This is a genomic window from Campylobacter sp. GTC17093 (assembly GCF_055397635.1).
Genome location: NZ_AP038832.1, coordinates 1,557,132 through 1,614,802 on the forward strand (window position 1 = coordinate 1,557,132; position 57,671 = coordinate 1,614,802).

A 57,671-nucleotide genomic window follows, 5' to 3' on the forward strand; every position below is an offset into this window, starting at 1 on the left:
CCTCAAAAAGAACTTTTGCCTTATTTGATTTCATTCTAGTTCCAAAGCCAGCTGCTAAAATAACAACGGATATATCATTCATAAAAAAGCCTTATTTTTAAATTTATGTATTATTGTAACTAAAATTAACTAATATTTTAAGAAATTTTACCTTTTTGAACGTAAAAAAATTTATAGATAATTTTAACTTAATATAAAAAATGATAAGATGCTACAAAAATTTATGTAAAAAAAAGGCAAAAAGATATGTCTAAAAAATTTATAGATGTTATGGATACAACCTTTAGAGATGGTTTTCAATCTGTTTTTGGTGCAAGAGTTTTAATGAAAGACTTTCTTCCTGCTCTAAGCGCAGCAAAAGATGCTGGAATTACCCACTTTGAATTTGGTGGTGGGGCTAGATTTCAAAGTTTATATTTTTACTTAAATGAAGATGCATTTGAAATGATGGATAAGTTTAGAGAAGTTGCAGGTAAAGATGCAAATTTACAAACTTTAAGTCGCGGTGTAAACACTGTTACACTAGATACTGGAAGCAAAGAAATAGTTGATTTACACGCCAAACTTTTTGCAAAACACGGTACTACAACTATAAGAAATTTTGATGCCCTAAATGATGTTGAAAATCTCAAATATAGTGGTGAGAGGATTATGGCTCATGGCTTAAAACACGAAGTTGTTGTTACCATGATGGATCTTCCTCCAAACTGCACAGGCGCACATGATTGTGCGTTTTATGAAAAAGTATTAAGAGAGATTTTAAATGCTGGCATTCCTTATACAAGTGTTTGTTTTAAAGATGCAAGTGGAACAAGTAGTCCCGAAAAAGTTTATCAAACGATAAAAATGGCCAGAAAACTTTTACCAGAAAATACTCACATCAGACTTCATACTCATGAAACCGCTGGAGTTAGTGTAGCTTGTTATTTGGCTGCACTTGAAGCTGGAGCTGATGGTATAGACTTAGCTGCAAACCCTGTAAGCGGTGGTACAAGTCAACCAGATATCTTAACTATGCTTCATGCTATAAAAGGTAAAGATTATGACCTAGGCGGACTTGATATAGAAAAAATACTAAAATATGAAGAAGTTTTAAAAGATTGTTTAAAAGATTATTTCTTACCACCTGAAGCTACTAAAGTTAGCCCACTTATACCATTTTCACCAATGCCAGGCGGAGCGCTAACTGCAAATACACAAATGATGAGAGATAACAATATACTAGATAAATTTCCTGAAGTAATAATGGCTATGAGAGAAGTTGTAGAAAAAGGTGGTTTTGGTACAAGTGTAACACCTGTGAGTCAATTTTATTTCCAACAAGCATTTAATAATGTAATGTTTGGAAAATGGAAAAAGATAGCAGAAGGATATGGTAAAATGGTGCTTGGATATTTTGGTAAAACCCCAGTAAAACCAGATAGTGATATCATAAATCTAGCTAGTAAGCAACTTGGATTAGATCCAACTACTCAAAATGCTATAGATATAGCTGACATTGATGAGACAAAAAGCTTAAAATACACACAAAAAATCTTAGAAGAAAATGGTATTCCAGTAACTGAAGAAAATCTTTTCATAGTAGCAGCTTGCAAAGAAAAAGGCATAGCTTTCCTAAAAGGCGAAGGAAAGGTTATGGTTAGAAAAAATACAAATATGCCAAAACAAAAACATAAAAACGATAATAATACATCTAAAACAAGTAAATATAGCATAAGTATAAATGGCAATAAATACAATGTTGAGATAAGTGATGGATTTGATAATTTCGGCGAGATAAAAAGTATATCAAAGGTTGAAGATAAATCAAAAGAGATAAAAAATGAACAAAAAAATATAGCTCATAGTTCTAGCGGTAACGGCGATATACTAGCAAGTGTGCCTGGAAGCGTATTTAAAATTTTACTAAAAGTTGGAGATAGCGTAAAAGCTGGACAAACAGTTATAGTACTTGAGGCTATGAAGATGGAGATAGAAGTTACTTCTCCAAAAGATGGTATCATAGATGAAATCTTAATATCACCAAGTGATACAGTACAAAATGATCAACTCTTAGCAAGAGTTAAATAAAAAATATTTATGAAAAAAATAAGGAGAGTACTATGTTAGATGATATAAAAAAGCTTGGGCTTAAGGATGTAAAAGATATTTACCATAACCTAAGCTACGAAGAGCTTTTTGAGCATGAAGTTAAAAATAATGAAGGAAAAATTAGTAGTAGTGGTGCTTTTATGGTTGATACTGGTATATTTACAGGAAGAAGCCCAAAAGATAAATATTTTGTAAAACAAGATGAATCTCAAAAATACATAGCTTGGGGAAAAATAAATCAACCAATATCAAAAGAACTCTTTGATAAATTACTTCAAAGATCCAAAGAACAACTCTCAGGCAAAAATATCTATGTTCAAGATGCGTATTGTGGTGTTAGCGAGGCTAGCAAAAAAAAAGTTAGATTTATAACAGAAGTTGCATGGCAAGCACACTTTGTAAAAAATATGTTTATACGCCCAAAAGAAGATGAGTTAAATGGCTTTAAACCAGATTTTGTAGTTTATAATGCTTGCAAATACTCAAATGAAGATTATAAAGAAGATGGTTTAAATAGTGGAGTTTTTGTTATATTTAATATAGAAGAAAATATTGCTGTAATTGGTGGAACCTGGTATGGTGGCGAGATGAAAAAAGGTATATTTTCTATGATGAACTACTGGTTACCATTAGAAGGCAAGCTTTCTATGCATTGTTCTGCAAATATTGGTAAAAATGGCGATACGGCTCTATTTTTTGGACTTAGTGGAACAGGAAAAACAACTCTTTCAACAGATCCAAATAGAGCTTTAATAGGCGACGATGAGCATGGTTGGGATGATGAAGGAATATTTAACTTTGAGGGTGGATGTTATGCAAAATGTATAAATTTGAGCAAAGAAAATGAGCCTGAAATTTACAATGCCATAAAAAGAGACGCCCTTCTTGAAAATGTTGTAGCAGATGAAAATGGAAATGTGGATTTTGATGATGGAACAAAAACAGAAAACACAAGAGTTAGCTACCCAATAGAACACATCCAAAACAGAGAAAAAAGCTCAAAAGGTGGGCATCCAAAAAATATTATTTTCTTAACAGCTGATGCTTTTGGCGTTTTACCACCTGTTGCAAAACTCACAAAAGAACAAGCAATGTATTATTTCTTAAGTGGCTATACGGCTAAAGTTGCAGGAACAGAAAGAGGTATAACTGAGCCAGTTGCCACATTTAGTGCATGCTTTGGAGAAGCATTTTTACCACTTCACCCTACTGCTTATGCAAAGCTGCTTGGGAAAAAAATTGATAAACATGATGTGAAAGTTTATCTTGTAAATACTGGTTGGAGTGGTGGCGCTTATGGCGTAGGCAAAAGAATGGGCATAAAAGCTACAAGAGCTTGCATAAACGCGATTTTAGATGGTAGTATACAAAATAGCGAGTTTGAAAACTTTGATGATTTTAATATCTCTATACCAAAAGAGCTAAAAGGTGTGCAAACCTCACTTTTAAATCCTATAAATAGCTGGAAAGACAAAGATGAGTTTATAAAAACAAGAAAAAAGCTTGCAAAAATGTTTGTAGAAAATTTCAACAGATATAAAGATGTACAAGCTGGAATAGAGTTTGCAAAAGCAGGTCCAATCCTTTAATAATTTTTTGCTAAGAAAAAATGCATAATTTTATTTATGCATTTTTTCTTTTTTATTATTTGATAACAAGTCCTCTATATACACCTTTTCTATTTATCCAAACAAGAACTTTTTCATCACCCTTCTTTCTCATAAGCGTATTAAACTCTTCTATATTTTTTATGTTTTTATCACCAACTTGTATAATTATATCACCTCTTATAAATCCTAGATTTTCAGCTTTTGAACCTTTTTGAATATCAGTTACCAAAATACCATTTATTTCACTAGGAATTCTATATTGTGCGCGATATTCATCTGTGATATTTACAACACTGAGTCCATCTACAATAGAATTAGAGTTCAATTTTGAGCCAATCGCAGTATTTGATGAAATTTCATTCATATTTGCAAGTTTTAACTTTGTAGAGTACTCTTTTCCCATTCTCTCATAGGTAATGTCAATTTTTGTATTAGGATCAAGAGAGCCTACTAAATTTGTAAGAGTTGATGCATCTTTTATTGGTTTGTCATTGATTTTTGTTATTAAATCTCCTCTTTTTAACCCAGCTTTATCTCCAGGAGTGTCTTTTTCGACGCTAGAAATTAGAGCTCCTTCTTTATTTTTATAAACTTCTTTTTGATCGCTTGTTAAATTTGAAATCATAACCCCTATGTAACCACGGTCTATTTTACCATCAACTATAAGCCTTTGTGCAATATTTTTTACCATATTTGAAGGTATGGCAAAACCAATTCCATTATTATCACCATTTCTACTAAGTATCGCTGAGTTGATACCAACTAGCGCACCTCTACTATCGACCAATGCTCCACCTGAGTTACCCGGATTTATAGACGCATCAGTTTGAATAAAATTTTCATACTGATTTAAGCCTATATTGTTTTTATTTAAAGCAGAAATTATACCTTGTGTTATTGTTCCACCAACCCCAAAAGGATTTCCCACTGCAAACACAACATCTCCTTCCATAAGTTTTGATGAATCTGCAAATGATATAGCTTTTAAGTCTTTTGCCTCTATCTTAACCACAGCAAGATCTGTTTTTGCATCAGTTCCTATAATTTTTGCCTTATATTCATTGTCTCCATACATTGTAGTTATGATTATTTCGTCAGCATCGGAAACAACATGATTATTTGTAACAATATATCCATCACTTGATATTATAACACCGCTTCCCAAAGAAGATGCACTTCTATTTCTTTCTTGTGGTATACCAAAATTAAACCCAAAAAATTCTTTTAGCAAAGGATCATTAAACATATTAGAAAAAGGCATATTTCCATTATCTTTTATAGTTTTTTTTGTAGATATATTTACAACCGATTGTTTTACATCTTTTATAGAATCATGATATGAAAGTATAGCATTAGATCCATATCCCGGTTCAACTCTTTCTGGGGTTGGATTAGCCTCATTAAATTTTATGCTTCCTGCATTTAAAACACAAGCTGCAACAAGAGATAAAAAAATAGTTTTTTTCATCGTATTTTCTTTCCTTATCTTTAATTTTATTTTATAATAATTATATTTTATAAAAGTTAATGGTTATTATGGCTATTGTAAACAGATTTTTGATTTTAAAATATGATACTTGATTGACATAGACTAAAGTTTTATGATATAATTTATATTAAGTAAAATATAAAAATACATAAAAGGATTATAATTGAGCAATAGTTTATATGAAACATTGGGTGTAGATAAATCAGCCTCTAGTGAAGAAATAAAAAAAGCCTACAGAAGACTTGCTAGAAAATATCACCCAGACATCAATAAAGACCCAGCGGCTGAAGAAAAATTTAAAGAAATAAATGCTGCTTATGAAATTTTAAGCGATGAATCAAAAAGGAAACAATACGATATGCATGGCGATTCTATGTTTGGTGGCCAAAGTTTCCATGATTTTACACAAAACCAAGATATGGGAAATTTAGATGAAATTTTAAGAAATATCTTTGGTGGTGCATTTGGAGGAAGATCTAGTGGTTTTGGCGGTGGTAGTTTTGGCTCTTTTAGTTCTTATGATGGCTTTGGAACCAATTTAGATACCGAAGCTAAAATAAAAATACCATTTGACCTAGCTGTAAATGGTGGAGAAAAGCAAATAAGTCTTGGTAGTGAAAGTGTTAAAATACGTATCCCAGCTGGTATAAATAGTGGCGAGAAACTAAGGGTAAAAGGAAAAGGCAAAAATATCAGTGGTAGAAAAGGCGACCTTATTTTAAATGTCATAATAGAATCAAGTGATGAATATGAAAGAAATGGTGATGATTTAGTAAAAAGCTTAAACATTTCCCTAAAAACTGCCTTATTTGGAGGTAAAGTAGATGTTAAAACATACAAAAAAGAAGTTAGTATAAAAATATCCCCAAACACCAAATCAAATCAAAAAATAAGACTAAAAGGATATGGTGTTCAAAATAGAAAAAGCGGTATATACGGTGATTTATATCTAAAAGTAAATGTTATTTTGCCAGATGCTTCAACTTTAGACAGTGATTTGGTAAAATTAATGCAAGAAAAATTACCAAACTAAAAGGCAAAATTATGAATACACATTATGATGAACCAGTTTATTTGATAAGCGTTGTTGCAAAAGTTCTAAATATACATCCACAAACTTTGAGACAGTATGAAAAAGAAGGTCTTGTTTGCCCAAACAGAACAGATGGTAAAATGAGACTTTACTCAGAAAGAGATATAGATCAAATTAAAACAATTCTGAGATTAACAAGAGATATGGGTATAAATCTCGCAGGTGTTGATGTTGTATTGAGACTAAAAAAACAGATGGAAGATATGGAAAGAAGTCTAAATGACTTAAATGATGAGCTAGAAAGACTAAATAGTATCAATAAAACTTCAAATAAAAAATCTTTAGTGAAAGTGAAAAATAATTTTGATATAATATTTTATAAAGATAACGACTGAGGCTTAAATTTGGAAGAAAAGCTAATTATCATCGGAATACTTTTTTTAGCCAGTATATTTTTTAGCAAAATTTCAGATAAATACGGAATTCCCTCTCTCATCGTATTTTTATGTGTTGGAATGCTGGCTGGAAGCGATGGTCTTCTTGGTATATCCTTTGATGATACTAGATTTGCTGCTTTAATTGGAAATTTAGCCCTAATTTTTATATTATTTGCTGGCGGATTTGATACAAATATCAAAGCAGTTGCGCCAATACTCAAAGTTTCTATAGTTTTAGCAACACTTGGGGTTGTAATAACTGCTCTTATACTTGGACTTTTTATATATTTACTTTTAGGCTGGACTTTACTTGAGAGTTTCTTACTTGGTGCCATAATAAGCTCTACAGATGCCGCTGCTGTTTTTGCAATACTTAGATCAAGAGGAATAAATCTAAAAAATAATCTTGGTGAACTTTTGGAATTTGAAAGTGGTAGCAACGATCCTATGGCAATTTTCTTAACAATGACCATAATTGGTATCATAAGCGCTACCCAAGCGCCAACTGCTGGAAATGTAGCTCTTCAACTTACAATGCAATTTTTAATAGGAGGCGCTATTGGATATTTGTGTGGTTGTTCTCTTCCAAGTATTTTAAACAAAATTCAACTTAGCTCTTGGGGATTTTATCCTATTTTGGTTTTTGGATTTGTAGCTTTGGTTTTTGGAGTAGCTACAAAAATAGGTGGAAATGGATATATAGCTGTATATGTAATGGGCATTTTTGCAAATAGGCGAGAATATGTTTATAAGAAAAATTTGGTTGGTTTTTTTGATGGTATAGCCTGGATAATGCAAATTTTTGTCTTTTTAGCTTTAGGATTACTTGTTTTTCCTAGTACTTTACCAAGCGTAACATTTACAGCCATACTTATAGCACTATTTCTTACTTTTATAGCAAGACCTATTAGCGTTTTTATAGGCACAATATTTACTAAATTTAATATAAAAGAAAAAGCATTTATCTCATGGGTTGGTCTTAGAGGAGTTGTTCCAATAATATTATCAACTTATCCACTTAGTGCAAATATAAACCATGCTGGAGATATGTTTAATATTGTTTTTACGATAGTTTTTATCTCTGTTTTAGTCCAAGGCTCTACAATATCAAAAGCAGCTAGCATTTTTAATGTTAAACAAATTAAAAAAGAAGAAAAAATAACAACCAAAGAAATTCTTGCTAAAAATAAAATTTTCTATCAATCTATTAGGCAGTTTATTGTGCAAGAAGATTCAAAAATTATAGACAAAAATTTAGCCGAACTTGAACTGCCTGAAAACTTTTTTGTAGTTCTATCTGTAAGAGATGGTAAATATATAAAAGTTACAGGATCCTACAAATTTAACCCAAATGATCTTTTGTTGATAGTTTGCAAAGATGAAGATTTTTATGAAAAAACTCTTAAAGATTATGGTTTTATAGCTTAGTATTTATTTTATATTAAAAGCTATTTCGCTATGCTTAGACTGAAATTTTATAAAGGAACTTTATGAACAAAATAGTTTTTTTACTATCAACTTGCTCTACTCTTTTGCTATGTTCAAACAATCTTAAAACGGCTGATTTGCAAAAAAAATGCGATAATAATAACTTAGAGGCATGCACAGAACTTGGATTTTTATACAGCGAGGGCTTAAAGATAAATCAAGATGACAAAAAAGCTATAGAGCTATTAACCAAAGCATGCAATGGTAACTATGCACCAGGGTGCGGAGAGCTTGGCGTTATATATGAAGGCGGATTTGGAGCAAAAAAAGACATAAAAAAAGCCATATCTCTTTATCAAAAAGCATGCGACAATGGCCATTTAAAAAGTTGCAATTCCCTTGGTACTATGTACGCAACTGGCTCAGGAACCCCAAAAAACTATGATTTAGCAAAAGATATATTTGTTAAATCATGCGATAAAGGTAGTGCAATGGGATGCTTTAGTATGGCAACTCTTTATCATAATGCACAAGGTTTTAAAAATGATATGGGATTAGCCATGCAATACTACAAAAAAGCTTGCGATTTAAAAGATGATATAGCTTGTATGCAATATCAAAATTTAAAAGAGATAAAATAATTTGGAACAAACAGATAAATTTAAAAGAGTAAAATATATAAGAGCTCTTGAAAAATTTGTAAAATCCATAATTGGCATCTTAAAAAGAGATGATTTTAATGAGGTTTTATTTAAACAAAGGGTGGAGAAAAGCTTTGAGAGTTTAAAAAAAGTTGAAGCAGTTTATCTTGATCAACCTTACACAAAAGGTCTTTTAGAATTTGTAAATTTGGCATTAAATAATAACGATCAAGCAGAACTACTTAAGACATTTAATCAGCTTGAAAAGCTTAAAAATTCAAAATATAAAAAAGATAAACATAAAAAGAGTTATGATGAATACAACTACTAAAACCATTATATTTGATATGGATGGAACTCTTATTGATAGTTCTGATGCCATATGTTTTACAATAAACGAAACTAGACAAAAGCTTGGATTAAAAGACGATTTGAAAAAAGATTTTATACTAAAAACCATAAATTCATTAGATAAAAATATGCTACAAGAATTTTTTAATTTAGAAAAACCAACAAAAGAAATGATGGAAAATTTCGATAAAGAATTCAATAAAAATTATAGTCTTTATGCTAAAAAGTACAGTTGTGTTGATGAAATACTAAATTTTTGTATAGATAAAAAATACTTTATTGTTTTAGCAAGTAATGCTCCACAAGATAGTCTAGAGGCGATTTTAAAAAAAAGCGAAATATTTGATAAATTTAATTTTATCATAGGATTTAGCAAAGAAATACCTAAAAAACCAGACCCAACAATGTTAAACCTCGCTAAGAAAAAAGGCAAAAACTATAATGCTATTTTTATAGGTGATAGCATAAAAGATGAAATGGCAGCAATAAATGCAAATATGCCCTATATCAATGTTACCTGGGGTTTTGGAGAAAATAGCACCAACTTTAAAAATGCAAAAAATGCAAAAGAGTTAATGGAACTCATAGAGAATGCATAAAACTATTTTTAAATACTTAAATTTGAACTTATTTTTTATCAAACATTATTTTGATATAATCTAAAGTTTAATGTTTTAATTAGGATAAAAAATGATTGAAAGCGACCTTTTTTATGGCGATTTAAAAGAAAAATTTTACGATATATTATTTAACGCATCAAGAGATAGTGTTGAAGAAGAAATAGAAAATTTACTCAAAAAATACATTGCTATGGAATATTTGTTAGAAAAAGCTAACATAAATTTAAAAGAAGTAGATATTTTTGAGCATGAACATACAGCTATGTTAGATGAAAAATTACAAAATATGTATTTGCATTTAAGTAGCGAAATTTTAACAAAAAGCGTATAATTTTGTTTAGATATATTTGCATATTAGTCTTGTTTTGTGTATATTTATTGAGTGCACCTTTGGAATTTGCATATGAGCATAAATTTGAGCTTAAAAAAGATCAGATGGCTAGAGTTGCAATCAAACTAGTAGGCGAAGAAAAGCAACGAGAGATAGAATATTTTAACTTTAGATGGACTCTTTATGATGCAACAAATATGATAGTTCATAGTTGGTGGAGAAAATATCCTAGACAGATGACAGTATCACTAAGAACTGGATTAAAAGAGTATGATCAACTTCTTTTTGAACCAAAAGAAAGCTTCCCAAAAGATGAAGTTAGGCTCTATATTGCTTTTACAAAATACGAAAAGGGTATAGCTACTTTTGTGGTATATATAAAAGATGAAGCAAGTAGAGTTGAGGTTAAATTTATTGATCCAAAAAAAGATAAGGATAATAATGGATAATATAGACGGCATTATGATAAGTATGATAAAAGAATTTGATTACAAGCCATTAAACGATATGCTTTCAAACATAAATTCAGGGAAAAAACTTAGATCAAAACTTCTTTTAAAGATAGCAAAAGAAAATGAAATTTCCTTTAAATTGTGCGCAATTATAGAGCTAATCCATGCAGCAAGCCTTCTTCATGATGATGTTATAGATGAAAGCCACACAAGAAGAGGTAAAGCAAGTATAAATGCTATTTATGGCGCTAAAAACGCAATAATGCTAGGAGACATCTTATACTCAAAAGGATATTTTGAACTAAGCAAATTTGACAGCTTTATATCTAACAGTATATCCAATGCCGTTAGTTTACTTAGTATTGGTGAAATGATGGATGTTTCTATGAGTGAAGAGTTTAATTACAATAAAGAAATATACATAAAAATGATATATTATAAAACATCTGTTTTAATAGAAGCTACCGCAAAATGTGGCGCATTTTTAGCAAATTTAAATACTCAAGATTTTGCAAATTATGGTAAAAATTTGGGCATAGCTTTTCAAATAATTGATGATATTTTAGATATTACACAAGATTCAAAAACGCTTGGAAAACCTGCTTTAAATGATTTTAAAGAAGGAAAAACTACCCTGCCCTATATTTATCTTTATGAGAAATTAGATAAAGAAGATAAAAAATATCTTGTTTCTTTATTTAAAAAAGACTTAAATACAAAAGAACAAGATTGGATAAAATCAAATTTAAATAAATTTAATATTATAGAAAAATGCATCACAGAAGCTAAAGAATATGGCAACGATGCAATAAATTCAGTTAAAAAATATAATTTAACAGATCTTGAAGATATGGTTAAAAGTATGATAGATAGGACATTTTAATGTATTATATGAGTATTAGCTTCACACATAAAAATACAGATATTTGTGTGCGTGAAAAACTCTCTTTTTCAAACAATGAAACAAAGAGAAAATTTTTAGAAACTATTTGTTCTACAAAATATGTAAGCGAGGCTATGGTGCTTAGCACCTGTAATAGAGTTGAAATTTTCACTAGAAGTTTAGAGCCAAAGAGAGCCGAAGATCTCATACTTTTTGAACTTCATCAAGTAAGTAGTATAGATTTAACAGAGCTCACAACAAGGGCTGATATATATGAAAACGAAGGAGCGATACATCACCTTTTCTCTGTTGCAAGCTCTCTTGATAGCTTGGTTATAGGCGAAACACAAATAGTTGGCCAACTCAAGGATGCATTTATTTTTGCCTATGAAAATGGCTTTGCTAAGTTAAATATAAGCAGGGCTATGCATTATGCTTTTAAGTGTGCAGCTAGCATACGTAATTCAACTGATATATCTAAAAATTCAATATCAGTTTCGAGTGTAGCCGTAGCAAAAGCAAAAGACATTTTTGGTTCTCTAAATGGCATGAAAGCACTAGTTGTTGGCGCAGGAGAGATGAGCAGACTTGCTTGCAAGCATCTTATAACAAGTGGAGCCAAAGTTACTATAATAAATATAAGTTTAGAAAATGCAAAAGCTCTAGCAGATGAGCTTGGTCCAAATGCCTCATATGACTCAATATCCAAACTCGCTCAATATATAGATGAAAGCAAAATGATATTTAGCGCAACTGGTGCTCCTCATACTATTATAACTGATGATATGATAGAAGAGAAAGATTTTGATAGATACTTTTTTGATATAGCAGTTCCAAGAGATATTAATATAAGTATAAATGATAAAATACATGTATATGCCGTTGATGATCTAGATGAAATTGTCAAAAAAAATGTAGCCTTAAGAGAAGAACAAGCACAGATTGCCTACGCTTTAGTTGGAGATATGACAAATGAGTTTTTTAAATGGTTGCAAAGCTTAGCATCAACTCCAATCATCAAAGCTTTAAGATACAAAGCAAAAGAAATAGCAGAAAATGAAATAACAAAAGCTCTCAAAAAAGGATATTTAAAACACTCAGATGAAGAAGAAGTAAAAAAACTTATTCATCAAGTTTTTAAGGCTTTTTTACATACTCCAACTGTCAATTTAAGAGATCTAGGCGATAAGATGGAAGCTGATGCTATTATTAGATCAGTACAGTATATCTTTGATATAAAAGATAAATTTGAAGAGTTTAATTTCTATAAATGTGAATATGAATGGGAGAAAAATAGTGAAATTTAGCAAACTTTACGCACCTACAACAAAAGAAGCTCCAAAAGATGCTACTCTTCCTAGCCATATATTTTTATTAAGGGCTGGATTTATTGGGCAAATTGGAAGTGGGCTTTATAATTTTTTACCACTTGGTCAAATGGTAATAAGCAAGATTAAAAATGTGATAAGACAAGAAATGAACGAAACTGGAGCTGGTGAAATAACAATGAGCATGGTAACGCCTGCTGATTTTTGGAAACAAAGTGGCAGATATAACTATTATGGAAAAGAACTTTTAAGATTTAAAGATAGAAAAGAAAATGATTTTGTATTAAGTCCAACAAATGAAGAAAGTATTGTAAATATAGTAAAAAATAGTATTACAAGTTATAAACAACTTCCTTTACATTTATATCAGATAAATACTAAATTTAGAGATGAAGCAAGACCTAGATTTGGGCTTTTAAGAGGTAGGGAATTTGTAATGGCTGATAGTTACAGCTTTCATGATTCAAAAGAATGTATGAAACGCGAATTTGATCTTATGGAACAAACTTACTCAAATATATTTAGCAAGCTTGGATTAAATTTCAGAGCAGTTGATGCAGATAGTGGTGCAATAGGTGGAAGCGGAAGCAAAGAATTTATGGTACTTGCAGATAATGGTGAAGATGACATTTTGGTTTGCGATAGTTGTAAATACGCAGCCAACATAGAAGCCGCAAAAAGATCTCCAATGCAAACAAACGCAGAACTTCCTGAAGCTGATATGAGCAAATTTCATACTCCAAATTTAAAAACTATAGATAATATTGCAAATTTTTTCAAAGTTGATAAATTTTATACTATAAAAGCAGTTATAAAAAAAGCTATCTATGAAGATGAAAGCAAAATAATAGCTTTTTTTATTAGAGGATGTGACGAACTACAAGAAAAAAAGGCACAAAACGCTTGCAATGCCATAGAGCTTGTTGATGCTAGCGAAGAAGAAATTTTAAAATCTGGTTTAGTTCCTGGATTTTGTGGTCCACTTGGCTTAAAAGGGTCTAATTTTTATATAGATAGCGAATTAAAGGGTGCCACGCAGATGATTTGCGGTGCAAATGAGAAAGACTATCACATGGTTGGCGTAAAGATTGTAAATTTCAACGAAGATAGATTTAAAGATTTAATAGCTGTAAAAGATGGTGATATTTGTCCTCATTGTGGCGGTAATCTACATATCACAAAAGGCATAGAAGTAGGACATATCTTTCAGCTTGGAGATAAATATTCAAGTGCTATGAATGCAACTTTTCTAGATATAAATGGAAAAGCAAAACCATTTTTTATGGGATGCTATGGCATAGGAGTTAGTCGCTTAATGGCTGTTATCATTGAAGCAAATCATGACGAAAAGGGTTGTATTTGGAATGAACAAACTGCACCATTTAAACTAGAAATAATCATCTCAAACACAAAAGATGAAGATCAAGTTAAATTCGCTAATGAAATATATAAACAATCTAAAACCATAGGCATAGAAACACTACTTGATGACAGAAGCGAAAGATTTGGCGTTAAGATGAGTGAATTTGAGCTCATGGGATTTCCTTATGGTCTGCTTATTGGAAAAAGCTTAAATGAAGGCAATGTTGAGCTAATAGAGCGCAAAACTCTAAATAAAATTATAGTTAAAAAAGATGAAATTTTAGATAAACTAAAAGGTATTTTATGCAAAGATCTTTAGGATTTTTTTATGTCTTATTTGAAGTTTTAGCAATCTATATATTTGTAAATGAGTATGGATTTTTAAAGCTGTTTTTAGAAATCATAATAAGTGGTGTCGTGGGTTTTATGCTTTTATTTAGATTTGGATTTATAAATATGACAAATTTAAGCTCACCAATGCAAATGATAAGTAACTTTGGTATCAGCATAGGCGGATTTTTGATAATGTTACCTGGAATAGTATGCGATATAATAGGCATTTGTATTATTATATTTTCAGTATTTGCAAAGAAAAATGTTAACACAAGCAAGAGCTTTAAAAAAGACAACACACAAGAAGATATTATAGATGTTGAAGTAATAGATGAGGATAAAAAATGAAAAAATTGGTTATAGCAACAAGACGAAGTGCTCTAGCAATGTGGCAAAGCGAGTTTATACAAAGTGAGATTAAAAAAACTCATGACATAGAAGTTGAACTTTTAAGCATGAAAACAAAAGGTGATATAGTCTTAGACTCTCCACTTGCTAAAATCGGCGGCAAAGGACTTTTTACTAAAGAACTTGAAGAAAGCATGTTAAGAAATGAAAGCCACATAGCAGTTCATAGTCTAAAAGACGTTCCAGTAACTTTTCCTGATGGTCTTATACTAGCTGCAATTAGCAAAAGAGAAGATATAAGAGATGCTTTTGTAAGTGAGAAATTTAAAAGCTTAAATGAGCTCCCACAAGGAGCAAGAGTTGGCACTACAAGCCTTAGAAGAAGAATGCAACTTCTTATGATTAGACAGGATTTAACTATAGTTTCTCTTAGAGGCAACGTAAATACACGTCTAAGAAAACTAAAGGAAGGTCATTTTGATGCAATCATTTTAGCACTAGCAGGTATAAAAAGACTAGGACTAGATAAAGAGATAAAATTTGTTACTCCTTTTGAACTTGATGAAATGATACCTGCTATGGGGCAAGGCGCGCTTGGTATTGAAGCCATAAAATCAAAAGATATTTTAGATGTGATAAACTTTATAAATGATGAAAAATCCTTCATAGAAACCACTATAGAGCGCGATTTTGTTACTATGCTAAACGGTGGTTGTCAAGTTCCCATAGGTATAAATGCAAATTTAGATGGCAATGATATAAAAATAAGAGCCGTTCTTGGAATGCCTGATGGAAGCGAAATTTTAAAAGAAACATTAGTTGTAAAAAAAGATGAGTATAAAACTATAGGTAAAGATTTGGCAACTAAATTTATAAATAAAGGCGCGAAAGAGCTTTTAGCAAAAGCCGAAATAATGGCGGAAAAACTTCAACTAGAAAATATTTACTAATTTTAAAGCGTATTAAAATACATATTATTTTATATATTTTAATACAAATTTATTCTATTTTATTTTGCATTTATAAGGATAATCCTAACAACTTCTGGAGTAACTTCATCGTGTTCTCCCCAAATTTTATACCTTTGGTTAAATCTCTCACTAATCCTAATAGCAGCATCTTTTTCATCTATACCATAGTCACTAAGATGAGTTTTAACACCAAGCGAGTTAAAAAACTCCTCTATCTTATCTATACACTTTAATGCAATTTGATCCTTATTTCCCTCTATCTTAAACGCCTCTATTCCGAGCTTATAAAGCTTTTCTTTTTTATTTTTCATATGCAGCCTATATCTGCTTGGTAAAACTATAGCTAGACTTTGTGCGTGATCTATGCCGTAAAATCCAGTAAGTTCATGTCCTATCATATGTACAGCCCAGTCTTGAATAACCCCTGCACTTATCCATCCGTTTAATCCACATGTCGCACACCAACATATGTTTGCCATAACATCATAATTACTTGGATTTTCTATTGCCTTTGGCCCTTCTTCAAGAAGAGTTCTTAAAATACCTATAGCCCATAAATCTTGCATAGGAGTATTTATATCCCATGTCGCATACTGTTCTAAAGTATGGACAAAAGTATCCACAATGCCATTTTGAATTTGTCTAAGCGGTAAAGTTGCAGTATGACTTGGATCAATGATAGAAAATTTAGGAAATACTAAATAGCTTTTAAAAGACAATTTATCATTTGTGCTTCTTCTTGATATAACACCACCGTTATTCATCTCAGAACCAGTTGCAGGAAGTGTCATAACACTTGCTATAGGAAGGGCATTTTTAGCGATTTTTTTGCCTTCTAATAAGCTCCACTCATCACCATTTTCATAAAAAATCATCGCTATAAATTTTGTAGTATCCAAAACACTACCGCCACCAACTGAGAGTAAAAACTCTATTTTATTTTGTTTAGCAAAATCTCTTGCCTTCAAACAAGTATCAAAATCAGGATTTACCTCAATGCCACCAAATTCTACAAAATCAAACCCTCCTATAGCATCTATAACTTCATCATAAACGCCATTTTGTTTTATACTTCCACCACCATAAAGAAGTAAAATTTTTTTATCTTTTGGAAGAAGCGAAGAAAGTTTTGCAACCTCTCCTTTTCCAAAAAGTATTTTAGTTGGAGTATAAAGTGTAAAGTTATTCATTTTTATCCTTTTTGTATATTGTAAATATTATACATCGTTAAGATAAATTGTTATTTATCAACATTTTCCTTTATCAAATTTACTATCTCATTTACACTCAAAACCCTACCATAACTTAGTACTTTTTCATCCACAATAAGTGCAGGAGTACTCATAACACCATATCTAGCTATCTTAACTGGATCTTTTATATGCCCTATTTCCTCGCTAATGCCTAATTCTCTTAATGCATATATAGTATTTTCCTCAAGTTCATTGCATTTTTTACATCCAGTTCCAAGAATTTTTATCCTTGCATTTTCATTTAAATTATCATCTTGTATTTTTTTAAATTTAAAAAACATTTTTTCTCCTTATATGAAAATTTTCTCAAAAATATTAAAAATATAACCCACAGCTACGATACTAATAACACAATACCCTATAAACATAGTTAAAAGTTTTGGCTTTATAGCTCTACTTAGCATTATCATAGATGGTAAAGAAAGCGTAGTTACAGCCATCATAAAAGATAACACAACGCCAAGCACGGCTCCTTTTGTATAAAGCGCTTCAGCTATAGGAATAACGCCAAATATATCAGCATACATAGGTGCCCCAACTAGCACAGCTATAATAACCCCAAAAGGATTATCGCTTCCAAGAGTATTTTGAACAAAATCTTGCGGTATCCAGTTATGTATGTAAGCACCTATTGCAACGCCAACTAATATGTAGGCAAAAACTTTTTTTAAAGTTTGCCAGGTTTGCTCTTTTGCGTAAATCAGTCTATCTTTTGTGCTCATTTTATACTCTTGTAAATTTGCACTTTGTATATTTAAGATGTATTCTTGGATATGCTTTTTTTCATCAAGTTTACCAAGAAGTGTTCCGCCAATTACTGCTATAACAAGCCCAACTATAACATAAATCACTGCGATTTTTAGCCCAAAAATACTACCTAACAAAACAAGCGAACCAAGATCAACCATAGGAGAAGATATAAGAAAAGATAGCGTTACGCTAAGTGGCAAACCAGCGGAGCTAAAACCTATAAAAAGTGGAATAGATGAACAAGAGCAAAATGGCGTAACAGTTCCAAGAAGAGCTGCGATGATGTTTGCAAAAATGCCTTTAAATTTCCCTAGTATATTTTTACTTTTTTGAGGGGAAAAATAACTTTGAATGTATGAGATTAAAAATATTAAAACACATAAAAGTATAGTTATTTTTAAGACATCATAAATAAAAAAGTGTAAACTTGCACCAAATTTACTATCTAAATTTACTCCAAAATTTAAAAGTAAATTTTGGAGTAAATCACTTAACCACTGCATACCTAAAACTTGTTTTGTAAAAAAACTATCCAATTTTCTTTCCTTTATTTTATAGATACATTGAAATATATCTATGTATTATACAAAAATTTTTCTAAATTTATTTTATGTTAGCAACCAAATCTTTTGCCAAATTTAACCCATCTTCATTTAAACTATAATGCATCCATTTGCCATCTTTTCTAGATTTAACAATATTTGCATCACAAAGTATCTTCATATGATGAGAAAGCGAAGGTTGTTTTATATCAAGCTCTTCAAGCAACACACAAGCACATCTCTCACCGCCACGCAAAATATCAAGTATCTTTAGTCTATTTGGGTCACAAAATGCTTTAAAAACTTTAGCATTATGTATAAATTTATCCAAATTTGATCCTTTTTTGAGTTATATTTTATCTCTTTCGTAAATTTTTCTAACCCTCTTATCTAGTTTATAAAACGAGCTAAACATAGCAGGAACGACTAAAAGCGTAAGAATGGTTGAGCTTATAAGGCCGCAAATGATACAAATAGCCATAGGCGAGTTGCCCTCATACCCGACACCTTTACTAAGTGCTAGTGGAAGCATAGCAAAAATCATAGCAAATGTTGTCATTAAAATAGCCCTAAGACGAAGCTTACCGGCTTTAAGTATAGCATCATGCAAATCTTGCCCATCATTTGCAGCTCTATTTGCAAAATCTACCACCAAAATAGCATTTTTCCCAACCATACCAAAAAGCAAAATCATTCCAACCATTACAAAAAGACTAAAACTATTTTGAGTTAGATACAGCCCTATAGCAACACCGCTAAAAGCAAGCGGCATAGTTATCATGATAATTATAGGAAGCACAAAACTCTCATAAAGAGAAGCAAGAACGATATACATCAAAATGGCACTAATAATAATTGTAGTTAAAAATGCCTGATTTGTATCTTCCATAAGCTCTATATCTCCAGTAAATTTATACGTATAACCATCTTTTATAATCTTATCAAACTCTTCTTTTGAGTCTTTTGTAACTTTATTTAAAGGTATATTTTGAATATTTGCAGTTATAAGACTTTCTCTTTTTTTATCATAATGGAGTATATTTGCTGGAGCTTTTATATCTATAAAATCAACCATTGAAGAAACATATATATTATTATTTGCACTATTTTTTACTTGAATCTTTTTTAAGTCATCTAAATTTTGTCTAAATTTATCATCAAATCTCATAGAAATATCATAAGTTGTGTTTTTATGCGTAAAGCTTCCAACAACATTTGATGCAAAAGATGATCTAAGTACATTTGCTATATCATAAGGATTTACACCAAATTTTCTTGCCTTTTCTTTGTTTAAAGTGATGGAAATTTGTATAGACTTATCATCACTACTATTTTTTAAATCCACAACCCCATCAATGTTTTGAAGTATCTCTTTTGCCTTGCTTGAAATTTCATCTAACTTTTCAAAACTATCACCAGTTATAACAAGTTGAACAGGCTCATTTATGCCACCAACATCAGCAATAGGTATAGCTGCTATCCTTATAGTTAGGTTATCAAATTTAAAATCTTTTCTATATTTTCCTATAATCTGCTTTTGTCTAAGCTCTCTTTTATCTAATGGAGTTAATCTTACATATATTCTTGATTTATAAGCTTCTTTTGCATCAGTATATCCAAGCATAAGAGTTGAATACTCAATATTTTCCTTATCATTATTTACTTTTTTAAATACTTCAAGAGAAAGATTTTTCATATTTTCAAGACTAACACCTGGAGTTGCCTCGATATCAATATAAAACTCTCCATTATCTTCCATTGGCAAAAAATCTATACCTATACCTTTAGCTAGAAAACCAGTCAACACTATAATCACAATTGTTATAATGATAAAAATGAGCTTAAATTTTAAAACCAAATTTAAGAGTTTTTCGTATGAATTTTCTAAAAATTTAAAAATAAAATCTGTTTTTTTATAAAACTTACTCTCATCTGCTTTAACAAATCTTGAAGCAAGCATAGGTATAAGCATCATGGAAACAAAAAACGATATAACTATACCGCCAGCTACACTTAGGGCAAATGATTCAAAAAACCTACCAACTATACCATTCATAAATCCCATAGGTATAAAAACACAAAGCAAAACAGTGCTTATACCAAGAACGCTAAAAGCTATATCTTTTACGCCATTTAATGCTGCTTGTATGGTATTTTCTGAGTCTTTTAATTTTTTTGATATATTTTCTATAACAACTATAGCATCATCTATAAAAATACCAATACCAAGCGTTAGGGCAACTAGAGTTAAGCGGTTTAAATCATAACCAAGAGCGTAAATTATAAAAAATGTCCCTATTATAGAAACAGGAACTGAAATCGTAGCAATAAGTGTTGAGGTAAAATTTCTAAGAAATAAAAATACAATTGCCATTGTTAAAACAACACCAAAACTCATGTCAAAAAATACTTGATCTACATTTTTTAAAATATTTTCTTTTTTATCAAAAGCAATCTTATACTCAAACTCATCGCCTAAAATTTGCTTTAATTCATCTAAATTTTTACTAACATTATCTATAGTTTTAATAGAATTAGCGCCATTTACTTTTATGATATCTAGTAAAACACCTTCTTTGTCATTCATTATAGCCATGGATTCATTATCATCAAAACCACTTTTTATGGTAGCTACATCACTTAAAAAAACTCCTGGCATTATCCTAACACTTGATAAATCCTCCAAGCTCTCAGCCTCAAAATCACTTTTTAAGTAAATTTCTGACTGACTATCTATAATTTTTCCAAGTGGCGCTTTAAAATTATGCGTTTTTAAGATATTTGATACATCTTTTGCACTAAGGGAATATTTATCAAGCTTGTTTGCATCTAAAAAAACTCTTATTTGAGGTTCTAGGTATCCCACATCCTCAATCTTGCCCACACCTTCTATATGTTCAAGAAATGGCTTTACTTTATCATTTATGATGTTCATTAAAGCTTTTTTATCATCTTTTTTAGAGTTTAGAAAAATACTCATAACATGACCGCTATCACCAGAGAGCTTTTCTATGAGCATTTTGCCGTCTATTTTTACATCACTTAATTTATCTCTTATGTCATTTGCTGCAACTTCAATATTTTTTGAAAGTTTAAACTTAACTATAACAACACTAACATTACTATAGCTAATTGAGTTTATACTATCAATAGCATCTATACTAGATACCGCGTCTTCTATTTTTTTGCTAACTTCTGTTTCTATAAAATGTATGTCGCCGTTTGCATATGAAGTTATTTTAATTATAGGAATTTCAACATTTGGGAAAAGATTTACTGGCATAACCTTAAGACTATAAATGCCAAAAATAATAAGTGAGAGAAATAGCATAAATGTCCCAACTGGTCTGTTTAGTGCAAATTTAAACATATGTTATTTCACTTCTTTTCTTGTTGTATCTATCTTACCTTCACCAAAAGCACCTGGTGTTAGGTTTGTTGTATAAACTTCGGCATAAATCTTTCTTGTTTTTTCATCAATGCGAGGATAAATCATGTCTATTTTGGCAACTTGATCTTTTTTATCATCTACACTATAAATAAATTTTTGCCCTACTTTTACGATATTTTTATACTTTTCATCAAAGCTTAAAACCAGCTTTACCTCAGGATATGAAAACATAGCAAAAAGTGGTTGTGCACTACCACTAACACCTTCTGCTACATCTATAAATTTAGCAGATATTACTCCATTATAAGGAGCTTTTAAAACTTTTTTATCAAGCATATCTTTTGCGTTTTTTATAGCTATCTGTGCACTTTGCGCTTTTAGTGATGCACTATCAAAATCGAATTTAGCATTTTCATAGACTTGTTTTGAAGTTACATTTCTTACATTGTCAAATTTATCAAGTGTGCTTTTTGCATGATCTTTAGATGTAAGTGCTAATTTTAGATCATTTTGTGCTTTTTGAAGCATTATTTGTTCGCTTTCATTTTTAAGTTCCAACAAAACATCACCCTTTTTAACTCTATCTCCAACATCGACATAAATTTTATCTACTATGCCAATGCTTTGCATAGCTAATTTTGAGCTATTTTTAGCAACCACATCAAAACTTGCATATACAAAATCTTCAGCATTTAATTCGCAAAGCATGCAAAAAAATATAAAAATTTTATTTATTAATCTCATCTAATACATCCATTCCTAAAAGATAATAATATTTTGCTTTATTTATCTCATAGCTGTTTTGTTCCATATTTAAACCAGCTCTAGCCTCATAAAGTCTTGAAAGCGCGGATAAAAAGTCATTATAGCTCATAAGACCTGCTTGATATTTTTGATTTGTCGCATCAAAACTTGTAATTGTTGCGTTTAGCCTGATTGTATCTGCATCAATTTTGGCCTTATTTAAGTTCAATTTTGAAATTAAATTTTTTACATCAATTTTATTTGATTTTTCTTTAAAACTTTTACCAAGTTCAGCAATTTTACTCTCATACTGCTTTATTTCTACCTCTTTTTTTGTTTTACCAAATTCAAAGATATTCCACTCAAACATAGCCATGATTGCTTTACTATCTTTTTGTTCTACGGTCATTATTGGAAAATTAAACTTTTCATATCCATACATTGCTTTTAGGTAAAACTTAGGCAAATACTCCGATTTTGCTATGTCAACTTCTTCTTTTTTAGCCAAAATTTGATCACTCATCTTTAAAAGCTCTGCATTTTGGTTTGCTTCATTAAAATTTGGCTCATTTATGACAACATTTTGAGCAAAATTATCCACACTTTCATTTGAGATAAGCTCTATGTCATTTTTTATCTCATTTAATTTTATTTCTAACTCTAATTTACTAGCAACTTGTTCATGATAAAATGCATTTAAGCTCTCATATTCATCAACTGCACAAAGTCCGGCTTTATAAAACTCATCTATTCTTTTTAAATTTTCACTTACATAGTTTATTTGAGAATTTTTTGCATCTATGAGTGAGTTTATATTTTTAGCACTAAAGTATAAGGTTATCATGTCAAGTGCTATTTTATTTTTTGTATCTAAAAACTGAGTTTGAGCAAAGTTTGCAAGATGTTCTAGTGATCTAAAACTAGCTTCTCTTTTGCCACCATCATAAATCATAAAATCCACATTTAAAGACACAAATTTACTTTCATCAGGAATTATGGGTATTGAAGAATCATTATCTAAGCCAACATATCCACCCTTTAAGCTAATACTTGGCATATAAGCACTTTTTGTCTTGGATAGCTCATTTCTAGCATTTATGCTTTTAAGATGATCTATTGTAGCTATTTCATTTTGTTGTGCTTTTAATATAATTTCACTTAAATTCATTGCATAAATTAGCGCAGGAGCAAAAAGTAGCCATAATTTCATAAAGTTTAGCCTATTTATTATATTAGTTTTGGTGTATAATTATAAGAAACTTCTTATAAATTATTGATAAATTTAAAGGATTAACTTGGATACCCATTTAAAAGGTATATTTTTAGTGATAATAGGTGTTGTTTTAATGAGCTTTGAATCGCTTATAGTTAGAGCAACAAGTAGCGATGTATTTAGTTTGAGTATGTATTTTGGATTTTTTTTAGCAGTTTCATCTTTTTTAATCTCGCTAAAAAATGGCTTAAACTATACTATAAAATCTTTTTTTATAGAAAAAAATGCTCTTTTAATAGCATCATTTTGCATGGCATTTGCAAATTTTTTCTTTTTTTACTCTGTAAAATACATAGGAATTACAATAACTGTTTTAATATATGCATCATGTCCTATATTAACAGCAACCTTGGAAAGCCTTTTTTATCAAAAAAGAGCTGGAATTATGCTTTATATAACATCTATCTTGATAATATTTGGTCTTTTTATAGCCATAAAAGACAATATAAAAGCTGAAGAAATCCTAAATATATTACTTTGTTTAATTGGACTAATTTGTTTTAGTTTAATTTACCTCATACTTAGCAATAAAAAAGAAGTAGATAGAAGAAGCGTTATAACACTTTGCGGTTTAATACTATTTTGTTTTATGTTGCCTTTTGGAAATATAAATATTTCTCAAAGAGATCTTTATCTTATATTTTTCATGGGTTTTTTATTAACAACTATATCAAGATTATCTATAGGTTATGGCGCAATGCTTATTTTAGGAGCAGAAGTTACGCTAATATGTGTTTTAGAAAGTATCCTAGCTCCAATTTGGGGTTATTTATTGCTTGGAGAAAAAATTACTCAAAATATGCTTATGGGTGGAGCTATAAGTTTGCTAGCTATAACTGTTTATATCTTAGTGAAAGCTCGCCACAAGATTGCCTATTAAAAGATTCCAACCATCAACTAACACAAAGATAAGTAACTTAAATGGAAGTGATATCATCGTTGGTGGCAACATCATCATACCCATAGACATAAGCACAGAACTAACAACCATATCAACAACTAAAAATGGCAAATATAGTAAAAACCCTATCTCAAAGGCGGTTTTTAACTCACTTATTACAAAAGCTGATATAACAATACTAAAAGGTATATCATCAACTGTTGCTGGATTTTCTAAATTTCTTATACGAAAAAATAAAGCCAAATCTTTTTCTCTTGTGTTTCTAATCATAAAATCTTTAAAAGGTTTTGCTCCTTTTTCAAAAGCAACTTCATAGCTTATCTTTTCTTCAAGATATGGTTTAACTCCATCATTATAAGCTTGCTTTCCAACTGGCTCCATAATAAAAAAAGTTAGTATCATAGCAAGTGAGATTAAAATGGTATTTGGTGGCATTTGCTGCGTTCCCATAGCTTGTCTCATAAAAGAAAAAACTATAACAAGCCTTAAAAAGCTTGTCATCATAAAAATGAGACTAGGAGCCATAGCAAGAAGAGTTAGGACAATTAAAACATTTAGAGATGTTACTAATTGACTTGGAGTATCTGGTGCACTAAGACTTAAATTTACAGTTGGTATCGTGGTTTCTGCACCAATTAGGCTAACAGCAAAGATAAAAAATAAAATTATAAATCTCAAAAAACGCCTTTAAAAAATAAACTATATTTTAGTTAAATTTGATTAAATTTATAGTTAAATTCTTTGCAATTTTAAATTTAAAAGATATAATTATAAAAAATTAAAAGGATAGTTTGCTATCCAGACGATGGGCAAAATGATTTAGCACTTATGAACAAACTTCAAGACAATATAAGAGACAACTATAGCATAATCATAGATATGTTAAAAACAAAAAATTAAAAGTCTATAAAACTATAAAATATCTCATCAGCCTTTTTACTAAATTTGCTTCCTCTTAAGTGAATTTTACAAAACTCTACTATAGCGCCATGAAATCTAGAATAAATTTCATTTAAGCTTAAATTTTCGCCATAGTAATTACAAATAGCCTCAACATCTATACTCTCTAACCATTCCCTAGCTTCATCGTAACTTTCAAACTCGTAGTTTAGTTTACATAAAATCCTTTTTGTATAGCTATCAACTACCATTATATCACGCTCACAAGCATAACAAAGTATGGCATCGCAACTCTCAAAACCTATACCTTTTTGAGAAATTAACCACTCTCTACTAACTAGGCTCTTAAAACTATCAAAATCACCAAAATCTTTTAAGATGTTTTTACAAAGCGCATTTATCCTTTTTGCTTTGACATTGTGAAATCCACTTGGTTTTATAAACTCACTTAAAACTGCCAAGTCACAGTTTCCTATGTTTTCTAAACTTAAAATGTTTGCATTTTTTAAATTTAGTAGAGATTTATCAACATTTTCCCATTTTGTATTTTGAGTTAAAATAGCACTTATTACAACTTCAAATGTGCCATAATTTGGCCACCATTTATCTTTTACATTAACACCGCTTTTTAATATAGCAACAAATAGCTCATCGCTTTGCAAAAATCGCCCTTTGAGTTAAAATTTCGTCGATTCCATCAATTAATCTAATCTTAAAAGCATCCACTGCTTTGCCATTATCATCAGTTTCAAACACTACCATTTGCAAAGCTCTTTTTGCATCTTTATCTACACTAAAAGATCGTTTTAGCCCTGTAGTAAAAGTGTATATCGGTGAACTTGCCTCAAAACCTATCACATCAAAATAGTTACCACTAAGCCCAACATCGCTTACATAAGCAGTGTTGTTATAAATTTGCAAATCATCGGTTCCAACATGTGTATGAGTGCCAAATATTGCACTAACTTTGCCATTTAAATAACACATCAACGCTCTTTTTTCACTAGTTGTCTCAGCATGAAAATCTATCAAGATGTTTTTACTTTCACTTTTTAAAATAGCTTCATTTGCTGATAAAAAAGCATTGTTTGTAAGAGAAAAACCATAATTTCCTATTAAATTTATTATACATAAACCAACATTTTCTTTTTTTAAATTTATTATGCCTTTGCCACTTGTTCCTTCGTAGTAATTGTATGGGCGAAGAATTGGCATTTGTTCCATCAAATTAATTATATCTTTTTGATCGAAGCTATGATTTCCACCAGTTATTGCATCAACCTCAGCTTGCAAAATCTCTAAAGCATTTTTGGCACTAAGACCAAAGCCGCCGCTTGCATTTTCGCAGTTTGCTACCAAAAAATCAAGCTTATAAGTTTTTTTAAGCTCCCTAGCATTTGAAATAAGCACCTCTCTACCAGGTCTTCCTATGATATCTCCTATAAATCCAGCTCTCATTATAAATTAATTTTTACTTTCTAATAAACTTTTATATTCAAAATAAAATTGTTTTGCAGTTCTTCCACTTCTAGAACCCTTTAACATAGCATAAGCTTTAGCTTGCTTTACAAGCTCATCTTCATCGCATTTAAAAGTAGTAAAATAGTGCTTAACAATGCTTATATACTGATCATAGCTTTCTTGATAAAAACTAATCCAAAGCCCAAAACGATCAGCTAAAGAAATTTTTTCATCCACACTATCACCATAATGTAGCTCACCGCTTGTCACATAAACGCTGTCATTATCGCTTTTTTCTTCACTTACTAGATGTCTACGATTTGATGTCATATAAACAAGCACATTTCTTGGTGCTTTTTGGATACTGCCTTCTAAAACTGGTTTTAAAAACTTATAGCTATCATCTCCTTTTTCAAATGAAAAATCATCACAAAATATTATAAATTTATGTTTCTCATGGCGTAACTCATCTATGATATCAGCTAAATTTTCAAGATCACTTTTGTTTAGCTCGATAATCCTTAAGTTTTTATCTTTTAATACCCAAAAGACAGCTTTTACAAGGCTTGATTTACCACAGCCTCTCTCACCCCAAAGCAAGGCATGATTTGCACCTTTATCATTTATGAAATTTATAGTGTTAGATAAAAGTCTATTTTTTTGCTCATCTATGCCTATTAAATCATCTAAATTTACAGCGTCTATATCGAGAGTTTTTACAGCTTTTAAGCCGTTTTTACTCTTTCTAAAAATAGCTGCATAGGTTTTTTCCCAATTCATTTCTTTCCTTCTTTTCTAAGGTAGATCAAAACCTCGTTTAAGATATCATCATCATCTTTGCTTTTTGATTTTAACTTTACACTATCGCCATTTTGTTTTTTAAGAGTAATATTTTGTTCATAGTTTCCAATATAACTAAAGTCTTGTTTTATAGCCATAACTTTTATTGCCATTAACTCTATAAACTGAGATGTATAGATATCAAGATGACCAAATCTATCTTCTATCTCGCTTTGAATTTCATAAACCTCTTTTATCTCACCACACTTGCTAAGTCTTCTATATAGCTCAAGCCTTAGCCTATCTTCGCTTATAAAATCACTATTTAAAAATGCATTTACACTTAGTTTGAGCTCTATTTCTTTGTTTTCTTTGGCTAAATTTTGATTTAAAAGAGTATTAATCTGCGTTTCAAGCATTCTTAAATAAAGTGAATAACCAATAGCTTCTATATGGCCACTTTGCTCAACGCCTACTAAATTTCCACCGCCTCTAATCTCTAAATCATGATAAGCTAGCACCGAGCCAGCTCCTAAAAATGAGTTACTCTCAAGCGAAACAAGTCTTTTTGTACTCTCGCTACTTAAACTTAGCTTATCTTCAACCAAGAAGTAGCAAAACCCTTGCTTATCACTTCTTCCGACGCGTCCTCTAAGCTGGTGCAAGTCAGCCATACCGAAGTTATTTGCATTGTTTATAATGATTGTATTTACATTTGGCAAATGAATGCCACTTTCTACTATGCTTGTGCAAAGCAGGACATCATACTCTTGGTTTGCAAATTTAATCATCTCTTCTTCAGTGATTTTTGGATCAATCTTTGAGTGAAGCATTAGAATTTTTAAGCTTGGAATGATACCAAGAAGCTCCTTTTTAGCATTTTGCATAGTTGCTATATGATTGTGTATATAAAACACCTGCCCCGCTCGCCTTAACTCTCTTGTAATCGCTTCTTTTATGACCTTTTCATCCCACTCTTTTACAAGTGTTCTAATATCTAATCTGTTTTGTGGTGGTGTTGTAAGAGTGCTGTATGATTTTATAGAGCTTAGTGCCATATTTAAACTTCTTGGAATAGGTGTTGCGCTCATACTTAAAAGATGACAAGTTGATGAAATTTCTTTTAGTTTCTCTTTTTGTTTTACTCCAAATTTATGCTCTTCATCTATTATAATAAGTCCAAGATTTATATCTTTTATACTCAAAAGTGCGTGAGTTCCAACACAAACGCAAGGTTTGTCTGATTTTAGCCTTGCGGTAATCTCTGCTTTTTGTTTCATAGTGCTAAAGCGATCAAATTTAAAAACATCTATATCATAACCATTAAAACGAGTTTTAAGTGTTGCATAGTGTTGTGAACTAAGAAGAGTTGTTGGAACAAAAAATAACACGCTATAACCACTTTTAACTGTTTTAAAAATGGCGTTCATGGCAACTTCGGTTTTACCAAAACCTACATCGCCACTTATAAGCCTATCCATAACTTTGCCACTTGCTAAATCTTTACTGATATCATCAATTGCTTTTACCTGATCTTTTGTGTATTCAAAGCCTGAGCTTTGCATGAACTTAAGATATTCTAAGCTGTCACATTCTATCTTTACGCCTTTTATAAGCTCTCTTTTTGCAGCAAGTTCGATAATGCTTGTTGCTATAATAAAAAGTTTTTCTCTAACTTTTTCTTTTATTTTGGCAAAACTGCCCTTACCAAGCTTATCTAAAATAGCAATATTTCCACTTCCTGCTATATATCTATCTATTTTATTTAGATGTTCAACTGGAAGCAAAAGCTTATCATTATTTTGATAAATTATAGCAACAAACTCTCTTTTACTTCCTAAAATTTCAACCAGCTCAAGACCTTCAAATTTACCTATGCCATAATCCTCATGAACTACTAAATCACCATTATTTAGTTCATCTAAAACAAGGCTTGATTTTTTAACTCTTTTTTTCTTTTCAAATTTGTTTAGCGATAATATAATTTCATCACTGCTTATCAAATTTATAACAAAAGGTGAAATTTCTAAGCTTACATTTGAAAACTCATCAAAATCAAAAGTTTTAAATGTTCCTTCATTTTTTGCAAGTATTTTTATCTTTTTATCTTTATGAAATTCTAAAAATTCTTTGTTTAAAGTGATATCAAGATCTTTAAAATGTTTTGCTTCTTTTATTATAGGAAGCTGTTTTAAAAAAGATAAATCTTTTTGGGTTACAATACCACTTGTATCTATTTCATGAGCTAAAATTACATTAAATTTATCAAAATAATCTTCAAATCCATCAATAGCCCAAAATCCAAGAGAGTTTAAATCATTTATAAAAGTATCACCATGCATTTGGGAAATTTTATTTGTTACATTTTCATACTCATTTTTGCTCATATAAGCTAAAAATGGAGAAATTTCTATACTTTCAAGTTCGGCTTTATCGCTTTTTTGAGTACTTGGATCATAGCGTCTTATACTTTCTATCTCATCATCGTTTAGCAAGATTCTGTATGGATTTTCATTTCCTATGCAAAATATATCTATAATCTCACCTCTAAAACTAACTTCTGCTTCACTTTCAACTATATCGACAATATTATAACCAAACCTTAAAATTTCATCTTTAAAAGAACTTAGCTCCAACTTATCGCCAAAGCTTAGTTTTATAGTATGAAAATGTGATTTTGATGGAAGTTTATTTAATAAAGTTCTTATAGGAGAGATGATAAGTTTTTTTGCATTTGATTTATAAAAGTTATTTAAAACAGAAGATATCTCAAAAAGTTCTGCATTAAACGGTCTTAAATCATCGCCAAAACTAGCCCTAAAATCAGGTAACTTATACGCCTTGATCCCGCAATAACTTACAACATCGCTTATAATTCTAGCTTCTTTATCATCTTCACAAACTATAATATCAAAATCACTTTTATCTCTACAAAACTCATAAACCTTACTTTGCACTACAATAAAACCTTTAAATCATCTTCATCATTTTTTTTCTAACAATATATCAAATTCTTCTTTTGGGGTATCATCACACTTTTTTCTAACACTGCTTTTTCCTTCAAAAGTTGCTTTTGCTTCTATAACTAGCTCTTCTGAAACTACATTACCTTTTATGCTTCCGCCTGCTAAAATTTGAATACTATCACAATCCACATCGCCTGAAAACGTTCCACTTACAATAAGCTTTTTAGCTTTTAGAGTCCCTTCTATATGTCCCTTGCTTCCTATAACTACAATAGAATTAGAAAAAATTTCTCCTTCTAACACTCCATCCACATGCAACATACTTTCAAGGTTAAACTCACCTTTTATTTTTGCACCACTTGAAATTACTGTTGTTTCTGTAGTTGGTCCGTTATCGTTTTTATTAAAGATTGCCATGGAACCCTGCCCTCCTTTTTAAATATTTCTTCAAAATTTTTACTATCCCAATTAATAAAATTTAAAGGGTCTAGTGGTTTTTGTATAAATCTAATCTCATAATGCACATGTGGTCCAGTTGAAAGACCAGTATTTCCACTATAACCTATCAAATCACCTTTTTTTATAAACTGTCCTTGCTTTACTACATCTTTTCTACTCATATGCGCATATCTAGTTTTAAAACCATAATTATGTTCAATTACAACTAGATAACCAAAACCATTATTTGCATTATACTCAGCAAGCTCTACTACACCATTAGCAGGTGCATAAATTGGAGTTCCTATATCCGCAGAAAGATCAAGTCCTGGATGAAACTCTTGTCTTTTTAGTATAGGATGTGTTCTCCATCCAAAATTTGCAGTAATTTTTTTATGATCAATAATTTTGCCATTTGGAATTTGAGAAAATATAATATTCATTTGATTAGTTGTAACTTTTATATCATCTATTCTTTCACTTAGCGTTACATTATCATCAGATGTTAATCCAATTTGTTCCTCCATTTCGGCAATTTTATCTTCTATAGCCTTAAAATCTTCATTTTTTTGGTCTATTTTGATTTGGAGTTCTTGATTTTGTACAAATAGTTCATTTTGCTTAGTTATAAGCTCATCTCTTTTTTTAGATAAATTTTGTGTATATTTAGTAAGTATGTAGATATATAAAACACCTATAATAAACGATAAAAAAGCGGCTCCCATGAAATATAAAATAATTTTCTTTATAAGTTTATTTAATGTAATATGTCTAGTGCCTTTAATATCGCTTATTGTGATAAGAAACTTATTTTTCAAAATAGTTCCTTAAAAAATGCTCAACAAGCATAAATGAACCAAAAACAAGATACTTTTCATTATCTTGGATACCTTTAAATTTTTTCCATTTTATACCAAGCTCATTTAGGCATTTTATTATCTTTTCACCGCCAAGCTCTCTATTGCTTTCATAATCCAAAATTTCAACTCTTTTAACTCTACCTTTAAAAAGCTTTAAAATTCCTTTTATATCTTTGTCTAAAAAAGCATTATAAACTAGTATAGTATCATTATTAGTGATATTTTCTAGAACTTTTTCAGCTCCAAGCTTATTATGCCCTACATCTACAATGATATTTGATGCAATTTTTTGCATTCTACCTTCTAAATTTAGATTTTTTAAATCTGATAATTTTACATCTTCTTGTAGAAATTTTGTAGCACTAAATGCTAGAGATAAATTTGTATACTGGAAATTAGCAAGTTTAAATTTTTGAATATATTCTATTACATCTAAAAAATCTTTTTTATCTAAAAAATCTTTTGCAAAAAAGATATTTGAACCTTTTTTAGTGGCAATTTCTTTTGCAATCTCAATAGAAACAGAATTCATATCATCATTTAAAATAGCATTTTTTGCCATTGAAATAAACTTTGTGGTTGAAATCTCTTCTATATTATTTCCAAGCATTCCAACATGATCAAGCCCAATAGGAGTAAACAAAGAGAGTTTTTTTTCAAAAACATTGGTTGCATCATGCTCAGCCCCCATGCCGGCTTCTAAAATAACATAATCACAATTTTCAAAAAGAGGTATTGTAAGAAGTGTGGCATATTCAAAATAGCTAATTTTATCTTTTATACCTTCATCTAATATATCTTGGATTCTTTTGTGAGCTATTTGTAATTTTTCATCATTAACAATATCATCATCCAAATAAAATCTTTCATTAAAGTTAAAAATATGTGGAGATGTATAATGTCCAATACTTTTACCAGACAATCTAAGCAACTGTGCTAAAAATCTACCAGTACTTCCTTTTCCATTTGTTCCAACAACATGAATGATATCTTTTTTTGCAAATTTATCTTTTATACTTTCATAAACTTCGAGCATGAAATTTGGATTAATTTTTTTATAATAAAGTGGTTTTTTATTTAAAAAATTAATTAGATTCATTATTAAGTTCTGGCATTATTTTGTTTCTACCAGTATTTTTAGCTTCATAAAGGAGCTTGTCTGCGGCCTCCAAAAAAGTATCGCGATCTTTATAGTCCATTCTACTTGCCACACCACAACTTACTGTTATTTCTATCTTTTTTTCTTTATAAATAAATTGGAATTTAGCAACTATATTTCTTATTTTTTCAGCTACAATGCATGCTTGCTTCAAATTTATATTTGGAAGCAAAACAACAAATTCTTCTCCACCATACCTACCAACATAATCAACTTCTCTTGTGTATTTTTTTAAAATAGAACCAAATGTTGAAAGTATAAGGTCTCCAGCATCATGTCCATATACATCGTTTATATTTTTAAATTTATCTAAATCAAAGAAACAAACAGAATAACTAATACCATATCTTGTATACATCTCATCAAGTTTGCTTATTTCTTGCATTAAACTTCGTCTTGTAGCGACCTTAGTTAAGAAATCTTCATTACTCTCTTTTTTTGCTTCATTTAATTTTGACTCCAACTCTTCAACTCTTGCCTTAAGTGAATTAATGGTCTCTTGATCGCTAGTCATTTGAATTTGATACTCTTCATTTTCTAAATCAAGAGTATCTGCTATACTCATAAGTTTTTGCTTTATTATATCAAAGCTATCATTTGCCAAATCTATAGAACCCAAGTTTTTCTTTATGACTTTCATACTTTTTGATCTATCTCTTGACATTAGCTTGGATGTTGTTAGCCTTGCATTTATACTATCTAAGATATTATTTAAAGCTATTGCCTTATTGCTCATCTCTGCAACATCTAACTCTATACGCTTTTTAACACCATTTTTTATATTTTTTGAAACTTGTGGCAAAGATAGAGAAGATGGATTTTGTTTGATATTTTTAGTTAAAATACTAAGTGTATCATTTTTTACAGTTGATATAGATGGAACTAAAGAAAGCAAAACAAGCTCTGAAAGACTTTGCATATCAGAACTATTTTGTTTTAAATTCACTATAATGTTATCTATGTCATCTACAAACTTAGCCATATCATCAGGTTTAGACAAACCATGAATTTCTAATTTCTTAAAAAAACTATCATCGTAATTAGCTGCAAAATCTCTCCACTTTTCGCTAAGTATGTTTAAGGTATTTTCATCTGTTTTTCTATCTAAGGTTGTGATTGTAGCATTTGCTAGGTTTTTTAGCTCTTTGTTTTGAAGTAAATTGGCAGTTTGCAAAATCTTCTTACAAAGCATACCAAAACTACTTATAATAATAGCGCATTGTGTTGGTTTTGCCATATTTAATCTAGAAATTATAAAAGCAAAAAGTTCATCTATGGTTTTTATATTTAGCTTTTTTACCTCAGAAGCGTATTGGCTACCAATCTTTTCTATGTATTTTTTTAACTTTTGACAATCTTTTGTAGAAACACCATATCTTGATGAAACTTCGCAAAATACTTGCGTATAATTATCCGGTGTTAAAACTAAATTCTTATTTTTAATCTCAATTAATGTTTCTTTTATTATTTCATTTAACTTACTTGTCATCTTTATATACTTTAATAGCTAATTTAGATACATACTCATCAAAAGCCTCATTAGAAGAGTTCTTTATAGCATTATATCTTTCTGTATCACTTATAACGCTATCAGTAAATCTTTTATTTCTAATTTTTTTACTTATTTTAAAATCATATTCGCCAGTAGTTGTTGTATTATTAACCGTACCATCTTTAAAATATGTTTGATAATTAATCACCAAAATTGTTTTATAGGTAGTAGCATACCCATATTTATCATATATCAAAGGTGAAAAAGTTATCGAATTTATAGAGACATAAATCCTTGAATCTGCACTTTTTTCATCTTTAGCCAAGTTTCTATTAAGTCTGTTTACAATACCTTCTCTTACAGCATCTTTAATATAAACACTATTTTTTGGATCTGACTTGCTTATAACAACATCTACAAAGACATTTTCTCCTAGTAAATCAGTAGTTATTTTTGAAATAGGTTGATATCCACAAGAAACCAAAAAAAAGCAGATTATTATAAAAAAAATATGTCTCATTTAAGTCCTTATTTTATCACGAGATTTACAAGTTTTTCTTTTACGTAAATTTCTTTTACTATGGTCTTATCTGCAATCCATTTTGCAACCGCATTTTTTGCTATGCCTATAATTTCACCTTCACTTGCATTTATATCTGCTTCTATTTGTGCCCTAACTTTTCCGTTTACACTAACACCCAAGCTTAGGCTATCTTTTACAAAAACTTCTTCGCACATAGAAATTTCTTTAAAGTTTTCTTTATTAAAAAGCCTCTCACTTAGTTCATTTGCTGCGTGAGGTATAATAGGTTCAAGCAAATTTAGTAAAACAAAATAACCTTCAGTTAAAATTTCATCACTGTCTTGAGCATTTAAAGCATTCATTGCCTCCATACAAGCAGCTATTAATGTATTAAAAGCAAAGCTTGAATTATAAACTTCATAAGATTTTTTTAGCGCTTCATAAACCTTTAATCTAGCATATTTTTGCTCTTTTTTGAGTATTGAGTGATCAAATTTAGGTATGGAATTAATTTTTATAACATTTTTTGATCTTTCAAAAAGTCTTGTTATAAATTTATAAGCTCCTTCAACTGCACTATCATTCCACTCAAGCTCTTTAGCAGGAGGAGCTGCAAAGAGTATAAAAAGTCTTGCTGTATCTGCACCATATTTTTCTATTATATCATCAGGATCGATTACATTTCCTTTACTTTTACTCATCTTAGCACCATCTTTTAGCACCATTCCTTGAGTTAATAAATTTGCAAATGGTTCATCATCTTTTAAATAACCCAAATCCCTTAAAGCTTTTTGGAAAAATCTAGCATATAAAAGATGCAAAATAGCATGTTCTATGCCGCCGATATATTGATCAACATTCATCCAATAATCGACACTTTTTTTATTAAAAGCTGTATTTTCCCAAGTTTTTTCATCGCTTGCGAAACGCCCAAAATACCAACTACTCTCAAAAAATGTATCAAGAGTATCGGTTTCTCTTGTAGCTTTTTTACCACATTTTGGACAGGTACAAATTTTCCAGCTTGGATGTTTATCAAGTGGATTTCCTTCACCTGTAATTTCTACATCATCTGGTAAAGTTACAGGCAAATTTTCTAATTTTTCTGGAATCAAACCACAATCATCACAATGTATCATAGGAATAGGCGCGCCCCAGTATCTTTGGCGACTCACACCCCAATCTCTTAATTTATAGTTTGTAACTTTTTTACCTATACCCATTTGCTCAAATTTGGATATGATTTTATCTTTTGCAAGCTCATTATCTAAACCATTATACTCATAAGAGTTTACAAGAACTCCGCCACTTTTTATATCTAAAAACTCACCTTTATACTCATCTTTACTGTCTTTAATGGAAATACTTTGAATAATAGGAAGCTTGAATTTATTAGCAAATTCATAATCTCTTTCATCGTGTGCTGGAACAGCCATAACTGCACCATCACCATACTCTATTAGAACAAAATTTGCCATCCAAACTGGAATTTTCTTTTTAGTAAGTGGATGTATAACATGAAGACCCAAAAATAGACCATCTTTATCGCTAGCTTGTCTATCTTTTGAACTTTGATTAAGTATATTTTTTATCTTTTCAACACTATTTGAATCTAAAATATTTTTGTCTAAAAGCTTCTTTACGACCTCGTGCTCTGGTGCAATAGCCGTATAACTCATGCCATAAATAGTATCGGGTCTTGTTGTAAATACACTAAAACCATCTATACCATCAAGAAGTTTCTTACTCTCTTCATCAAACTCAAATTTAAAATTAAGTCCGTCACTTTTCCCTATCCAATTTTCTTGCATAATTATAACTTGATTTGGCCAATGTTCTTTTAAATCATTTAAATTTTCTAAAAGCTCATCTGCATATGATGTTATCTTTAGATAATATCCTTGCATTTGTTTTTGGATTACTTCATGTCCGCAACGCCAACATTTACCGTCTTCTACTTGTTCATTTGCTAAAACAGTTTGATCATTTTCGCACCAATTTACTACAGAGCTTTTACGATAAATAAGACCTTTTTCATACATCTTTATAAAAAACTCTTGCTCCCATTTCGTATAAAGCGGATCAGATGTAGCAAATCTTCTTTTTTTAGAAAAGCTAAAGCCCAAGCTATCAAGCTCTTTTATCATATAATCAATATTTTCATATGTCCATTTTTTTGGATGAATTTTATGTTTTATAGCAGCATTTTCAGCAGGCATTCCAAAACTATCAAAGCCTATCGGATGTAAAACATTAAAACCTTTTTTCCTATAATATCTTGCTAAAGCATCTCCGATAGAATAATTTCTAACATGACCCATATGAATGCGACCACTTGGATATGGAAACATACTTAATATATATTTTTTTGGCAAAGCATAATCATCTTTTGGCTCAAATTCACTATTGTCTTGCCAAAATTTTTGCCATTTTTTCTCGATATTTTTAAAATCGTAAGTCATCATATCTCCTAAAATTCATCTCTACTTTTTTGTGATTCAACAAGAACTAGCATCAAAGAAAATACATTTGCAATAGCAGCTCCTATAACCAAAGAATAAACTACTACCATATTGCCACTTACTTGCATAACAGTAAAAGCTGGTATTAGATGTAAATCAGAAACTAATGAGCTGGCAAAAAGTTCTGTAGAAAGATCACTTTTAATACCAGTTTTTAAAAGAGTAGAGATTAAATTTACACTTGCTGCAACAAACAGCGCAATCTCATTTTGATCATATAAAAAACCAGCCGTTGTGGTTAATGACATTAGTGAAAAAAATATAAATATTACCCTACCCCAGTTCATAGTATCTCCTTATACTGTGCCTTTTTCATATAATGCTCGCATTCTTTCTTTTTCTTTTTTCTTTTTTTGTTTTTGATCTAAGAAATTTCTATAATCAACTACGCTAAATTTAAACCACATAAGGGCTTGTGCAGATATAAAAACAGAGCTTAGAGTTCCGGCTATAACACCTATTAAAACCACAAAAGAAAATCCATGTATCATATCTCCACCAAAAAGATAAAGAACAAATACACTTATAAATGTTGTAAAAGATGTAAGAATTGTTCTTGATAAAGTCTTTGAAACAGATTCATTGATAATATAAAATATATCAGTACTTTTACTATCTTTTATACCTTCTCTAATCCTATCAAAAACAATAATAGTATCATTTAACGAATAACCTATTATAGTTAAAACTGCAGCTAATATATCTAAATTTACATCTATTTCAAAAAAAGATATAACACCAAGAGTTATAATAACATCGTGAAACTCACCAACTATAGCAGCAAGAGCAAATTTCCATTCAAACCTAACAGCTAGGTATATCAATATTAAAACAATAGATATACTTAAAGCCATTATACCGCTTTTTCTTAGCTCATCACCAACTTTTGGACCTACTATATCAACTCTTCTTATTTCAAAGTTTCCAGTATCTTTAAGTAATTCTTTCATTGAAGATGCAGGATCTTCTCCTATAGAACTAGTTGATCCTGAATACCTTACAGTAACTTCTTCTTTTGATCCAAATTCAGTTACACTTGCTCCTTTTAGCGCTTCAACAGTTTCAAATTTAGCTCTTATTTTATCAAGTGGTGCAGGAGAATCATACTTAATTTGCATAAGTGTTCCTCCTGAAAAGTCTATACCATAATTAAAGCCTTTTGTAGCCATAAAAAATATAGAAGCTATAACCAGCAAAAAAGATATAATAAGCGAATGATATCTATATGACATAAAATCATAAATTTTGCCTTTATCAAATATTTGCATTTTCTACCTTTCTTGCTTTATAACCAAACCATAGCTTTAAATTACCGCTTTTTTCGATTTTCTTTTCAAAAAATTCAAACATACCATGTGTTCCCAAAATTGCCGTTAGCATTGATGCTAATATACCTATACTCATAGTAACCGCAAATCCTTTTACAGGACCCGTTCCATAAGCATAAAGCGCTGAACTTGTTATAAGTGTTGTTAAGTTTGAGTCTATAATAGCGCTCATTGCATTCTCATAACCTCTTTCTATAGCAAGTCTTACGCCTGCCCCACTTTGAAACATCTCGCGAATTCTCTCATTTATAATAACATTTGCGTCCACGGCCATACCAACCGTTAAAACAATACCAGCCATTCCAGGAAGTGTTAGAGTTGCTCCAAAAAACGACATTGTAGCTATTAGAAGTAAAATGTTTGTTATAAGAGCTATATTTGCAAATAATCCAGCTATCATATAATACCAAGCCATAAAAAGTATAACCAAAATAGAAGCACCATAAAGAGCAACCATTGCTTTATCTATACTATCTTGACCCAAACTTGGCCCTATGCTTCTTTTTTCAAGCACATGCACAGGAGCGAGTAAAGCACCACTTCTTAGTGCAATAGCTAAATCATTTGCTTCTTCGACAGTAAATCTTCCACTTATTTGTCCACTTCCACCACCTATTCTTTCATTTATAACAGGAGCTGAGTAGACCTTATTATCAAGCACTATAGCAAGTCTGTTTCCTACATTTGAACCAGTAAAATCACCAAATATTCTTGCGCCTTCTGTATTTAATGTAAAATTTATAATAGGCATATTATTTCTTTGGTCAAATGCAACTTTTGCATCAACTAGCATTGAGCCATCAAGTATAGGAATTTCTTTTATAAGGTATTTAAAATTTTCATTTTTAACATCGCTTAGGACTATATCACCATAAGCTCTTGCATCTTTTTCATTTATACTGTGAGCCAAACTTTGTCTTTTTTCATCAAGAGCCATAAGTTGAAGATGGGCTGCTTTTGCTATAAGTTCTCTTGCTCTTTCTTCATCTTCGGCTGTTTTTATGCCAGGAAGCTCAACAAGAATCTTTTCTTCACCTTGCTTTGCAACAGTTGGCTCAGCTAAACCAAACATATCAAGCCTATTTCTTATTGTTTCAACCGCTTGATCTATAGCAAATTTAGCAGTTGCTATTTTTTCTTGCTCAGTTAATTTAATAGTATAGTCTTTTTGCCCTTTTTTTATATCAAGACCGTTGATAGTTTTAAGCATTGTATCTACTTTAATCTTCTCTTGTTCATCTATAATAGAAAAATATAAACTATCTCCCTCTAACTTAAAAGTATCGATTAAAATCTCTTCTTTTCCTAAAAAATAGTTAATACTAGATGCAACTGATTTCATTTTTGAGTTTATGGTCTCATTTGTATCTACACCAAGAAGCATATAAAGGCCGCCTTTAAGATCTAGTCCTAAATTAATCTTTGGTCCGGATGTAAGAATATTCATAAAAGAAGAATTTAAACTTTTATTATCATCCACATAAGAATTTAAAAATGTTGGCATACAAAAAAATAAACCAAGAAAAGTCGCTATTATAAAAATAATGAGCCTATAAGTAATTTTAGACCCGGAACTACTAACGTTACGCATCTAATTTCTTTGCAACAAAAGCTCTATCGAGTCTAACAATTACATCATCATTAAGTTTAACTTTGATAAAATCATCTTCTGGTTTTATCACTTCACAAACAAAACCGCCATTTGTTATGATTTTATCACCCCTAGAAAGTGAATCTATCATAGCTTTATGTGCTTTAGCTTGTTTTTGTTGTGGTCTAATAACCAAGAAATAAAATATCGCAAAAAGCACGATAAGAGGTAGTAATGAAGCAAAAAATTCGTTATTCATTTTTTTCCTTTGTAAATTTTTTTTTAAGAACATATTTTAACACTAAAATTATAATAAAAGGCTTTGTTAATGCATTTTTAATATCAAATTTAATATTTTTAGCATATTTTGACAATATTTTTATAAATTTCATTAGTCCTTTTTTGTTTATTTTAGGATTTTATTTATTGCTAAAAAGTCCCAAAGAAAAGTTTTTTACAACAGGGCTTTGGATTGGAATTTTATGGTTTTACTGGGTTAGTTTTAGTCTAACGTATTATAATTTTACCATATTTATACCACTTGAAATACTTGGAATTTCTATAGTTTATGCACTTATTTTTTTATTTATTGGAAGTTTTTCAAATTTATTTATAAGAGCTATTTTTTTAATACTAATTAAATTTGTACATCCACTTGGATTTGATTGGTTAAATTTTGAAGTCATGCTAGTTGAAGGTATTTTTGATCCAAGCTTAAGAGGATTTGGGGTAATTTTACTAAGCATAATTATATTTATACAATTTAAAAAGCTTAAATTTATAACTCCATTTTTGCTCATTTTTGCACTACAATTTACCCAAAATGAAGCTAAATTTCTACCTTTTGATATAAAGCTAGCTCAAACAAATGTAAGTCAAGATATAAAGTGGGAAAAAGCTCACGCTCAAAATATCATACATGAAAATATAGTTTTAATAGATAAAGCTATAATAGCAAAAAAAGATGCCGTAGTTTTGCCAGAAAATGCTTTTCCTTTGTTTTTAAATTTAGAGCCAAATTTATTAAAACTCCTAAAAGAGAGATCACACAATATTTCAATAATTACAGGAGCTTTAGCATACGAAGATAAAAAAACTTTTAACTCAACTTATGTTTTTAAAAATGGAGAATTTTCAAGATATGATAAATTTATCTTAGTTCCTTTTGGTGAAGAAATACCACTTCCAAATTTTATAAAAAATATCATAAATACATATATTTTTGATGGAGGTGCTGATTTTAGCAAAGCTCAAACTTACAGCGATTACGAGATAAATGGCTCAAAAATACGCAACGCAATATGCTATGAAGCAACAAGAAGTGAAATTTATAAAAACTCACCGAAATTTATCATAGCTATAAGCAACAATGCATGGTTCTTGCCATCAACCGAGCCAATGCTTCAGCATTTAATCATAAAGTATTATGCTACAAAACACGCAACAACGATTTATCATAGCGCAAACGGAAGTAAAAGTGAGATAATAACACCAAAAAAACTTTGGATAAATGAAGTAAAAACTTTACTTGCTAGGTAGATATCCACTAATTATGAGTAAAATTTTCCAGTTAAACAAACGAGCTAAAAGGTGGTTTAACAAGTTTGCTTAACACTTTCATGTTTTTTGTTTATTCTGATATCTTTTCTTTTAGCATATTATCAAAAATACCAAATAATTCAATAGATAAATTTTCAGCTTCTTCAAAATATTTTTTCATATTTTGCATATCATTTTTAGCAAGATCCTCTATTGCTTTGTTTATATAACTATGAACTTTCATATGAGGAGAATTTATGTTAGCAAAATTTTTAGTATCAGAAAATATTTCTTTGCCTTTTGATTGATACCATTTACCCAAACGACAATTAAGATGATCTGATAATTTTTCTGGATTATTTGATAAAATTCTACCATATCCATTTATTTTAAATAAAATGTGATCAAGTTTCACCAATGCTATAAAAATATTATATGTTGTACTTTCTGATTTACTTTTAATAGTAACAGAATCTTTTATAATTTCTTTAAAATTAGATGAAAACTGATCAATGTGTGCATTTGATTCTACTGCTATTTTTTCAACATCTTCACTTTGTTCAAACATCTCATTAGCATTTTGTCTAAGTAAATTTACATTCATTTCTACTTCCGATGTTGCTTTTTGCGTTTTCTCGGCAAGTTTTCTAACTTCATCAGCGACTACAGCAAATCCTCTTCCTGCTTCACCAGCACGAGCCGCTTCTATAGCAGCATTAAGTGCAAGAAGATTTGTTTGATCTGATATATCTTTGATCAAATTTATGATATTTGTAATTTCCTCAACACCTTTATGCAAATTTTCAGCTGTCGTTCTAGAGCTATGAGATGAAGATAAAATTTTTGTTAAATGCTCAACAATAATATTTGTAGAATTTGATAATTCGGAAATATTTTTTGAAATATCAATATTAAAAGAACTAATTTCTTCCATATTTTCAAGGTTGTTTTCCATGTCAGATTGAACAACTTTAACTCCGCTTTGAATACCTTTTAGCATTAAATTTGACAAATCTTTTTCTATATCAGACATTTCTATGTTAGAAATTTCTGATATAGATTCTTTTAATGATAAATTATCAGATCTTAATATATCTATCTCATTTTTAAGTGCTAAATTTTCTTTTTTTAGAAGATCAACTTCTTTACTTTTCGCATTAGAAACATTAAAAAACATTTTTATACCTCCCGCCCCATCTTTTTTTATAATTGCATAAAATAACTTTTTGATTAGTAAATTTTATATTTAATTAAATTAAAGTTTTATTAAATTATTACTAAATTTTTACAAAATTGATAGATATTTTCATTGTTGTTATATCTAAACTCACACTCTTTTATTATAAAGATTCTAATACTTTTTTTAGAATTTTGTTATGATTTTCTTTGAAAAATGCTATCTTTACAGTTTTCATATCAAGTCAAAAATACTTTAAAATTTCTCTAAATTTATTTTCAGAAATAAATAAATAGTATATATTTTTTATAGATATAGTCATAGCTTAAAGCTTCTTTATTTGAGATTAACTTTAATTGAATACTAGATTTATAAAAAAAGAATTTAAAAATTATAGAAAATTAAAAATTTAATAAAAATTATAAATTTTAAAGTAGTCAAAATAATTTTTATTTGACTACTTTACTGACATAAAAATCGATTAAATTTGTTTATAAGGTTCTTGACCTTGTTTATAAAAGTCATTTCCCTCGCAATCAATTGCAACAATTGCTGGAAAATCAACAACTTCAAGCCTAGCAACTGCTTCTGGACCAAGTTCTGGATAAGCCAAAACCTCATATTTTTTTACACTTTGAGATATTAAAGCGCCACTTCCGCCAATTGCAACCATATAAACAACGCAGTTTTTCTTCATTGATTGCACAACTGCCTCACTCCTATAGCCTTTACCTATCATACAGCTTACACCGAGTTCTAGCATAGTTGGAGTGTATTTATCCATTCTACTGCTTGTTGTAGGTCCGGCAGAACCTATGGCTTGGCCAGGTTGTGCTGGACTTGGCCCAACATAGTATATGGTTTGATTTTGAAAATCAACTGAAAGCTTTTCGCCATTTGCTAGAGCTTCTGTTAATTTTTTATGCGCAGCATCTCTTGCGGCTATTATAGTTCCTGTTATTAAAACATTATCACCAGCTTTTAAGGTTTTAACCACATCTTTATCAAAAGGTGCATGTATTTTTTTTACTTCATACATTTAAACTCCTTAAAGATTAGCTTCAGCATGTCTTGCTGCATGACAGTTTATATTTACAGCCACAGGAAGACCAGCAATATGAGTTGGATACCATTCAACATTTACCTTAAGCGCTGTATTTGTTCCACCAAGTCCTTGTGGTCCAACGCCAGTTTTATTTGCAAGTTCTAGAAGCTCCTCTTCTAATTTAGCATATCTAGCATCTGGATTTTTACTATCAGTTTCTCTAATAGCAGCTTCTTTTGCCATAATAGCTGCTTTTTCCATAGTACCGCCTATTCCAACGCCTATTACAAGAGGCGGACAAGCATTTGGTCCTGCAAGTTTCACAGTTTCTAGAAAAAATTCTTTTATACCTTCTATTCCATCAGCAGGAACTAGCATTTTTAATCTACTTTTATTTTCACTGCCAAAGCCTTTTGTTGCAACTTTTATATTAAATATATCCTCTTTTACTAGTTTTACATGTATGATAGCGGGAGTGTTATTTGTAGTATTCTTTCTCTCATATATAGGATCATTTACAACTGATTTTCTAAGATAGTTTTCAGTATAACCTTTTGAAACCCCTTCATTTATTGCATCTTCTATATATCCGCCATCAATTTGCACATTTTGACCCATAGTTACAATAACAACAGTCATGCCAGTGTCTTGACATAAAGGGATTCCACTTTTTTTCGATATTTCAGCATTTGATAAAAGCTTTTCAATTATGCTTTTACCAAGCGGTGATTTTTCAGTATCTTTAGCTTTTAAAAAAGATTTTTTTATATCCGGTGTTATTATAGTACAAGCATTTTTTGCTAAATTTGCAACAGTTTGTACTATATCATCATATTTTACTATTTTCATATATTCTCTCCTTTTAAGCCTAAATATATCCAGCCATACTTGCAAGTAGATATCCTACACAACAAGACGAGAATACGCCTATAAGTCCTGGTAAAATAAAGCTATGATTTATAACATATTTTCCTATCTTTGTTGTTCCACTTCTATCAAACTGAATGGCAGCAAGATCACTTGGATAAGTTGGCAATATATAATAACCATAACAAGCAGGAGCAAAGGCTACTATAATACCAGGACTAACACCAACTCCTAGTGCAAGCGGCACAAAAGCTGTAAGAGCCGCAGCTTGAGAGTTTACAAATTTAGAAACAAGCAAAAGCATTATAGCGTAAGTCCAAGGATGTTCTGTAACTATTCCACCAAGCGCGTTTTTGAGCATAGTAAGATGCGCTGCAAACATTGTCTCTGCCATCCATGAAATTCCAAAAACAGCAACCATTGCTACCATACCAGATCTAAATACATCATTTTTAGATATGCTTCCAGCATTAGTATTTGTAAAAACTATAATGAGTGCACCAGCTAATAACATAAAAATTTGAATTGTCTCAGTCATTCCAATTGGACTCATAGCACCTTTTGCATTTGGAAATGATGGACGAAGATTACTAAAATATCCTAAAATCGCAACTACCGCTATTGTTATTACAAATATCCACATAGCTGTCCATTTTTTAGAATCTAATTTTATACCAATTAATGTTGCAACATCACTACCATAAATTTTAGCTTTTTCAACAGGATCTTTTATCCTCTCTTGAAAATCTGGATCTTTATCCAAATCTTTACCTCTAAACATAGACCAAATTCCAACTACCAAAACACCAAAAAAAGTAGCAGGAATTGTTATTTTAAGCAAATCTGTATATCCATTAAAGTTTGCAAGATGGGCTTTTCCTCCAACTAAAAAAGCTGTTAGTGTAACAACGGCAACTGAAACAGGGCTTGCAACTACGCCCATTTGCGAAGATATAGAGCTTGCAGCCATTGGTCTTTCTGGGCGAATATCATTTTTAATAGCAACATCATAGACTATTGGCAAAACAGTATAAACAACATGTCCTGTTCCACAAAGTATTGTTAAAGTACAAGTAACAATAGGGGCTAGTATTGAAACATACTTTGGATTTTTTCTAAGTATTTTCTCAGCTATTTGAAGTAAGCAATCCAAACCACCGCTAGCTTGAAGTGTTGCACTAGCTGTAACCACAGCAAGTATCGTTAAAATAACGCTAGTAGCTGGTTTACCAGGTGGCGTTCCCATAAAAAAGATCATAAATATAAGACCTATACCACCTAACAATCCAAGAGCTATACCGCCCTTTTTTGCACCATAAAAAAGACAAATTAGAACTATTACTAGTTCTATCCAAAACTGCGTTGGACCACTAAGATTTGCTAAGAAACCCATTGTTTTCTCCCTAAATAAATTGTATTACTTAGCTAAAATTTTATAATAATTAAAATTAATAAAGTATAAAATTAAAATAAAAACTTAATATTTTTTTAAAATTTTTGAATATAAATAACTTACAAATATTTGTGGACAAAAAATAAAAACATCATAATTTTATATGATGTTTTTATAGAGAAGACTTAAAATTTGCGGAATCAATCCATATTATATCTAGTATAAGCTGGCCTATCAAGATCTTGAGCTATATCAAAATCATCATAACCGCCACTAACTTTTAATCTTAATAAACTTTCAGGTTTTTTTGTTTCAATTTCTGCTTGTTTTTTTTCTTCAAACTTACTTTTAAAACCAGTTGCTATGATAGTAACTTCAACTCTATTATCTGTTATGTTTTGGTCAGTAGTAGTTCCAAAAATAATAGTTGCATCTTCATCAGAAGCTTCATGAACTAAGTTCATAGCAGCTGTTATTTCAAACAATGAACATTGTGGACCAATTTTAAAATGAACAAGTACGCCAATAGCACCATCTATACAAGAGTTATCTAAAAGAGGAGATGATATAGCTTCTTTTATAGCTTCATTAGCAGCATCTTCTCCTTCGCTTACACCAACACCAATTATAGCTAAACCTCTATTTGACATAACTTTTCTAACATCTGCAAAATCAACATTCACATCGCTTTCGCCATGTTCTAATATAACAGAATACATACCACAAACGGCTTTAGCTAAAACACTATCAACCATTTTAAAGCAATCTTTTAGACTAGCCTTTTTATCTACTAAACCGAGTAATTTTTCATTTGGAATTATGATCACCGAATTACATTCTTTTTTAAATTCCTCTATTCCATTTAATGCTATTGCTTTTCTTTTTTTACCTTCAAAAGGGAAAGGTGTTGTTACAACACCAATTGTAAGTGCATTTATCTCTTGGGCAATACTAGCTATTATAGGAGCTGCACCAGTTCCAGTACCTCCACCAAAACCAGCTGCTATAAAAACTATATCAGAATATTCTAAGGCACTTTTTATTTCATCTCTACTTTCTTCAGCAGAATTTTTTCCAACCTCTGGTGTCATTCCAGCACCAAGTCCTCTTGTTAATTTCTCTCCTAATTGAATCTTTGTTTTAGCAAAAGATCCATCTAAGGCTTGTGCATCAGTATTTGCAACTATAAGATCAACTTGCTCAACATTCGCACCTTCTCTTATAATATGGTTTATCATATTTCCACCACCGCCACCAACGCCTATAACCTTTATCTTAGCCCCGTATGTTTTTTTATTTTCCTCAACAGTAAAATTGCCCATATGTTTTTGTCTCCTCTAAAATATTTGTCCAAGCTTTTGCCATACTTTAGCTATAAGGCTAAGCTCCATCTCTTCTTTTGCCAATCCAATATCTGGATGCATCCTCTTTGTATCACTGTTTTTTTCTTCTTTTTTATTATCTTTTGTTAACTCATTTTCATTATCAATAATCTCTCTTTTAAATTTAGGAAAATCATTAATGTCATTTTCCTTTTTAAATTTAGGAAAATCTTGTTTTAAAATCCTATTATTAGATTGAGAAGTAAACTCTCCTCTATAACGCATATTTCCATTTGAATCTATTTCATATGGAGTAAAATATCCAGCACCATACATACAAAGCCCTATAGCGCAGGAATTTTCAGGATCCCTTAAAACTTCTACCAAACCAGAAAGTTCTTTTGGTCTTGCAAGTCTTACTGGAAGATTACTAAATACCGCGCAAGCTAACTCATAAATTCCTTCTAGCTTTGTCATACCACCAGTTAAAACAACACCTGCACTTGCTAGATGTTTTAAGTTTGTTTTATCAAGCATTTTTGCTAGTATCATCAATGTTTCTTCGGCTCTTGCATAGATTACTTTTTCTATAACATTCAATGAAACTTCATGCATTGATTGTTCGTTTGCGAGAACTGGAAGTTCAATAATATCATTTCCTTGAAGCTTCAAATCTCTATATTTTAGTTTTACATTTTCAGCACTAATCATAGGAGTATGCAAAGCAACAGACAAATCTGTTGTAATATTTACAGACCCAACACTCAAAAACTCATTTGATCTAATAGAATTTCCAGAGTGAACTACCATATTACAAGTTGCACCACCCATATCTATTAAAACTGCGCCTAGTTCTTTTTCATCTTTATTTAGAGTTGCTATAGAAGATGCATATCCAGATAAAACAATATTATCAACAGCAATTCCTGCATTTTCTATAACTTTTTTAAGGTTAGCCAAAGTTCCACTTTGAACTAAAATAATATGAGTAGAAACCTCGAGTCTTGCTCCGCACATTCCAAGTGGATCTTCTATATCATTTTGTTCTTCTACTTTAAAATTATAAGGAAGAACGTGAAGTTTCTCATAATTAGGAGGAATTGTTGCATTATACATAGCTGTTTTTATAGCTCTGCTTATTTGATTTATGCCTATATTTGCGCTACCAGAAGCATTTTGTTCGTTTTTATCGCCTTTTACATTGCTTATTGTTATTACACCAACACTATCAACACTTTTAGCATAAGCGCCACTAACAGAAACTATAACCTTATCACACTGGGCGCCAGATATCAAAGAGGCTTGTTCCCAAGCTTGTTTTATAGATTTCGAAGCAAGCTCAATATTTGTTATAACACCTTTTTTAATACCCTGAGAAGGTGCTTTACCAATGCCTGTAATTTTTAGTTCATTCTCGCTGTTTAACTCAGCAGTAACAGCCCTTATATGAACTGAGCCAATATCCAGCCCTAATATAGTCATAATAATTACCTTTTATAATATTGTTCAATTTTATAGCGTTTAAACAATGAATTTACAATATCTGTGTTTAATTCATTGTTTATTAAATCATTTGAACTCTGTGTTAGCATATCTTTATACTCAACTAACTTGTCGTTATTAAGCAATTTTTGTTCCAAAATTTCGTATACAATAGCCTTTTTATCTAAAATAACAAAACCTTTTTTGTTAGTTTGTTCAAATAACTGAGAAGCAAAAATCCTAAATTCACTTTCAGTAAGATTATCAAAACTCTTTTTTGAATCCCTACCAATAAAACCAATATCTTTACCAGAAAAGTTTTCTAAAGATTTTTTAGCTTTATTTTCTAAAATTTGTTTAGTTTTATTTGCGGTATAAATTTCCAAAGCATCCTTTCTTGCTTGTTCATAAGTCTTTGGCTCTGGCAAATTTACATTTTCAACTTTTACTAGTAAATAACCATTATTATATTCAAAAGGCTTTAAAATATCCCCAGTCTTTACATTCTCTAGTTCAACTACTGGAAAAGTTGCATTACTTTCTTTTACTATAAGATTTTCATTAGCTATATTTGTATCTTTTTTAAACTCAACATATTTTTCTAGGGCTATTTTCCTAGTTTCCTTCATATTGTAATCTTGCTTTACTCTATCTTTTACTTCATTATATTCAAGTATTTTATCGCTGTTATCTCTATAATTTCCCCTATTTTGATCATAAAATGCAATCAATTGACTATCATTTAAATCAGTATTTACATTAGGTATATACAGTGATTTTAGATTATAACTTTTCTCTGTTTGAAAACTATTTTTATTATCTTCCCAAGTTTTTTTTAGCTCATCTTCATTTATAACAATATTTTCATCAGCATTTATAACATTTATAGCAACTCTGTCTTGCATAAAGAAAGATGCTCCAAGCATTGATATATCATCTTTTGAAGAAGGTAAATTTAAAACATTAAATAATTTTTGTATAAGTATTGTCTTTTTTAAAGTCTCTTCAAACTGAGCTGGCTTTATACCATTAGAACTAAGCGTATCCTCATAAAGAGCTCTATTAAAAGCTCCATCTTTTTGAAAATTTTTATCTTTTAGTATACTTTGAGCAACATCTTTTTCACTTACTCTAAGACCTAAATCATCAGCGTAATTTAAAAATAAGTTTTCTTGTATTAAATTTTGTAATGCAAGATTATCTAGACCCATTTGCTCGGCTTGCTCTTTTGTAAACTTGCCATCAAACATATTATTATAATAGTTATAAAAGTTCGAATATCTATGTTGAAATTCTTCTATACTTATATTTCTATGACCTACTTTTGCAACGGATTTTGATCTCTCTGAATTAAAGTCGTAAGCACCCCATCCTACAAAACCAGCACCAACAAATGCTATGGTGCTTATCCATATCGTAACAACTAGGTATTTTTTTTTCTTTTGCATCCATGTTATCATATAAATATTCCCTTTTTACTAACAATACAAATAAATCTGCGTACCATTTTATATAAATTAGTGTTTAAAAAAGCTTAAATTCGGCATTATATTTTAAAATATTTTATTTTTTTTGTTACTAACAAAAAAAGTTAGTTAGATTTTGCCAAATTTAATAACTTACAACTATTCTCAAGTACTGCTATATTTTTCGCAAGTTCATAAATAGTTCTACCATAGCAAAAGACGCCATAGCCTTTTATAACCATGATGTTTGCACTATTTTCTATTAGATATCTATAAATTTCACTACTCGCTCTTTCATACCAATCATCAAACTGTTTTGGATCATAAATTTTAATATTATTAAAATTTACAGCACCATAATAATCCTTTGGCACTATAGCACTATTATTTAAACTATATGCAATAATATTTGAAGGCATTGCATAACAAACATATTTTGCTTCATATATATATTTATATATATTATAATGTATAGAACTATCTATACTAGCATCATTCCATCTATAATCTTTTTGAGATGTAAGGACAATCAAATCGTCTTTTTGTAGGCTATCAAAAACTGCATCTTTTTTATTGATTATAAATTTATCTTGTTCTAATCTTGCAGAAATTGAACCATGAAAAATACCTAAAAACCCTTTTCTAAACATAGAAAGAGACATCTTTTGTATTTCTTCTAAATAATAATGAAAATACATATTTAAAACCTTTTTAACTTTAATCTGCTATTATACTATATTTATTTTACTTAATTTAGGTTTTAGTTTGAAAATTCCACATATTCCAGTTTTAAAAGACGAAATTTTATCATTTTTTTCTAAAATTAATAGCGGAATAGTACTTGATTGTACACTAGGTTACGGCGGTCATAGTGAAGCGATTTTAAATACTTGCGAAAATATAAAATTAATTGCTTGCGATAGAGATAAAGAAGCTATTGAATTTTCATCAAATAGACTTGAGCCTTTTAATAGTAGAGTTGATATACATAAGGATACATATTCAAATATATTTAATTATATTAAAAAAAATGAAATAAAAAACATTAAAGGAATTTTAGCAGACATTGGAGTTTCATCTCTTCAAATAGATAAATCACAAAGAGGTTTTTCTCTAAATAGTGAAGTTTTAGATATGAGAATGGATAACGACTTACAACTTAGTGCTTATGATGTTGTAAACTCATACAGTCTACAACAACTTAGCGATATTTTATATAATTACGGCGAGCTTATAAATGCAAAAAAAATAGCTGAGGCAATAGTTTGCCAAAGAGAAATTTCAAAAATATCCTCTGCTAAAGAATTATCAAATTTGGTAAACAAATTTAAAATAAAAGGCAGAAATATTGCCCCTTCTATTTTAGTTTTTCAAGCTATAAGGATAGAAGTAAACAATGAGTTGGAAGAGCTTGAAAAATTATTAAACAATATTGAAAAGAACAATATAAATGAATGTTTTTTAGCTATAATCACATTTCATTCTTTAGAGGATAGGATAGTAAAAAATAAGTTTAAAAAGTGGTCAAAAAGCTGCATATGTCCTGATTTTGCATTAAAATGTGAGTGTGGGAATAATCATAATTTTGGCTATATGCTAACAAAAAAACCAATTACTGCATCCAAAAACGAATTGAAAGAAAATAGTCGTAGCTCAAGTGCAAAGCTAAGGGTGTTTTATATAAACAGAGGAAAAGATGGATCAAATAAAAATTGATAATATACAAGACAAACAAACTCTTTTAGATGCCAATAAAGAGTCGATTTTAAAACAAGATATTATTACAGTTAAAGATTTAGTCATTGTTTTACTTGCAATGTTTGTAATACTTTTAATATTTTTAGTAAAAATTGGAATAACGAATAAAATTTATTATGTAAGCAGAGAGATATCACAAATAAATAGCAAAATAGAGGTATTAAAAGAAGAAAACAGGGAATTAAACTCAACTCTACAAGCAATTAAATTTAAAAATCAAATATTAAATCCACTCTCCATACCATAATAAACAATCAAGACTTAGAAATTTTGCTCATAACATACTGTTGCATATCTCGTCTTTGAACTTCTTCTTTTAAAGCAGTATTATAAATTTCTTCTACTTTTTTAGAATATTTTTCATAAGGAAAAAATGGAAAGTGATTTTCCCAAGCCTTTTTTATAAGAGCTAAACTAATATTTTTTCTTGCCCAAATTTTAAAGACATCAAAACAAAAAATCACAAATATAGTGCTAACAACAATAAGGACTATTAAAACATGAAAATCCAATTTAGTAAAAAATCTATGCATAAAAAGAGTAACAATTAATAATAAAAGTATAGTAAAGATAGCAAACAAACTATATAATGAACTGTATTTAAATCTAAAGTTTAACTTCGATGGATCTATTAGCATATTTTCATTGTATAATGAATTTGCCTCCAAAAGATCTAAAAAAAGAACTGGCTTCTTGGATATCAAAAATACTTTTTTTAATATAAAAGATTTAAACTTTCCAAACATTTATATTTATGCCTTATAAAATTTTATCTATATTTGTTAACTATAGCAAAAAAATTGTAATAAATAGTTTAAAAAAATTAAAAATAAAATAGTAATACTTTTTTAATGATAACAAAAGGAAATATTTTATAGAATTATATCTTGCGAAGTTTTAAGTAGGGGAAATGATCCGAACTAACTTTAGCTTTTTAATAAAGGAATAGTATGAAAAAAATAGTTTTTCTACTTTTTGTATTTTGTGGTTTTGCATTTGCAGCTGATGGCGAAATGATTAGATCATATTCAGTTTTAGCTGCTGGTTTAGGCTTAGGTATTGCTGCCGTTGGTGGTGCAATTGGTATGGGAAATACAGCTGCTGCTACAATTTCTGGTACAGCAAGAAATCCAGGAATTGGTGGTAAACTTACAACAACTATGTTTATTGCTCTTGCGATGATCGAAGCTCAAGTTATCTATGCTTTGGTTGTTGCTCTTATAATACTTTACGCTAACCCATTATTAGGCTAGTATATTTCCCGCTATCGCGGGAAAACTTCATGCGATCATGGTGGAATTGGTAGACACGCTATCTTGAGGGGGTAGTGCACTCCGTGTGTGCGAGTTCAAATCTCGCTGATCGCACCATTTAACCATCTAAAATAAAATCTTATCTTCTTTTATCATAGCATAAAGTTTTAAAACAGATAAAAAGAAAGTAACTATCGCTGGTCCTAATATAATTCCCCAAAAACCAAATGTAGACATTCCAGCTAACATTGAGAAAAATATGAGTATCTCGTTTATATTTGCTGGCTTTTCTACCATTTTTTTGTTTATAAAAGCTATAATTACCGGTTTTATGAAATTATCTGCTATAGTAGATATAACAACTATACTATATACTAAAATAACTATACCATCTACAATATTGCCTTGATATATTTCATATATAGTTATTGGCACATAAATAAGCGCTCCGCCAACAACAGGTATAAGAGATGCAAATGCAAATAAAATACCTAGAAGTAAGGCATCGTGCCCATATATACTAGCAATAATTGCAAAAAGTGAACCTTGTAAAACAACATTTAAAATAGTAGAGTATATAACAACACTCATTGTATTTGAAAGTTCTGAGAATATCAGATCTAAATCATCTTTTTCAATAGGTAAGATATCTTTTATAAATTTTATTAAAGATGATCCATATAAATTTGCAAAGAAGTAAAATACTACAATAAAACCCATGTCAATTATAAAATTTGCACTAGACTTTCCTATAACACCTAGGTAATCAAGAGATTTTCCAATCAAAGCCTTTATATCTATACCAGAAATCAATGTTTTTATCTTTGGTTCTAAAAAAGATATGCTACTTGGCAAATTAAAATCATAATGTTTTAAACCATCTATAGTGGCTGCTATATGCTCCATATTTACTTCACTTGCATGTTTTGCCAATGAAATCGCTGTATATATGATAGGGATCAAGAAAAACACGCATAAAATTACTGTTATGAATATAGCAGAAAGAGTTTTTCTATCACCAGTTAGTTTCAAAATTTTCTTCTCCAAACTAGCCGTAGAAACAGCCATTAAAATACCTATTGTTATAGTTAGTAAAAATGGCTTAAAAAGATAAAGTAAACAAAAAGATACAAACAGTAAGATTGCTGTAAAAAATTTATTGTTAGTTGTTTTCATCAAAAAGACCTTCTATATTTTTTATGCCAAAAAGCGATAGCGTCTTAGCGCTAGCTATCCTACCTTTTGCCGTTCTTTGTATGTATTCATTAGCAAGTAAATATGGTTCTATAACATCCTCAACAGTTCTTTCATCTTCACTAAGAGCAGCTGAAATAGTGCTAAGACCTATGGGCTTTCTTGAAGTGGCTAAAACTTTTAAATATTTTAAATCTTTTTCGTCAAAACCAACTTCATTTATGCCAAGTGCATTAAGAGCTTCTTGTGCCCTATTTTGAGTTATTCTATCTTCATGATTAACTTCGGCAAAATCTCTAATACGTTTTAATAACCTTAAAGCTATTCTAGGTGTTGCGCGAGATCTTTTGGCTATTTCTAAAGCAGCACTTTCATCACATATTTTATCTAGTTTTACAGATGCTCTTTGTATTATTTTACAAAGTTCGCTATTTTTATAAAACTGCAATCTAAAATCCATACCAAATCTATCCCTAAGCGGAGCCGATATCATTCCCGCTCTTGTTGTAGCACCAATTAATGTAAATCTTGGTATATCTATCTTTATAGTTTGCGCAGCTGGCCCAGATCCTATGATTATATCTAATCTAAAATCCTCCATAGCTGGATATAAAATCTCTTCAATAGCTGGAGATAGACGATGTATCTCATCTATAAAAAGCACATCACCCATTTGTAAATTTGTAAGAATTGCAGCCAAATCACCACTTTTTTCTATGGTGGGAGCAGAAACCATTTTTATATTTGAGTTCATCTCGTTTGCTATAATACAAGCAAGTGTTGTTTTTCCAAGCCCAGGAGGACCATAAAAAAGAACATGGTCTAAACACTCATCTCTTTTTTGAGCAGCCTTTATAAACACTTTTAGATTTGATTTTATCTTTTCTTGACCAATATAATCATCAAAAGAAGTTGGTCTTAGCGAACTCTCATATTCACTTTCAAAAGTTGTTTTTTCTATTTCTATAATTCTATCCATTTACGCCAGCTATTTTACATGATTTTTTAAAAAATCATCTTTTGAAATATCTTTTTCATATTTACATCCTTGTTTATCTCCAAGCTCACAGCCTTTTTTAAAGTACTCAAGCGCCTTTTTAAAATCTCTTTTTACGCTAAAGCCATTTGCATACATACTACCTATATTTGCACAACCCATGCCATTTTGCAAATTACATCCTTTTTCATAATACTCATAAGCTTTGCCTAAACTTTGCATTACGCCCTCACTATTTTCATACTGAAAACCAGCGTTTGTGCAAGAATATCCATCGCCAAACTCACAAGCTTTTTTAAAATTTTCCAATGCTTTTGCCAAGTCTTCTTTACCAGCTTTACCTTGTTTATATTGCGAAATTGCTAAGTTTTTACAACCAAGTCTATCTTTTAAATTGCAAGCTTCTTCATATAAACCTATAGCTTTTTTCTCATCTTTTTTATAACCCAAATCATTGTTGTCAAAAATAAATCCTAAATTTGTACAACTTTGCCCATCACCATTTTTACATAAACCTTCCCAAATATCATGAGCTTCTTTAAATTTACCTTTGCTATAATATTCATAAGCTTTATCAAATTCTTGTTGATTTTTCAAACCTTCAAAGGCGCCTAAATTTAAAGTACATACTAAAAATAAGCTAGTAATGGCACTAAATTTCATATTTTTCCTTTATTTGTTATATTCAAAGCTTTTACTTGGAAATATTGAATTTTTAACCTCATTTTTATATGATTTAACCGCCTCTTTTACGAGATTTGCACCATTTAGATATTGTTTTACAAATTTAGGCTTGAACTCTTCAAAAAAACCCAATAAATCAGACCAAACCAAAACTTGCCCATCTACATTTACGCCACTTCCTATACCTATAACAGGAATATCAACTTGCTTTGTAATCTCAGCTGCAATACTACTAAGTGTTGCTTCCAGTACAAAACAAAAAGCTCCTGCTTCTTTTATAGCAAAAGCATCATCCATTAACCTATTTAAATCGCCTTCTTTTCTACCTTTTATCTTATATCCCCCCTCTAATCTAACTTTTTGAGGCATAAGTCCGATATGTCCTACCACACTTATACCTTCATCACAAAGAGCCTTTATATGCAGTGCCATATCTTTTCCGCCTTCTATTTTTACGGCATCACATCCAGTTTGTTTATAAATTTTTATAGCGTTTTTTACACTTTGTTTTATGCTACTAGTACTGCCAAAAGGCATGTCTGTAACAATGAAACTGTTTTTTGCTCCATTTTTTACAGCCTTTGTATGATAAATCATTTCATCTACAGTTACATTTATAGTATCATTTTCACCTTTAAAGTTCATATTTAAGCTATCACCTATTAAAATCATATCAACAAATTCATCAAACAGCCTTGCAAAAAGTGCATCATAAGCCGTTATCATAACAATTTTTTCTACGTTTTTTTTAGAAACAATATCTGTTACAGTAATTTTTTTCACAATAACTCCAAAAGCAAATTATACAAAAGTTAATTCTATCAAAAAATAGCTACAATAGTGCTGAAAATTTGGGGTTTTTTATTTTTTTGCAAAAATCAAAACTACATAAGCAATCACGCTTCTAAATTT

Annotated in this window: 58 protein-coding genes, 1 tRNA gene and 1 pseudogene (2 of these 60 cut by a window edge); 21 read left to right on the forward strand and 39 right to left on the reverse strand. The window is 30.2% G+C overall.

The genetic code is table 11. The features are described from left to right. Nucleotides 1-82 carry the start of a bifunctional UDP-N-acetylglucosamine diphosphorylase/glucosamine-1-phosphate N-acetyltransferase GlmU gene (glmU, locus tag ACZ5VL_RS08075; protein ID WP_464198597.1) on the reverse strand. Its footprint begins 1,226 nt before the window's first position, so the window shows 82 of its 1,308 coding nt (coding positions 1-82); the start codon lies at nucleotides 80-82; the stop codon falls past the left edge of the window. Nucleotides 83-246: 164 nt separating this feature from the next. Between glmU and ACZ5VL_RS08080 the strand changes: the two genes are divergently transcribed. After that, a complete protein-coding gene (locus ACZ5VL_RS08080) occupies nucleotides 247-2,070 on the forward strand; it encodes a biotin/lipoyl-containing protein (protein WP_464198599.1) in 1,824 nt (607 codons plus the stop codon). Between the two features lie 32 nt (nucleotides 2,071-2,102). After that, nucleotides 2,103-3,680: a phosphoenolpyruvate carboxykinase (ATP) gene (pckA, locus tag ACZ5VL_RS08085; protein WP_464198601.1), complete on the forward strand. Its 1,578-nt coding sequence runs from the start codon at nucleotides 2,103-2,105 to the stop codon at nucleotides 3,678-3,680. A 55-nt stretch (nucleotides 3,681-3,735) separates the two neighbouring features. Here pckA and ACZ5VL_RS08090 read toward each other — a convergent pair whose 3' ends face one another. Next, nucleotides 3,736-5,169, reverse strand: a complete 1,434-nt coding sequence (locus ACZ5VL_RS08090) for a Do family serine endopeptidase (protein ID WP_464198603.1) — start codon at nucleotides 5,167-5,169, stop codon at nucleotides 3,736-3,738. Between the two features lie 184 nt (nucleotides 5,170-5,353). On the opposite strand from ACZ5VL_RS08090, the gene ACZ5VL_RS08095 reads away from it, so the two are divergent. The 13 genes from ACZ5VL_RS08095 to hemC all read left to right on the forward strand — a co-directional run bounded on the left by ACZ5VL_RS08095 (nucleotide 5,354) and on the right by hemC (nucleotide 15,687). Further along, nucleotides 5,354-6,223: a DnaJ C-terminal domain-containing protein gene (locus ACZ5VL_RS08095; protein WP_464198605.1), complete on the forward strand. Its 870-nt coding sequence runs from the start codon at nucleotides 5,354-5,356 to the stop codon at nucleotides 6,221-6,223. Nucleotides 6,224-6,234: 11 nt separating this feature from the next. Further along, nucleotides 6,235-6,618 carry a heat shock protein transcriptional repressor HspR gene (locus tag ACZ5VL_RS08100; RefSeq protein WP_464198607.1) on the forward strand — a complete coding sequence of 128 codons (384 nt, stop codon included), beginning with the start codon at nucleotides 6,235-6,237 and terminating at the stop codon, nucleotides 6,616-6,618. A gap of 9 nt (nucleotides 6,619-6,627) precedes the next feature. Continuing rightward, nucleotides 6,628-8,088 carry a potassium/proton antiporter gene (locus ACZ5VL_RS08105; protein WP_464198609.1) on the forward strand — a complete coding sequence of 487 codons (1,461 nt, stop codon included), beginning with the start codon at nucleotides 6,628-6,630 and terminating at the stop codon, nucleotides 8,086-8,088. A gap of 62 nt (nucleotides 8,089-8,150) precedes the next feature. Further along, nucleotides 8,151-8,729: a tetratricopeptide repeat protein gene (locus tag ACZ5VL_RS08110; RefSeq protein ID WP_464198611.1), complete on the forward strand. Its 579-nt coding sequence runs from the start codon at nucleotides 8,151-8,153 to the stop codon at nucleotides 8,727-8,729. Between the two features lies 1 nt (nucleotide 8,730). Further along, nucleotides 8,731-9,060 (forward strand): hypothetical protein, encoded by a 330-nt coding sequence (locus ACZ5VL_RS08115; RefSeq protein WP_464198613.1) that lies wholly within the window; start codon nucleotides 8,731-8,733, stop codon nucleotides 9,058-9,060. Next, nucleotides 9,044-9,679, forward strand: coding sequence for an HAD family hydrolase (locus ACZ5VL_RS08120; protein ID WP_464198615.1), 636 nt, complete (start codon nucleotides 9,044-9,046; stop codon nucleotides 9,677-9,679). The genes ACZ5VL_RS08115 and ACZ5VL_RS08120 overlap by 17 nt, the downstream gene beginning before the upstream one ends. Nucleotides 9,680-9,770: 91 nt before the next feature. Continuing rightward, nucleotides 9,771-10,031 carry a DUF2018 family protein gene (locus ACZ5VL_RS08125; protein WP_464198616.1) on the forward strand — a complete coding sequence of 87 codons (261 nt, stop codon included), beginning with the start codon at nucleotides 9,771-9,773 and terminating at the stop codon, nucleotides 10,029-10,031. A 47-nt stretch (nucleotides 10,032-10,078) separates the two neighbouring features. Continuing rightward, nucleotides 10,079-10,480 (forward strand): hypothetical protein, encoded by a 402-nt coding sequence (locus ACZ5VL_RS08130; protein ID WP_464198617.1) that lies wholly within the window; start codon nucleotides 10,079-10,081, stop codon nucleotides 10,478-10,480. Continuing rightward, nucleotides 10,473-11,366, forward strand: coding sequence for a polyprenyl synthetase family protein (locus ACZ5VL_RS08135; protein ID WP_464198619.1), 894 nt, complete (start codon nucleotides 10,473-10,475; stop codon nucleotides 11,364-11,366). Before ACZ5VL_RS08130 ends, ACZ5VL_RS08135 begins: the two co-directional genes overlap by 8 nt. Next, nucleotides 11,366-12,673: a glutamyl-tRNA reductase gene (gene hemA / locus ACZ5VL_RS08140; RefSeq protein ID WP_464198621.1), complete on the forward strand. Its 1,308-nt coding sequence runs from the start codon at nucleotides 11,366-11,368 to the stop codon at nucleotides 12,671-12,673. Before ACZ5VL_RS08135 ends, hemA begins: the two co-directional genes overlap by 1 nt. Further along, nucleotides 12,663-14,375, forward strand: a complete 1,713-nt coding sequence (locus ACZ5VL_RS08145) for a proline--tRNA ligase (RefSeq protein ID WP_464198623.1) — start codon at nucleotides 12,663-12,665, stop codon at nucleotides 14,373-14,375. Before hemA ends, ACZ5VL_RS08145 begins: the two co-directional genes overlap by 11 nt. After that, a complete protein-coding gene (locus tag ACZ5VL_RS08150; protein ID WP_464198624.1) occupies nucleotides 14,360-14,737 on the forward strand; it encodes an FxsA family protein in 378 nt (125 codons plus the stop codon). The genes ACZ5VL_RS08145 and ACZ5VL_RS08150 overlap by 16 nt, the downstream gene beginning before the upstream one ends. Beyond that, the gene (gene hemC / locus ACZ5VL_RS08155; RefSeq protein WP_464198626.1) at nucleotides 14,734-15,687 is read left to right on the forward strand and encodes a hydroxymethylbilane synthase; all 954 of its coding nucleotides are present in this window, start codon (nucleotides 14,734-14,736) and stop codon (nucleotides 15,685-15,687) included. The genes ACZ5VL_RS08150 and hemC overlap by 4 nt, the downstream gene beginning before the upstream one ends. A gap of 59 nt (nucleotides 15,688-15,746) precedes the next feature. Here hemC and ACZ5VL_RS08160 read toward each other — a convergent pair whose 3' ends face one another. The 7 genes from ACZ5VL_RS08160 to ACZ5VL_RS08190 all read right to left on the reverse strand — a co-directional run bounded on the left by ACZ5VL_RS08160 (nucleotide 15,747) and on the right by ACZ5VL_RS08190 (nucleotide 23,598). Then, entirely contained in the window at nucleotides 15,747-16,898 is a 1,152-nt protein-coding gene (locus tag ACZ5VL_RS08160) for an iron-containing alcohol dehydrogenase (protein WP_464198627.1), read from the reverse strand. Between the two features lie 50 nt (nucleotides 16,899-16,948). Next, nucleotides 16,949-17,242 carry a thioredoxin family protein gene (locus ACZ5VL_RS08165; RefSeq protein WP_464198628.1) on the reverse strand — a complete coding sequence of 98 codons (294 nt, stop codon included), beginning with the start codon at nucleotides 17,240-17,242 and terminating at the stop codon, nucleotides 16,949-16,951. Nucleotides 17,243-17,251: 9 nt separating this feature from the next. After that, nucleotides 17,252-18,247: a permease gene (locus ACZ5VL_RS08170; protein WP_464198629.1), complete on the reverse strand. Its 996-nt coding sequence runs from the start codon at nucleotides 18,245-18,247 to the stop codon at nucleotides 17,252-17,254. 67 nt (nucleotides 18,248-18,314) lie between these two features. Beyond that, nucleotides 18,315-18,584 (reverse strand): ArsR/SmtB family transcription factor, encoded by a 270-nt coding sequence (locus ACZ5VL_RS08175; RefSeq protein WP_464198630.1) that lies wholly within the window; start codon nucleotides 18,582-18,584, stop codon nucleotides 18,315-18,317. A gap of 18 nt (nucleotides 18,585-18,602) precedes the next feature. After that, nucleotides 18,603-21,623: an efflux RND transporter permease subunit gene (locus ACZ5VL_RS08180; protein ID WP_464198632.1), complete on the reverse strand. Its 3,021-nt coding sequence runs from the start codon at nucleotides 21,621-21,623 to the stop codon at nucleotides 18,603-18,605. 3 nt (nucleotides 21,624-21,626) lie between these two features. Further along, on the reverse strand, nucleotides 21,627-22,352 hold the full coding sequence (locus ACZ5VL_RS08185; protein ID WP_464200316.1) for an efflux RND transporter periplasmic adaptor subunit: 726 nt from the start codon (nucleotides 22,350-22,352) through the stop codon (nucleotides 21,627-21,629). A gap of 19 nt (nucleotides 22,353-22,371) precedes the next feature. Further along, nucleotides 22,372-23,598, reverse strand: a complete 1,227-nt coding sequence (locus tag ACZ5VL_RS08190; RefSeq protein ID WP_464198634.1) for a TolC family protein — start codon at nucleotides 23,596-23,598, stop codon at nucleotides 22,372-22,374. Between the two features lie 85 nt (nucleotides 23,599-23,683). Between ACZ5VL_RS08190 and ACZ5VL_RS08195 the strand changes: the two genes are divergently transcribed. After that, nucleotides 23,684-24,541 (forward strand): DMT family transporter, encoded by an 858-nt coding sequence (locus ACZ5VL_RS08195; protein ID WP_464198636.1) that lies wholly within the window; start codon nucleotides 23,684-23,686, stop codon nucleotides 24,539-24,541. On the opposite strand, the gene fliP is transcribed toward ACZ5VL_RS08195, so the two are convergent. The 15 genes from fliP to yajC form a co-directional block, all read right to left on the reverse strand. Beyond that, nucleotides 24,509-25,240, reverse strand: a complete 732-nt coding sequence (fliP, locus tag ACZ5VL_RS08200; protein WP_464198639.1) for a flagellar type III secretion system pore protein FliP — start codon at nucleotides 25,238-25,240, stop codon at nucleotides 24,509-24,511. The two genes, ACZ5VL_RS08195 and fliP, sit on opposite strands and share 33 nt — an antisense overlap. A gap of 218 nt (nucleotides 25,241-25,458) precedes the next feature. Further along, a complete protein-coding gene (locus ACZ5VL_RS08205; protein ID WP_464198641.1) occupies nucleotides 25,459-26,124 on the reverse strand; it encodes a 3-methyladenine DNA glycosylase in 666 nt (221 codons plus the stop codon). Beyond that, the gene (locus tag ACZ5VL_RS08210) at nucleotides 26,111-26,920 is read right to left on the reverse strand and encodes a TIGR00282 family metallophosphoesterase (RefSeq protein ID WP_464198643.1); all 810 of its coding nucleotides are present in this window, start codon (nucleotides 26,918-26,920) and stop codon (nucleotides 26,111-26,113) included. Before ACZ5VL_RS08210 ends, ACZ5VL_RS08205 begins: the two co-directional genes overlap by 14 nt. Nucleotides 26,921-26,926: 6 nt before the next feature. Beyond that, nucleotides 26,927-27,703, reverse strand: coding sequence for an ATP-binding protein (locus ACZ5VL_RS08215; RefSeq protein ID WP_464198645.1), 777 nt, complete (start codon nucleotides 27,701-27,703; stop codon nucleotides 26,927-26,929). After that, a complete protein-coding gene (locus tag ACZ5VL_RS08220) occupies nucleotides 27,700-30,660 on the reverse strand; it encodes a DEAD/DEAH box helicase (RefSeq protein ID WP_464198647.1) in 2,961 nt (986 codons plus the stop codon). Before ACZ5VL_RS08220 ends, ACZ5VL_RS08215 begins: the two co-directional genes overlap by 4 nt. A 27-nt stretch (nucleotides 30,661-30,687) precedes the next feature. Then, nucleotides 30,688-31,086: a bactofilin family protein gene (locus ACZ5VL_RS08225; RefSeq protein WP_464198649.1), complete on the reverse strand. Its 399-nt coding sequence runs from the start codon at nucleotides 31,084-31,086 to the stop codon at nucleotides 30,688-30,690. Further along, on the reverse strand, nucleotides 31,035-31,928 hold the full coding sequence (locus ACZ5VL_RS08230; protein ID WP_464200318.1) for a peptidoglycan DD-metalloendopeptidase family protein: 894 nt from the start codon (nucleotides 31,926-31,928) through the stop codon (nucleotides 31,035-31,037). Before ACZ5VL_RS08230 ends, ACZ5VL_RS08225 begins: the two co-directional genes overlap by 52 nt. After that, on the reverse strand, nucleotides 31,915-33,066 hold the full coding sequence (locus ACZ5VL_RS08235) for a Mur ligase family protein (protein ID WP_464198651.1): 1,152 nt from the start codon (nucleotides 33,064-33,066) through the stop codon (nucleotides 31,915-31,917). Before ACZ5VL_RS08235 ends, ACZ5VL_RS08230 begins: the two co-directional genes overlap by 14 nt. After that, the gene (locus tag ACZ5VL_RS08240; RefSeq protein WP_464198653.1) at nucleotides 33,053-34,615 is read right to left on the reverse strand and encodes a GGDEF domain-containing protein; all 1,563 of its coding nucleotides are present in this window, start codon (nucleotides 34,613-34,615) and stop codon (nucleotides 33,053-33,055) included. Before ACZ5VL_RS08240 ends, ACZ5VL_RS08235 begins: the two co-directional genes overlap by 14 nt. Continuing rightward, nucleotides 34,605-35,138, reverse strand: coding sequence for an LPS assembly lipoprotein LptE (gene lptE, locus ACZ5VL_RS08245; RefSeq protein WP_464198655.1), 534 nt, complete (start codon nucleotides 35,136-35,138; stop codon nucleotides 34,605-34,607). The genes ACZ5VL_RS08240 and lptE overlap by 11 nt, the downstream gene beginning before the upstream one ends. Before the next feature lie 8 nt (nucleotides 35,139-35,146). Next, the gene (gene leuS / locus ACZ5VL_RS08250) at nucleotides 35,147-37,603 is read right to left on the reverse strand and encodes a leucine--tRNA ligase (protein ID WP_464198656.1); all 2,457 of its coding nucleotides are present in this window, start codon (nucleotides 37,601-37,603) and stop codon (nucleotides 35,147-35,149) included. Nucleotides 37,604-37,611: 8 nt separating this feature from the next. Next, nucleotides 37,612-37,950, reverse strand: a complete 339-nt coding sequence (locus tag ACZ5VL_RS08255) for a DUF6394 family protein (RefSeq protein WP_464198658.1) — start codon at nucleotides 37,948-37,950, stop codon at nucleotides 37,612-37,614. A 9-nt stretch (nucleotides 37,951-37,959) separates the two neighbouring features. After that, nucleotides 37,960-38,931 (reverse strand): protein translocase subunit SecF, encoded by a 972-nt coding sequence (gene secF / locus ACZ5VL_RS08260; protein ID WP_464198660.1) that lies wholly within the window; start codon nucleotides 38,929-38,931, stop codon nucleotides 37,960-37,962. Continuing rightward, a complete protein-coding gene (gene secD, locus ACZ5VL_RS08265; protein WP_464198662.1) occupies nucleotides 38,918-40,582 on the reverse strand; it encodes a protein translocase subunit SecD in 1,665 nt (554 codons plus the stop codon). Before secD ends, secF begins: the two co-directional genes overlap by 14 nt. Then, nucleotides 40,575-40,841, reverse strand: a complete 267-nt coding sequence (gene yajC, locus ACZ5VL_RS08270) for a preprotein translocase subunit YajC (protein ID WP_464198664.1) — start codon at nucleotides 40,839-40,841, stop codon at nucleotides 40,575-40,577. Before yajC ends, secD begins: the two co-directional genes overlap by 8 nt. Here yajC and ACZ5VL_RS08275 point away from each other — a divergent pair. Then, entirely contained in the window at nucleotides 40,817-42,121 is a 1,305-nt protein-coding gene (locus ACZ5VL_RS08275; RefSeq protein WP_464198666.1) for an apolipoprotein N-acyltransferase, read from the forward strand. The two genes, yajC and ACZ5VL_RS08275, sit on opposite strands and share 25 nt — an antisense overlap. A gap of 91 nt (nucleotides 42,122-42,212) precedes the next feature. On the opposite strand, the gene ACZ5VL_RS08280 is transcribed toward ACZ5VL_RS08275, so the two are convergent. The 9 genes and pseudogenes from ACZ5VL_RS08280 to ACZ5VL_RS08320 form a co-directional block, all read right to left on the reverse strand. Beyond that, a complete protein-coding gene (locus ACZ5VL_RS08280) occupies nucleotides 42,213-42,536 on the reverse strand; it encodes a CZB domain-containing protein (RefSeq protein WP_464200320.1) in 324 nt (107 codons plus the stop codon). A gap of 105 nt (nucleotides 42,537-42,641) precedes the next feature. Beyond that, nucleotides 42,642-42,893 (reverse strand): annotated as a pseudogene (locus tag ACZ5VL_RS08285) (methyl-accepting chemotaxis protein); the annotation flags it as partial. Nucleotides 42,894-43,779: 886 nt separating this feature from the next. Beyond that, entirely contained in the window at nucleotides 43,780-44,337 is a 558-nt protein-coding gene (locus ACZ5VL_RS08290) for a Fe-S-containing hydro-lyase (protein WP_464198668.1), read from the reverse strand. A 9-nt stretch (nucleotides 44,338-44,346) separates the two neighbouring features. Beyond that, complete coding sequence (locus tag ACZ5VL_RS08295) at nucleotides 44,347-45,192, reverse strand: fumarate hydratase (RefSeq protein ID WP_464198670.1); 846 nt, start codon at nucleotides 45,190-45,192, stop codon at nucleotides 44,347-44,349. A 19-nt stretch (nucleotides 45,193-45,211) separates the two neighbouring features. Then, the gene (locus ACZ5VL_RS08300; RefSeq protein ID WP_464198672.1) at nucleotides 45,212-46,603 is read right to left on the reverse strand and encodes an anaerobic C4-dicarboxylate transporter; all 1,392 of its coding nucleotides are present in this window, start codon (nucleotides 46,601-46,603) and stop codon (nucleotides 45,212-45,214) included. 200 nt (nucleotides 46,604-46,803) lie between these two features. After that, nucleotides 46,804-47,925 (reverse strand): cell division protein FtsZ, encoded by a 1,122-nt coding sequence (ftsZ, locus tag ACZ5VL_RS08305; protein WP_464198674.1) that lies wholly within the window; start codon nucleotides 47,923-47,925, stop codon nucleotides 46,804-46,806. Between the two features lie 15 nt (nucleotides 47,926-47,940). Continuing rightward, nucleotides 47,941-49,407, reverse strand: coding sequence for a cell division protein FtsA (gene ftsA, locus ACZ5VL_RS08310; RefSeq protein WP_464198676.1), 1,467 nt, complete (start codon nucleotides 49,405-49,407; stop codon nucleotides 47,941-47,943). A gap of 5 nt (nucleotides 49,408-49,412) precedes the next feature. Continuing rightward, nucleotides 49,413-50,867, reverse strand: coding sequence for a peptidylprolyl isomerase (locus tag ACZ5VL_RS08315; RefSeq protein ID WP_464198677.1), 1,455 nt, complete (start codon nucleotides 50,865-50,867; stop codon nucleotides 49,413-49,415). A gap of 131 nt (nucleotides 50,868-50,998) precedes the next feature. Continuing rightward, complete coding sequence (locus tag ACZ5VL_RS08320) at nucleotides 50,999-51,571, reverse strand: class II aldolase and adducin N-terminal domain-containing protein (protein ID WP_464198679.1); 573 nt, start codon at nucleotides 51,569-51,571, stop codon at nucleotides 50,999-51,001. Between the two features lie 67 nt (nucleotides 51,572-51,638). Here ACZ5VL_RS08320 and rsmH point away from each other — a divergent pair, with 67 nt between their 5' ends. Beyond that, complete coding sequence (rsmH, locus tag ACZ5VL_RS08325; protein WP_464198680.1) at nucleotides 51,639-52,589, forward strand: 16S rRNA (cytosine(1402)-N(4))-methyltransferase RsmH; 951 nt, start codon at nucleotides 51,639-51,641, stop codon at nucleotides 52,587-52,589. After that, nucleotides 52,570-52,878 carry a hypothetical protein gene (locus ACZ5VL_RS08330; protein WP_464198682.1) on the forward strand — a complete coding sequence of 103 codons (309 nt, stop codon included), beginning with the start codon at nucleotides 52,570-52,572 and terminating at the stop codon, nucleotides 52,876-52,878. Before rsmH ends, ACZ5VL_RS08330 begins: the two co-directional genes overlap by 20 nt. A 7-nt stretch (nucleotides 52,879-52,885) precedes the next feature. On the opposite strand, the gene ACZ5VL_RS08335 is transcribed toward ACZ5VL_RS08330, so the two are convergent. Next, nucleotides 52,886-53,377, reverse strand: coding sequence for a hypothetical protein (locus ACZ5VL_RS08335; RefSeq protein ID WP_464198684.1), 492 nt, complete (start codon nucleotides 53,375-53,377; stop codon nucleotides 52,886-52,888). Nucleotides 53,378-53,581: 204 nt separating this feature from the next. Here ACZ5VL_RS08335 and ACZ5VL_RS08340 point away from each other — a divergent pair, with 204 nt between their 5' ends. Continuing rightward, complete coding sequence (locus ACZ5VL_RS08340; RefSeq protein ID WP_464198686.1) at nucleotides 53,582-53,884, forward strand: F0F1 ATP synthase subunit C; 303 nt, start codon at nucleotides 53,582-53,584, stop codon at nucleotides 53,882-53,884. Between the two features lie 31 nt (nucleotides 53,885-53,915). Next, a tRNA-Leu gene (locus tag ACZ5VL_RS08345) sits at nucleotides 53,916-54,001 on the forward strand. Between the two features lie 9 nt (nucleotides 54,002-54,010). On the opposite strand, the gene ACZ5VL_RS08350 is transcribed toward ACZ5VL_RS08345, so the two are convergent. The 5 genes from ACZ5VL_RS08350 to ACZ5VL_RS08370 all read right to left on the reverse strand — a co-directional run. Continuing rightward, nucleotides 54,011-55,060, reverse strand: coding sequence for an AI-2E family transporter (locus tag ACZ5VL_RS08350; RefSeq protein WP_464198688.1), 1,050 nt, complete (start codon nucleotides 55,058-55,060; stop codon nucleotides 54,011-54,013). Then, nucleotides 55,047-56,057, reverse strand: a complete 1,011-nt coding sequence (gene ruvB / locus ACZ5VL_RS08355) for a Holliday junction branch migration DNA helicase RuvB (RefSeq protein WP_464198690.1) — start codon at nucleotides 56,055-56,057, stop codon at nucleotides 55,047-55,049. Before ruvB ends, ACZ5VL_RS08350 begins: the two co-directional genes overlap by 14 nt. A gap of 9 nt (nucleotides 56,058-56,066) precedes the next feature. Further along, nucleotides 56,067-56,738: a tetratricopeptide repeat protein gene (locus tag ACZ5VL_RS08360; RefSeq protein ID WP_464198692.1), complete on the reverse strand. Its 672-nt coding sequence runs from the start codon at nucleotides 56,736-56,738 to the stop codon at nucleotides 56,067-56,069. Between the two features lie 9 nt (nucleotides 56,739-56,747). Then, nucleotides 56,748-57,485, reverse strand: coding sequence for a 3-methyl-2-oxobutanoate hydroxymethyltransferase (gene panB / locus ACZ5VL_RS08365; protein ID WP_464200322.1), 738 nt, complete (start codon nucleotides 57,483-57,485; stop codon nucleotides 56,748-56,750). A gap of 135 nt (nucleotides 57,486-57,620) precedes the next feature. After that, nucleotides 57,621-57,671 carry the final stretch of an FUSC family protein gene (locus ACZ5VL_RS08370; RefSeq protein ID WP_464198694.1) on the reverse strand. 1,014 nt of this gene lie beyond the right edge of the window, so 51 of the gene's 1,065 nt are visible here — the last part of the coding sequence; its start codon lies off the right edge, out of view; its stop codon occupies nucleotides 57,621-57,623.

Bases quoted from the DNA above. Each gene is read 5' to 3' on its own strand.
- ACZ5VL_RS08080 (WP_464198599.1), top strand. From the start codon at position 247: ATGTCTAAAAAATTTATAGATGTTATGGATACAACCTTTAGAGATGGT.
- pckA (WP_464198601.1), top strand. From the start codon at position 2,103: ATGTTAGATGATATAAAAAAGCTTGGGCTTAAGGATGTAAAAGATATT.
- ACZ5VL_RS08090 (WP_464198603.1), bottom strand. From the start codon at position 5,169: ATGAAAAAAACTATTTTTTTATCTCTTGTTGCAGCTTGTGTTTTAAAT.
- ACZ5VL_RS08100 (WP_464198607.1), top strand. From the start codon at position 6,235: ATGAATACACATTATGATGAACCAGTTTATTTGATAAGCGTTGTTGCA.
- ACZ5VL_RS08110 (WP_464198611.1), top strand. From the start codon at position 8,151: ATGAACAAAATAGTTTTTTTACTATCAACTTGCTCTACTCTTTTGCTA.
- ACZ5VL_RS08120 (WP_464198615.1), top strand. From the start codon at position 9,044: ATGAATACAACTACTAAAACCATTATATTTGATATGGATGGAACTCTT.
- ACZ5VL_RS08125 (WP_464198616.1), top strand. From the start codon at position 9,771: ATGATTGAAAGCGACCTTTTTTATGGCGATTTAAAAGAAAAATTTTAC.
- ACZ5VL_RS08135 (WP_464198619.1), top strand. From the start codon at position 10,473: ATGGATAATATAGACGGCATTATGATAAGTATGATAAAAGAATTTGAT.
- hemA (WP_464198621.1), top strand. From the start codon at position 11,366: ATGTATTATATGAGTATTAGCTTCACACATAAAAATACAGATATTTGT.
- ACZ5VL_RS08150 (WP_464198624.1), top strand. From the start codon at position 14,360: ATGCAAAGATCTTTAGGATTTTTTTATGTCTTATTTGAAGTTTTAGCA.
- hemC (WP_464198626.1), top strand. From the start codon at position 14,734: ATGAAAAAATTGGTTATAGCAACAAGACGAAGTGCTCTAGCAATGTGG.
- ACZ5VL_RS08160 (WP_464198627.1), bottom strand. From the start codon at position 16,898: ATGAATAACTTTACACTTTATACTCCAACTAAAATACTTTTTGGAAAA.
- ACZ5VL_RS08165 (WP_464198628.1), bottom strand. From the start codon at position 17,242: ATGTTTTTTAAATTTAAAAAAATACAAGATGATAATTTAAATGAAAAT.
- ACZ5VL_RS08180 (WP_464198632.1), bottom strand. From the start codon at position 21,623: ATGTTTAAATTTGCACTAAACAGACCAGTTGGGACATTTATGCTATTT.
- ACZ5VL_RS08185 (WP_464200316.1), bottom strand. From the start codon at position 22,352: ATGCTTTGCGAATTAAATGCTGAAGATTTTGTATATGCAAGTTTTGAT.
- ACZ5VL_RS08190 (WP_464198634.1), bottom strand. From the start codon at position 23,598: ATGAAATTATGGCTACTTTTTGCTCCTGCGCTAATTTATGCAATGAAT.
- ACZ5VL_RS08210 (WP_464198643.1), bottom strand. From the start codon at position 26,920: ATGAGAGCTGGATTTATAGGAGATATCATAGGAAGACCTGGTAGAGAG.
- ACZ5VL_RS08215 (WP_464198645.1), bottom strand. From the start codon at position 27,703: ATGAATTGGGAAAAAACCTATGCAGCTATTTTTAGAAAGAGTAAAAAC.
- ACZ5VL_RS08225 (WP_464198649.1), bottom strand. From the start codon at position 31,086: ATGGCAATCTTTAATAAAAACGATAACGGACCAACTACAGAAACAACA.
- ACZ5VL_RS08235 (WP_464198651.1), bottom strand. From the start codon at position 33,066: ATGAATCTAATTAATTTTTTAAATAAAAAACCACTTTATTATAAAAAA.
- ACZ5VL_RS08240 (WP_464198653.1), bottom strand. From the start codon at position 34,615: ATGACAAGTAAGTTAAATGAAATAATAAAAGAAACATTAATTGAGATT.
- lptE (WP_464198655.1), bottom strand. From the start codon at position 35,138: ATGAGACATATTTTTTTTATAATAATCTGCTTTTTTTTGGTTTCTTGT.
- leuS (WP_464198656.1), bottom strand. From the start codon at position 37,603: ATGACTTACGATTTTAAAAATATCGAGAAAAAATGGCAAAAATTTTGG.
- ACZ5VL_RS08255 (WP_464198658.1), bottom strand. From the start codon at position 37,950: ATGAACTGGGGTAGGGTAATATTTATATTTTTTTCACTAATGTCATTA.
- secF (WP_464198660.1), bottom strand. From the start codon at position 38,931: ATGCAAATATTTGATAAAGGCAAAATTTATGATTTTATGTCATATAGA.
- secD (WP_464198662.1), bottom strand. From the start codon at position 40,582: ATGCGTAACGTTAGTAGTTCCGGGTCTAAAATTACTTATAGGCTCATT.
- ACZ5VL_RS08275 (WP_464198666.1), top strand. From the start codon at position 40,817: ATGAAGCAAAAAATTCGTTATTCATTTTTTTCCTTTGTAAATTTTTTT.
- yajC (WP_464198664.1), bottom strand. From the start codon at position 40,841: ATGAATAACGAATTTTTTGCTTCATTACTACCTCTTATCGTGCTTTTT.
- ACZ5VL_RS08290 (WP_464198668.1), bottom strand. From the start codon at position 44,337: ATGTATGAAGTAAAAAAAATACATGCACCTTTTGATAAAGATGTGGTT.
- ACZ5VL_RS08295 (WP_464198670.1), bottom strand. From the start codon at position 45,192: ATGAAAATAGTAAAATATGATGATATAGTACAAACTGTTGCAAATTTA.
- ACZ5VL_RS08300 (WP_464198672.1), bottom strand. From the start codon at position 46,603: ATGGGTTTCTTAGCAAATCTTAGTGGTCCAACGCAGTTTTGGATAGAA.
- ftsZ (WP_464198674.1), bottom strand. From the start codon at position 47,925: ATGGGCAATTTTACTGTTGAGGAAAATAAAAAAACATACGGGGCTAAG.
- ftsA (WP_464198676.1), bottom strand. From the start codon at position 49,407: ATGACTATATTAGGGCTGGATATTGGCTCAGTTCATATAAGGGCTGTT.
- ACZ5VL_RS08315 (WP_464198677.1), bottom strand. From the start codon at position 50,867: ATGATAACATGGATGCAAAAGAAAAAAAAATACCTAGTTGTTACGATA.
- ACZ5VL_RS08320 (WP_464198679.1), bottom strand. From the start codon at position 51,571: ATGTATTTTCATTATTATTTAGAAGAAATACAAAAGATGTCTCTTTCT.
- ACZ5VL_RS08330 (WP_464198682.1), top strand. From the start codon at position 52,570: ATGGATCAAATAAAAATTGATAATATACAAGACAAACAAACTCTTTTA.
- ACZ5VL_RS08335 (WP_464198684.1), bottom strand. From the start codon at position 53,377: ATGTTTGGAAAGTTTAAATCTTTTATATTAAAAAAAGTATTTTTGATA.
- ACZ5VL_RS08340 (WP_464198686.1), top strand. From the start codon at position 53,582: ATGAAAAAAATAGTTTTTCTACTTTTTGTATTTTGTGGTTTTGCATTT.
- ACZ5VL_RS08350 (WP_464198688.1), bottom strand. From the start codon at position 55,060: ATGAAAACAACTAACAATAAATTTTTTACAGCAATCTTACTGTTTGTA.
- ruvB (WP_464198690.1), bottom strand. From the start codon at position 56,057: ATGGATAGAATTATAGAAATAGAAAAAACAACTTTTGAAAGTGAATAT.
- ACZ5VL_RS08360 (WP_464198692.1), bottom strand. From the start codon at position 56,738: ATGAAATTTAGTGCCATTACTAGCTTATTTTTAGTATGTACTTTAAAT.
- panB (WP_464200322.1), bottom strand. From the start codon at position 57,485: ATGATAACGGCTTATGATGCACTTTTTGCAAGGCTGTTTGATGAATTT.